Below are 57,671 nucleotides of genomic sequence, written 5' to 3'. Positions count from 1 at the left end.
ATGATATCTTCAACGGTATTGTCGTGTTCGATCGTCATTTTCCCTGAAGAAAAATTGACGCTTACATGTTTTACAGCAGATTGAGATTTTAGATGATTTTCAATCGTTAACGCACAAGAGCTGCAGTCCATGCCTTCGATGCTGTAGGTCCGCACATTTCCTTTTTGTTGTACCTTCTCTAAAGTATATCCCAGCCTTTCAACAGTGGCCGGAAGCTTCTCGAATACAGCTTCCTCTAATGCTACAACCTTCATTTTCCCTGTGCTGTAGTTCACTTGGACCTGGGAAATGCCTTCCGTTTGTCTCACTGCTTTTTCAATCGTATTCGTACAGGCGGAACAATCCATCCCAAAAACGATAAATTCGGTTTTATGACCCACTGCATCATCCGGAATGGTTTCACTGTTATCTGAGTGTCTGTCTTCGGATGTGCAGCAAGTATCCGTTGGCGGCGCCGAAGGGGCTACATTAACCAGATTAAGACTTTTCTTAAATTTCAGTTCTTTGGGCTTCTCAGAGGTTGAAGAACAACTTTGATCAGCACAGCACGAATCGCTTTGTTCTTTATCTTCGCTCATAATAGGAGTCCCTCCATTATTGTTTTGGGCAGCAATCCAATTCATCGTTTCTCTCGCAGGCCGCTACTTCTTCCTCCACCTGAACAAAAACGGCCTCCATGATATCCAGTAACTGCGCAATTTCTGCATTTCTTAAGCTGTAATAAATGTATTTCCCTTCTTGTCGGCTAATGATGATCCCGCAGCCCTTTAGGCAAGCCAAATGCTGCGAAATATTGGACTGGTTTCCTTTAAGATCATCGACAATTTGAGATACTGTTTTTTCTTTATTTTTGATAGATTCGAGTATTTGAAGTCTTGTCTTATCACTAAAGCCACGAATGAACTTAGCTTTTACTTCATAACTTGTTTTTCCCATTTTTTCACGTCCCTTCCATCAAATTAGAATCCACTAATATGTATCATATTAGCAATTATTAATATGTGTGTCAATTTTTACCCACTGACTGCCAGGCTGGATTCATTAAAGTAAACTGCCACTTAGCTTAATCGTCGAATGATCTCACCGACGATGATTAAAGAAAAAAGTGCCAGTGAAATGGCTTCACTGGCACACCGTTTAGCATCAGGTAAAAAATATATATACCTATTTTTCTTGGACAACTATCTATCTTGCAAAATATGCTCATAATCAAGCAGCCATAGTTAATGCACCTAACCTTAAGCACAAAACGCTTCATCAGTCTGACGAGAGCTTCAGTCCGGTTATGCGCCGACATTGGAGCAGCCAAAGCTCACCGTCTGCGAAGGCCCATTCAATATCGATGTCCGGACCAAAAGTATGCTCGCACTTTGCAGCCAGACGGTTCAACTCGCTGCATTGCTTGGCGGTCAGGCATAGCGAGTGCGCGGCATTGTCGGCCAACTTATGTTGAATCGTACCTTCGCACAGGCCGACTCGAACCGCAATCTCCTTCATGCTAGCCGTCGCTTCCGTAATTTCCCCATTCCGGTTCATTCTGAAGTAATCCGGCGTTACATATCCAGAAGCAACCGCTTCGCCAAGTCCCCAGGTTGCCTCTATTACTCGTTCATCCGCATTCGTAACAGGATTGCGTGTAAACATTATTCCCGACACGTCGGAAGCGATCATTCGTTGTATGATGAGCGCTACTTGTACAGCAGTCCCAGTCTCGTCTTCATCTACCGCAGTCGCTCCCTCTGCTCGCCTCATATAGCTACGCAAACGATTCGATTGCGCCGACTCCCAAATGTACCGAATCGCTCGCTCAATTCCTTCGGCGGTCACAACGTTCAAGCAGGAATGAAACAATCCAGCATAGCTGGATAGTCCACCATCTTCTCGACTAGCAGACGATCTGACGGAAACGGCACCTAAGGAGTCTAGCGTAGTCCGGATTTCGCTCTCCAAATTCAGCTCTCCCCTCACAAATTGCTGAACGGCTGAAGCCGACAGCGCATACCCTGTTGGCACCGGCAAACGGTTTTGAAGCGCCTCACCCAAATTCACCGCTTTACGCCCGTATAAATCAACCTCGGTCGCCTCATATAAATGTATCAGTTTCATTCATTATCACATCCCATAACGATGCCAGAGATCGCATCTATACGAATTTTATGACTGCTTGTAATAACTTTCGTAGCATTTCCGCAGCCGACAATACACGGGATGTTAAACTCCCTCGCCAAAATAGCAGCATGGCAAACGATGCCGCCCCGATCCGTGACAAGTCCTGCTATAAGCGGAGCAACCTCGATGAATTCAGGAGTCGTCATCGTCGTTACTAGAATGTCACCTTGCTTTATCTTCCCAAGCTCATCCATGCTCAATATGACTACGGCTGTACCTTCGGCATGACCGGAACAGGCAACTTTTCCGCTCGCAAGAAATAATTCTTCTACAGAGACACTGTTATCTGCCGATTCAATCTCTTGTCGCTCATTCAAGAGTGCGCGAAGCTCCTTGCTCCAAGGCGCTTCATTGGCGTATTTCCCGATTGTTTTGCCTAACGTTGCATACAAATGCAGTTCGTACATCGCCCGGTCAAAGCACATAATCAATTCGGATGACGTGAGTTGCTCCTGCCTGCCAAGAACTTTAATATAGCTACTTTTATACGCAGGAATATGCTCGATAAAAACTTCCAATACCAGCGTCGTCTGAGTAATTGCTTCGCGCATCTGCAATTCAAACAGCGACGTCCGTTCAAGCTGATACCTATGAATTTTTTTGTATACATCACGCACCAAAGGCTTAAGCTGTTCAATCTCTTTCTGATACCACATTCTGACTCTGTTGAAAATAACCATCTCCTTCTCTCGCTTCCAAATAAGACAAAACAAAAAGCCACTGCAAACAAACCAGAGGCTTTAGCGCGCGGCATCACTCTATACTCCAGAGTGGACCCACACACATATAAAGCCCTGCGGACAGACATATCCTCAGGGCTTATTTCGACATAAGCGAATTAGTTAAAAATAACAACGTGAGGACCTAATATGATGTTTTTGGCGCTTCGTTTGAAGTTTTTCATTGACCTCACTCCTTCGGGTTAAATTACTTTTTAATACATGGTAAAGTATACACTTCCAAATATTACCTCGTCAATAGCTACCTCTGCTCACCCGAAAAAAGGCAGCCAGCCAATGCCGCCTGCTCAACAACATCTGTTATTCAACTATCGTGTCCCGTTAGCTCAATGATTTCCCCTACGCAAGAAATCTTTCAACATTGAATATTCCTTTTTAGGGAAGTCATAATTAATCCATTTTGCTTTATAACCATCCATGCCGTGTTGTTGTAAAAGTAAATCCAGTGAAGTAACAACCGCTTTGACAAACTCCGAAATTGTACAGGTCTCATTAAAATTTTGAGCCAGTTCTTTCCTTCTAACCAAATCTTCAAATGAAACAATATTAATGTTTAGATGAGCTGAATCTATCTTTTCTAATGTCCAAACTGTTCCGCCTGGCTCCTCATGCATTTCGAATTGAACGCTTTTCACAGGGTATGTAACCAATTCAGGTAAGAGAGAAATTATTGCTTTTAACATATCGTGCAAAGCATCAGTTAGGTAGCTTGCAGAGAAATGTTCGGTATTGGTATTTATTTCGATAAATCCATCAGCCCAACCAGTACCACTCAATTCATATTTGTACTCCATTTCTCTCCCCCTCCTTTATCCATACAATTTAACAAATGAAGAATCAAATTACTACGCTAACCTGCCCGTTACTTCAATAAGAAAAGAGGAGCCACATCGCTGCAAGCTCCTCCGCTATCGTGTCCCGTTGACTCAGTCTTCCTGTTCACTACATTCATTCGATAATAATTACTTCTCCATCCCTCAAAGCTCTAAAAAGGATTTTATTATCGATCATATATTCAACTGCTTTATCCATATCTTCAGATTCTTTATGATCCGATTTATAATGTGGGGCAATAGCATAATTCAAAATATTTAATCCTTCCCAAATCGTTTGATGTTGTTCTCCGTACGGTTTCTGATCGGGGTCATCTACTAGGTGAATCCCTCTTAGTGTTGGTCCTAGAATACATATACCTGCACTATATCCCCCATAAACAATATTTTTACTGTCTCTATGGTATTCTTTAATAATCTCATCAAAACCACTCAATTTCATGGCCTGTGCTAGAACAAATGTGCTGTCATTTCTTTCAATCTAACTTCTTCAGTTCCTATTTTATATGATGATGATAAATAATATTTCAATTTAATCCTCCTTAGTCATTAGTTTTGTAAAGACGAAATAAAACATGATTTCCGGTCAAAACAATTATTATTTCTCCGCCTCTTTAAAATTTCCTTTTTTTAACTATCCTGCCCGTTAGAAAACGGCAGCCGGTCGTTCTGACCAGTTGCCTCGGTTTCTTTATTCAACTATCGTTATGTCTGCTCCTTCCCGATTCTCTAACACTTCGTTTTAAGTTCATTTCAATTTTAATCCTCTTAAATAGTTACCTGCTAACTCGTTAGTTATATGAATGGCTTCTGCTCTACTACTAGATGGAACTGTTATAACTTGACCACTTACTGAATTCCAAGCAGTTCCACGATTATCTTTTATTTCACTGTGATTTCCAACAAATATTGTTGCGTTAGTAAAATTACGATTGATCACTAAAGTTCCATAATAGTAAGTATGTGAACCATTTGTTGCACCATTATCTTTTCGATATGTAAAATACGGATAATTAATGACACCCGCTCCTTCATCTGAAATGAGTATGGTTAGTTTTCTCTGATCTAACGGAACAGGGAGTTCTTCTCCTTCAATGTCTATTGTGCCTTCGAATTTTCTCTTACCAGTGATGCTTTTATATAGTTTCCCTTCAATTTGTACATTTACTAGTTTTTCTGATTCTACAATCTCAGTTCCATATCCATATTTTATGCCTTGTGCGTTTATATTAATTTCCTTTGGATAATAAATGATTAGAATTACAATAACCAAGATTGTGAAAACTAGTGTAATAACTAATAGAGTAAACCTCTTCATTGTGAACTCCTCACTTGTGCAGATTTCCGATAACGTCTTATTCACGAACTTCATAAATAATTCCATATGTAGGGTATTCGCGAAACTTTTGAGCTATCCTCTCCGTTAGGTGAACAAAGGCTACCGATCATGCCGGCAGCCTTTGTTAGTGTGTTTATTGAGCCAACGTGTCTGTTAGCTTTACGATCTATATGAGTATGATTACTTATGACAAAGATGACTCCTTTACTGAATACCATCTCAAATCCTCTTGCCGTATATAATTTGTTTTTGGGTAGCGATACTCATAAAGTAGTTCGCCATTTTTATTAAATGCCTTTGGATAAAGGAAATTCAGTTGGACTGCAACATCCCATGCAAATGTCATAGGCTTCCCTAAATTGACTCCTCTCTTCACTCGGTTACTTTCAGGTCCCACTTCTAAGTAAGAAACATCTGGATCATCGACTATAATACTTATCACTGTTGCTTTCTCCTTTGGATTATTTAAGGTTCCACCACCGATTGTGATAATCCGATCATCTCGGTGATAATGGTAAACTGACATTCTCGAGGACCATAAAAAGCGATAAGATTGTAATGTAATTGCAGTAACCGGCTTTTCTGGAGAGTCAAAAATATAAAATCGTCCCCAACTATAATCAACTTCATCTATTAAAATGGAGTCTTTAGGTACAAAAGAATTTGCCTTAGCCGCGCTTAAAGCATTAAACCTATATCCATTCATATAACCAATACCTGTTATTAGAAAAATTATTAGAACAACTAACGTTATTCTGGACTTTTTCATTTAATCACTCCAAATTGTTGAGTCCCAACTTCCTGATACTTCCAATATCTATACGGTTAAAAATTGAATTTTGTTGCGCTAAACTGCCCGTTAACGCAACAAGACTGCCAATCCGATACGAAAACTCCTATTTTTTCTTACGTTCATTGCAGGAGGTAATGCAAACATTGCATGTCAATAATATGCTTTTATTGAATCATTGAGCCGTCTCTTCATTTCATTGCGCACATGCTCAGGTTCAATGCATTGGCATTTATCTCCGAAGCTCATTAGAATTCCGTAACCATAATCATCTTCAATAAAATCAAGATATGCATAGAATTCGCCATTGCCGAGGGGAGTAATGTTCTCTTCTCCGCAATAATCCAACATCCTGTCGAGGATGGAATGGTCTAGCTGCAATTTTATTTTTTGCATTTTCCTAGACATAGTATCTGAAAACTCTGAAAAAGCCGGGGGAATCTCACGCATAGCAAAACGGTCTTCCGTTCTCTCCAGTTCAGATATGCGGGATAGCTTGAATACCCGAAATTGCTGCCGATTCAAACAATACCCCTGCACGTACCAGTGATTTTCTTTCAATAACAAACGATGAGGTTCAAGGGTCCGCATGACCTTGTCTCCTTTAGCGCTTAGATACATAAAAGACAGTATGCTGCAATGCTCCAAGGCTGTTCGAATCACTTCAACTTTGGTCTGCAGATCATTGCTGCCCAGCCAAGCGGATAGGTCAAAGGAGATTTGGTTGGCTTTCAGCGTAATTTCATGCTGTCTATCCTCCGGGATAAAGCTTTTTACTTTGGCCAGGGTAGCAGTGGTTTCCTCACCGGATAATGTATTGGATATAAAGCCAAGCCCCATCAGTAGAGCGGTAATGTCCTTGAAGGTAAAAAACCCTTTTTCTATCTTATACTCATTCATGATCCCAATTCCCCCTCCTACACCGGAGCTGGTCACAATCGGAATACCTGCTTGATTAATTGTTTCAATATCACGATAAATGGTTCTAAGTGAAACTTCGAACAGCTCGGCCAGCTCTTTCCCGCCCATCTTCTCTCTTTGCAAGAGCAGCATAATGATAGCGATCATTCGTTCCAGCTTCATAATCAACCCCCCTGAAATTTATGTACTATGACTGACATACAAGCTGTCATCGATACATTGCTATACTAAGTTTATCAAATGCTAAGGAGGAAATATAAGTGGATTACAAGAACGAATTTTACCACACATTAGACAAGACCAACGAAATTGCTCTGGCAACAGCGGTGGCAGGCGTACCCAATGTTAGGATTGTCAATTTCTGCTATGATGCCAGCAAGCCAGGAATCCTGTATTTTACGACAGACAGGGAGAATCAGAAGGTGACTGAGTTTGCTCAAAATAACAATGTTGCCTTCACAACCGTCCCCTCTGACGGGTCTTCCGTGCCGCATGCACGCTCCAATCATGCAGTTGTACATAAGAGCCGGTACACCATAGAAGAGATCAAGGACCTGTTTATCCAAAAAATCCCTGGATATGATGAGACGCTCTCTGCCATTGGCGACACATTGGATGTTTTTGAAATTCACATCAAAAATGTTTTTGTCATCGTGGATTATGAGACTGCCGGACCGGTTTCTTTTGAGGTATAGCACTGCCGGAAATGCAGCATCCATAGGAATTGTAAGAAAAACCGGAGGCAGAGCGAGGAAACTGAAAAACATAGGATATACGGACTCAAGATAAACCCTGTTGCTTCGGAAACATCGGGACCACCAGCCCTTGATTGGATGATCTGATTATACTAAAAAAAAGAGACAGCCTCCTCCAAAACTAGGAAGCTGTCTCTTTTGGGGTTAAGGGACTTTTTCAGTATCCTCCATGTACCGCATAGTTCTTTGACCCTAAAAAGGACGCGGAAGTCCATTTGTACTGACTTTTCCGCCGAGGGTAGCCCATCCCAAACCCATGTCGGTTAGCTCACTTTTGAAGGTTTCTGCAAGTATTTTCAAATAACTAACCGTTACTTGTGATACGGTTCTCCACGCTGTCTGTAACGGCAAGTTTTAAGGCCATCCTTCGCCGGATGGCCCTGCTTTTGATATCGCTTTATTAACTATCGTGTCCCGTTAGTTCAACAAGCTTTCCCCAAATTGTTTGTTATCAATGATACTTTGCAGTATCCTTTTACTTTCCAAATCCTTTTGGCGGAGTTTCCTACCTATTTTTTCATACACTTCTTTTTCTTCAAGTAATTGTCGAGGATTTAATACATTCGCTGTTATTCCGTTTAGTGTAAAAACTTGCGGTAATAACGCATCTGACCTCCATACCCATTCTGGTAATCCATTAGGAATAATGCTTTCATCACCATTTGTGGTCAAGTAAAGAAACTGGATGTCTACATTGCTTTTACGAAAATCGGTCTGTCGCTCACTCACAGGTATCCGTTCAAAGCCTGCGTCCATAAGCATTTGTGCCAATCCCTCCCGATTATGAACCCAAGTTACCAAGTCTAGGTCTTCATGTGGTCTAGTAACCCTTCCAAGTAAGAAGTCTATCGCCCAACCTCCGCGTAACCAGTAACGTCCTCCAATTGATTTAAATATCTCATTCATCTCTGAAATCACATTTAATTGTGATTTAGTTTGTTCGTCTAATAAGTCCATTGTTGAAAGCCCTCCTGTCTTATCAATGAAAACGGCAGCTGATCGTTTGACCAGATGCCTCTATATCATGATTCAACTAACGTTCCCCTTTAGTTTAGTGGCTTTACAACTCCGGAATCATATTTTAAAAGGGCTTCAGTTAGTTTTTTTCAGTAAGGTGAACTAAGATTACTCCCAAACGCTTCGTTTACATTATGAGTTATTTAGTGGAAAGATCGTCAATCGCTTGAACAGCAAGTTCCAACGCTTTAATTCTTCTTTCTAAAAGCGTTCTTTGGGGACTACCTGCCTTTGACTTAGTATAACTGTTTTCAATTGATGGAAATAAACCAGTAATCACATTGCGAGCTTCTGCTAAATCTTCCTGGGTGTAATGATGGGGTCTTTGATTCCAAACGTGTTCTAGCATGGCTAAGCCGATGTAAACAGCTTTGAGTCGTTTCTTTACTAGGGTAGTATTTGCACCATTTTGAGTCATCTGGGACAAGGCATTCTCAAGTTTACTGATTGTCGATTGTAATGATTTTGTTGATTCCAATTTATCTAACTCTGTAATTTGATTAATTACAATATCGTCTTTGTTCACCGCTACGAATCCTCCTCTAACCCCACTTTTTTAGATCGCAAAAATTATACCACATATTGGAACTATCCTGCCCGTTACTTCAATAAGAAAAGAGGAGCCACATCGCTGCAAGCTCCTCCGCTATCGTGTTCCGTTAGTTCAAAAACGAACAGTCCGAAAACTGAAAACAATAACTATTTAGAACGGTTTCCCACGACTCGGTGTCGGAGGAGTTTTTAGAAATATCGTACGCTTAACACCTGCTCGAATGAGACTAGCTGCTTGTTTTGCAGTCGTCCGAACGCCGAATACCGGATCAATTTCGACTCCAGGTGACTTTGCCTCCACCTCTACAAGAATCCAGCCAGATCGTATTTAATAGACTCGCTTCAAGCACACTTCAACGGATTCCCCGTGCTCCAACTTACCGCCTGAAAACTCCCACATACTCGCTTACGACTTACCTGTCGACGTCGAGCGATGAGGACCTGACTTTCATCGTTCTCAATGATTGCTGCCGCTACTTGGATCAAAGTTCATTCACCCCAAAATACCTCTTGGAACTTTTTTACAACAACCTGCGTCTATCTAGTATATACCTACTCATACTAATCTTACGAAAGGATGAACAATCCATGAAATCGCCTAATTCTATCTACAAGACTCAATCTTCACCCATACGGCATTCCGCAGCATCAATTGCCTTTAAGCCGCTGATCATCGCCATGATCATTGTGCTTGTCGGGAAAGCGATTCCTGTATCCGCTTCTGCTTCGGAGAAAGGAATCCATGATGCCTTGCAATTCACGCAAGTCGAATCAGGTAATTATTACTCGATCGCTCTTCGCAAGGACGGCTCGGTATGGACATGGGGACGCAACCTATTAGGCGAAATAGGGATACAAGAAACCGTTACCATATCGGAAACAGACGGGCCTGTTCGTCTGAGCTTGTTGTCGGATATCAAGCATATTGCTACTAGCGGAGACGGACACAATCTCGCTGTTAAGGCTGATGGAACGGTATGGACATGGGGAACAGCACCGCGTTCAGATGATAATACGATTCATTCTGTACTGCCTCAGCAGGTGGCAGGAATTGCAAATGCAGTCACTGTTGCATCAGGCTCGGACTTTGGTGTAGCGCTTCGTCAAGACGGGAGCGTATGGTCGTGGCAGTGTGAGTTGAACAAGAATGATACGTACAGCGTTCGGAAACCTGCTGCTGTGAGCGGCATTGCGAATGTGGTGCAGATACATGTATTCAACCACCAAATCTATGCCGTGAAACGGGATGGCACCGTATGGAGCTGGAATGAACCATCACTCATGTTCAATTCCAATATCAAGACTCCTACTAAGCCTGTACGGATGAAAGGATTATCCAATATTCGTTCCGTCACTTCCAATGAGCAAGCCTCATATGCACTAGACAAGAAAGGCAAGGTCTGGACTTTGGACGCCAAGGGTAAGCCAACTGCCGTTCAACCTAAATTGACTGTTAAAGAAGTACGAGCAGCTAGCTTTTACACGCTGTTCCTAACGACAGCAGGCGATGTATATAGCTATGGAAGAACGGTTACAGGCAAGCAAGGCAAGGTTAACGGCTTACCTAAGATCAAATCGATCAGCGCAGGAACTTACCACAATCAGGCGATCTCGGAACGCGGCGAAGTATGGGGTTGGGGCGGCAACCATTTTAATTCAGTTGGCGCAACGGCAGCTTCACCCGATGGCATGATCTATCTCCCGATTAAGGCCAATATTGCAGTAGACATCATGATTGATGGACTAATGATCAATTCGATATTTGCTCCGCGAGTGAGTGCAAATACAGTTCATATTCCGATAACTACGATTACCCGAGCACTTGGAGCACAGTTTGCGACCAATCAAGATCCATCGGGCACACTTTCCTATACGATTGAATATGAAGGCCGATCCTTCACGTTTCGCGGCGGGGAAAGTATTATTCTAGTGGATGACCAAGCTATCGAGCTCCCTGAATCTGTATCTTCTTTAACAGGTGCTGTCGCTGCTCCTTATCAACTCTTCGAGAAGGGACTCGGCCTTTCGATCACATGGGATTCACAGCTGCAGCAGTTACGGATGAATACACAGGTGCAAGTACATTAAGCAGAATAGCGGATGGCCTCTGGCCACCCGCTGTTTTATATCCCTCACCAGCTATCCATTGATTCCTCGATTATACATAAATCCGCATGGCCACCTCACTTTTGTAAGATTACCATGCGGATTTATGTATAAAGGACTTTTTCTATGACCTCGCCTTTTGCTGCGCTCTTGATTTAGATCCATGCTTTGAGATTGACTTGTCGAATGAAATCCTCAGCAGAAAACGCTTCGGGTTCTACCTCTATCTCTTCCTCCTCCTGATCCCGATTCATGACGCTCTTGAACAATGCTTCGTTCCGGGTCGCAAGCGCAAAATCAATTATTGCTTCACGTTCAATGCGTTCGACCTCTTCTTGAATCTGCACTTCTTCTACTTCGATGTCCGTATACGGTACCGCATAATTCCGATTGGCCCTCGGGACACGCACAACGTGATCAAAGGCATTATCCGCATTACGATCGTAAGCAATTATATAACCATATTCCCCAACAGGAATATTATTTTCCGACGATAATCACTTTCTGTCCTAAAAACCGTCAACTTGTTAAAGTAAGTATTAGACTGACCCCAGTAATAGAAACAACGGCAGCCATGGACGAGAAATAAAGTCCTAGACTGCCGCTGTTTCATTGAACTATCGTGTTCCGTTAGTTGAATTAATCCTTGATAATAGCTCATCAATTTTTTCCTCAAAGTCCTCGTCTTCTTCATCCTTTGTTGGCTGGTATTTCATTCGTTCAAGATCATCTTTAAGCTCCAGCAAGTGGTGAAAAGTGTATTATCGTCCCTGTAATTTTTAATTTAGTAATTTGTAAATTATATACCCTATAACCAATAATAAAATAATGATTCCAGTTCCTTTCCATCCCAAACCGCCAAATAAACCAGTTGAATTTCCAAATTCAGCACGATTTACTCCATCACTAAACGCACCAAAAGGGTTATTTTTTAATTCTTCTTGTCTTAAACGTTCTATTAGTTCTTCAGGTGTTTCTTTTCGAGAATCCATTTAACCACCTCCTGAATAAACCTGCTCGTTAGTTTAACAAGTCCCTATAATAATTTAGACATAAAATACTGGTCGAAAAGTGTGTCATTTATCACTAGTGAATTCCTTTTTATGCCTTCTATCTCAAATCCCATTTTCTTATATAGAGATACTCCTGCTTCATTTTGAATGACCACTGTAAGTTCTAACCGTAAGATATTATGAGTTATTGCCCATTCTTCTAACCTTTGAAATAGATTTGTTCCTATACCACGCCCGGTGTATTCTTTTAAAAAAACCTATAACTAGGTAGGCTGAATGCTTTGTTCTCTTTGTATCTCCGCCAATGACTGCTACATATCCTACGATCTGTCCACCTTGTTCAGCAACAAGTACAGTTGAATTACTCTCTTTGTCCACCCTTTCCAACCATTTACGTTGTTGTTCAGGAGAACCTTTTCTTTCTCCTGGTTCCATAAGCATAAAATCAGCCTCGTTTTCAACTTGCTTCATTAGCAAATCAAAACTTTCGGCATTCTCAGGTTTTATCTCTCTGATTAACATCGATTTCCCCTCCATAAATATATATATCCAATATTATACATCTCAATGGACTAAACTGCCCTTTAGTTGACTAACAGTTTGCTTAGGTACATTTCATCTCTTAATATTTCAGAAATGCTAAAAAAACCGGCGGTAGAGTTCTCGTCGGCGTTCCCCGCGCAGCTGGGCATAAATTTGAGTGGTTGATGCTTTTTCATGCCCCAACATGCCTTGAATGAAATCTAATGGCGCTCCGTTATCAAGGAGCTGACATGCATAGGTATGACGAAAGCGATGGCCTGTCACGTGGGTAATAGTTTCCGAATAATAACCGTGACAACAACTTTATTCCACCAAACCCAAAGAAGCCGCGATTTACGCGGCACTTAATGAGATAAAGTTTTGTCAACCGACATATGGCTGTGACAAGTCAGGTTAAGAGATCCTGAGCTCTTTTCGTTTATAAAATTAAAACGTATTATATACTTCTTCACATTCTTCCGCGGTCGGTTCATAAAAACAGTGCTTCTTCCATCGTCCTGCGAGCGGCTGATTATACCAAGTTGGCGGACATGGTCCGGGATTTTCGAACGTTCCTGGACGGAAATACCATAGGGAGAATTTGGCTGGCCAACTTCGCTCCCCATTTACAGCCCGTTGCGCCAGACGGCGTTCCCTCTCTCTTGCGTTTTGATAGTACAAACCATGTTGTAACGCTTCGAACGCATGCGCCTGGTTGATCATTTGGGGAATTGTCCGAATATCTTTAAAATCGGAGCAATTCGCTCTTATTCGGTTAATGCCAACATTTCCAACAAGGAGCATGCCCGTTTCGCCTTCGGTCTCAGCTTCAGCTCGAAGCAACCTTGCCAACATATCAATATCCCGTTTCCTGGATTTTACGACTGCCATTTGCTCACCTCTTTAGATTTCTAGACTCATCATATTGTAGGTGAAGCGGATGTGTTACTCTGGCAAAATAAAGAGCAATAAGAAATAGCCGTTCCACCACACTCTTCTGTCCGGGTAGCTCAATAGAATGAATAAGCGCTATTTCACATAATAGCCGCCTTTTCCGCCTGGGTTAGGCAGCGAAACTTGTACCTAAGTGTGCCGCACGGCGACATTGCTTGCCCCTAAAGTAACTTGTATTTTGCTACCTCAAGCCTCTGCAACTGAAGCTTATCAAACTACTGCCAAAAACCATGAGAACCAAAATTTCGCCCTACTTGTGGTATGGTTCAGCTTAACGTGGCTATCGGCGAAAAATCCATAAATCAAAACATACTTCAATCCTAGGATTACTCAAGCTTCATAAAAATGTATAGAAGGCCACCGAAATAATCGGCGGCCTGGTTATCAGTGATTCAACTATCGTGTCTCGTTAGCTTAACAACAAATTTAAAAAGTTGCTGTTTTGTCAAACTAATTGAATCCATTAAAGTGCCTGAGCATTTGGATGAAATCATGAAGCTCCGCATCTTTCCATTCAGAGAGTCGTTCATAAAAAACGGACTCTTTCTCCTTAAGCGCATCAATTATTTTTTGTTGTCCATACTCGGTAAGAGACAACACAATTTCCCGCCCATCATTAGGAGACGCTTCTCTGTTCACATACCCCAGAGTCTGGAGCTGTTTGACAAGGCGACTGACCGAACTTCGATCCATCGCAGTTGATTCCGCTAAAGTGGCGGCATTTGTTGGACCGTAGGAGTATAGCCAACGAACAATATGGAAGGCGGCAGGCTGTAAGGAGGAATCGAATTTAGTAGCAGCTCTGACATTCAGGGCATGTGAAGCACTGATGAGGGCGTTAAGCTGCTCGCCCAATTCAATCTCCAGTTTCTCCCTCGGTTCATTTTTTAACTCATTATACTTCATCCTCAATCACCTTTCTCTAGATCAAAAACAACTCAAAATTGATTGACATATATCAATCAAATCATTATAGTGGATATATGTCAACTAAACATCCTGCCTTTACGTTGTTTAGATAGATTACTTCAAAAAATTATATCACATGAAGGAGAAATGACGATGCCAAATAAAGCAACTGTTGTCATCACCGGTGCCACCAACGGTCTTGGACAGCTTGTCGCGATTGAATTGGGAAGACGCGGTTTTGACCTTGTCTTGACTGCCAGGAGTAAGGAACGCGCTGAAGCTACGAGAAAACAGATTGAGGCGAATACACCATCAGTCAATATTGACTTTTTTTATGGAGATTTATCGCTATTGAAGGATGTTAAACGGGTTGGGAGTGAAATAGCCTCTGCTTACCCTAAAATTGATGTCCTTTTGAACAATGCGGGAATCCATGCTTTTGAGCCCCGTATCACTCCCGAAGGGCTTCCTGAAATGATTGCTGTCAATTATTTAGCGCCGTGGCTTTTGACACATTCACTAATACCGTCTCTGCAGAATGCAGGTAAGGCCAGAGTTGTCAATGTTGCCTCTGAAGCTTCACACCGTCACGGCGTTTTGAAGCTCCCCGAGGATTTAACGGATACCACTCCCTTTACCGCTCGCGGCTCATCCCCCATCTATGGAAAAACCAAATTATTTAATATTATGTTCACTGCTGAACTGGCACGACGGTGGGCAGGTACGGGTATCAGCGTAAATGCACTAAATCCAGGATTTAATGTTACCGGACTAGGACGAGAACTTTGGTTTGCTTCCGTATTAGAACGATTGTTGAAAGCCCTTCGTCTTGGAGATCCGCGAAGAGGAGCAGGTATTATCACCCGTTTGATTGTGGAGCCGGAATATCAAGAAATGACTGGCGGATACTTTAACGTTGGAACCGGAAAATCTATAGACCCAGTATCGCCCGGGGGGGATGCCACTACGCAGCACAAGCTGTGGAAGGCCACAGAAGATTTGCTGAAGCAAAAAGGATTTATTTCCTAATACACGAATGAGGAAAGGATAAGACAAACGATGAGTGGAGAATAACTGTCAACACCGTCAAAAAAGGTCCCCTTCTCTTTATTATGATCTTGGGCGCATTTATTACCGTAATAAATCAAACCATTATGAGTGTGGCGACTCCGGAACTGATCAAGGCATTTGATATTACAGCAATGACCGCCCAATGGCTGACAACTGGCTACATGCTGGTCAACGGAGTCTTTATTCCAATGACAGCTTATCTGATGCAGCGCTTTACAACCTGTAAGCTGTTTCTTTCGGCAATTTTTGCGTATCTTGCCGGATCAACCATATCCGGCATCGTGCCAAGCTTCAGCTCTGTTTTTGGAACATTACTCACCTAATGACGCTGCTCCAAAACGTCATGAAGCTCGTAAAAGTCTGTTAACTTGCTATCGGTATGAAGGGTATCCCCGAACCTTCAATCCATAGTCATAAATATGACTACTATGGGCTTCTCTTTGGCTCCCTTTTCCTAATGGTTATTGCGGTATAGCTCTCAGTTAGCTCAACGCTAGAGAAATGACATATATACACCCTTACCTTGTATTAACTTAAATCCGAGTTGCTTGTACAAAGTACGAGCAGGGGCATTATCGTCATCTGTTTCGAGCTGTAATCGTGTGGCTTTGTTTGAAATAGCTAAATCAATGGCATGCTTCATTAGCTTCCTACCTACGCTCTTCTTTCTATGCTTTGATGATGAATATAAAGCCTCTATACGCAATACTGGGTAGCCTTTGCTTATAGAGAAGCTCCAGGAAAGGATGATGAACCCAATATATTCATGATCCTGTCTAGCTAAATAACAATTAGCCGAACTGTTACTAATAAATCTATTTAAAATTTGTTCACATTGTTCTAGCTGCTCTGGTGATGGATCTGATTCGTCCACTCCGTTGGAAGAAGAATTTAAGTAGCCAGCTATCAAGCCTTTAACTTTAGGAATATGAGATTCATCAATGGGTATGATTTCAATATCCAATAAAATCCCTCCCGTCAAAATTAAAACCTTCATTATAAATTATTCACGAAATTATGTCAGTATCCTGCCCTTTAGCGCAATCGTCAATCCGAGTTACCCATCATAATCTGAACTTTTCTTTAATGCTATTAGCGACTTCCACTGGAGTCAGATTCGTATTATTTAATTTTATATAATTCTTTCTTGTGATTTCCCCCTCATATGTATTTAATCTATGGTTTTCTGTTGCAATTCTCATTCTGTGTTCGGATTGTTCGATATTCCTTTTTGAAGGCTTATGTTCCAGTCTATGGGGGGTTTTATTACGTTCAATTCTTTCATCAAAATCAGCCTCAAGTTCTACAAAATAAACTTCTCCGCCTTTTCCTTCAAAAGTTTCGCAAACATTTTCCACGTAATCCCAGTCCTCTTTCGAATCAAACGCCCATACAAAAGTGAATATCAATCCATTTGAATCACTCTTCGAGACTGCTTCAAATATCTTTTGACGGAATAGATTTGATAATTCCCACATTTCAGGACCAAATCCTAAAAATGGACAAAGTAATTCGATGGTCATGTGATTATGAAAAAGCTTCAATTCCGTTATTTCTTCTAACTCATGTCCAACGGTCATTTTTCCAACTGCCTGTGGTCCGAATATTAATATCAACTTCATAAGCTGCACTCCCGTAATCATAGTCTATACATTATTTTTCTATTCCTATTAATACTATCTCTAATTCAATTATCCTGCCCTTTAGTTGAGTATCGGCCAACCAATTTAATTACCGTTACTTGATGGCTGGGGCATTTTCGCCCTACTTATGATACGGCTCTGCGCGCTGTCAGTAACGGCAAGCTTTGCATCTCGTTTGTTTTGGGGTTACCCAAACAGGGCGAAATGCGCCTGGTCTAGCATTGGAAAAGGTGTGAACCAAATCTCGCATATCTGAACGAAGTCCTTGTATTTCTTTATCACCAAGGACTTTTTGCCAACGTTTCTCGATCGACGTAAAAATACTTCCCGTAGCACGAATACACTGCCACCTCGTTCCGTTAAAACTACAAGTTTTCCCCTTCGGTCAGATGGATGGGGTTTCCTGCTCACATAACCGCGCTCTTCCAAATAATCAATTGTGATGCTCGAAAGAAGCAGTTTGATAAAAGAAGGAAAACCAAGATTAAAACCGAAAATATCTAGATGAAAATAAATATATAAAATCCGTTATTATTTATGTAAATGAAAGCGAGAGTGAAAACTTGGATATTCGAGTAGCAAATGAATTAGATTACCCTGATTTAAGAATGATATACCTAGAATCGCGTCGTAAAACTTTTCATTGGGCGGGCAAAGAAGAAATGACTTTAGAAGATTTTGATAAGCATACTGTAGAGGAGTATATAATTTTAGCAGAGGAAGATAATCAAATCCTTGGATTTGCTTCATTATACTTGCCAGATAACTTTATACATAATTTATTTGTTCATCCCGATTTCTCAGGTAAGGGTGTTGGTGGTCAGTTGCTGAATGCCTCTATAGAAAAAATGAATAAACCCTTAAGATTAAAGTGTGTATCTGAAAATCATAAAGCGATGAAATTTTATAAGAATAAAGGTTGGAGAAAAGTTGTTGAAGAAGGTAATCCTGGAGAAAAATATTGGGTTATGGAATATGAATAAAATGTATAATACCCCAGAGTTGATCAAGGGCTGCCGATGACGGTCATTGGCAGCCTTGTTATTGGCTGAGCTATCATTCACCGTTAGTGAAGCAGTCTGAGTCTCCACCAGAACAAAGCTCCAAAAGGAGGGATACCGTCTAGGTGTTATGTGTTGTTAAAAGTGTCAATTCCTAACTCTCTAACAAGTCTATCTCTTTCAGCTATGGTATCAGTAACGCCGAAACGTAAAGGACCACTAGCTTCGTAACTCGCCCTAAAACTATTATAATCCTGGCCATCTATAAGCTTGAGAAACGAATCGAATAACTTCACCGATAAAAGCCTGCTCTTGCGGCTTACCTGGTTCAGAATTTGTCATAACGACGATCCCGCATTTTTGACGTGGATAGGTGACAAGCATGCACTGATAGCCGATACCCCAACCTTTGGAAATCATGTAAGGTTCTCCATTGGCTTGAGATAGAAAAACCCCTAAACCAACATATTGGGCGCAGCCGTAACCTGTGAGCATCTTTTGAGCTGACGCTGGTGATAAAAGTGATGTAAGGTCCCCACCCCAAGATTTAATGACTTCGATTGCGATTAAAGCCATCTCGGATGGTGTTGTCCACAAGCCGGCACCAGACAGATTGGGGTAATGTACCCTCGTTCCGGTCACCATATTTCCATGCTTATCATGGCCTACTGTTAGTCTGGCTGCCTCGGCACAACGTGGTTTCGAAAGACCATTCCAAAAAAATGTTTTCTGTAAACCCAAGGGAGCAAACACAAGCCGGTCCATGGCAGAGCTGAAAGACTCCCCCATCACATCCTCGATGATAAGTTCTAAGATCGTGAATCCCGTATCAGAGTAGTGAAATTCACTGTCAGGAGTATATTTGACTTCTACGGCTTCGGAATTGTATTTCGTTCTCCCCGATAGTAAATCCTTAGGGGTGGGGAATGGAGACTGCTCCTGGTAGACGTCAAAACTACCCTCAGGGTCAATGAAACCAGCCTGATGAGCCAACAAGCTGCTTATCGTTACTTTTTTAGCAATCGTATATTGATTTTCAGGTATGTGCCAAGAGTTCAAATAAACGTTCACATCTTCGTATAAATCTAAAAGACCTTCTTGAACTAATTTCAGTGTACCGATCGAAGTGACCATTTTACTCATGGAGCATGCGTGAAATATGCTGTCTGCATTCACTTTCTGAGGGTTACCCGCCTCTTCGATCCCAAGGTTGATTGAGCATTCAAGCTGGTTCTCTTGAAATATTGCAATGCCAGCTCCTGGAACACTAAAGTGGGTCATACGCTCTTGAAGCCCCTCTACTAAGAGACGATTATGTAAATCCATCTCAAACCTCCTTCAATCCTTTGTACACGATTCCGTCAATCATCATAAGGCAATCAGAGTCAATAAACTCTGTGGTGGATGTCATTCTAGCAGGGAATTTATCTTTTTCAAAATACTCGCAAAAGACCTGCTCCATTTCAGGTAAGTCCTTTATATTTTTCAGGTATACATTCACCTTCACAATACGATCCAGTGGGAGATCAAGTTGATTGAGAGTCTCTTTTATGTGTGAGAACGAATCATGAATCTGTTCTGTAAAACTCTGCCCAAAACCCCGATGTAATCCGAGAAACACATAATCTCCGGCCGCAACAGCCGATGCATAGCTAAATGGCGTTGAAATTCGTTGAATCATATATAGAACCCTCCTAAGAATTAAATCATCTTCTTCTATATTAGAACACATGTTCCTGTTTGTAAATATTAACATTATCACTATCGGACCAGTGATCCATGAATTCAATCGTAGTCACCACGTACTGCTGCCTGTTACTTCACAAAAGAAAAAGGAGCTGCCTCATAGCAACTCCTACATGATCATTTCCCGGTAGTTAAACGTAACAGGCTACCTCTCAATTAAACTTTCAAATTCACGTAATCACTTTGTGTTAGCCCATATACATATTCATCGAAGTATTGGCCCTTTGTATAAATCATATTCCGCAGCCTACCTTCTTGAATGAGTCCAAGGTGCTCTTGCAACGCACTCGAACCCTCGTTAAACGCATAAACATGCGCATTCACTTTTTGATATCGCAGTTCTTCAAAATAATATCGTAGTAATATCAGGACTGCTTCCGAAGCATACCCTTTGCGCCAGTGCTCGCGGAAAATTGCGATGCCATACTTAAAAGTTCCATGTCGTGAATTACAGCTGTTCGTCCCGATGCTTCCCACAAGTTCGCCATCCAGCGTTTCAATAGCTAATGAAATATTATCCCCATTGGAAGTGTTAGACGCTTGGTGCGCAGCCCACGACCTTGTTCCATCTTCTGATCTTGGAAAATGAATAACATCGCAGAGCCTAGCCCCTTCGGAATCGAAATCGTTATGATGGAATTTCTCCCAGTCGGTGGGTAGAATGGGCCGTAGTCTCACTTTAATACCTGACCAAATGTAATGATGCAAATGATCTCCTCCTAAACAATGAATTTCACATAACTCAAACCGTGTGATTTAAAATAGCCTCGATGATGGTATCCCAGTCGTCATGGTGAATCTCATGTCCCGTACCTTCTAATGTCAGTAAAACGGCCCCCGGAATGATGTTAGCAAGCGCGATTCCGTGCTCATAAGGGATAATCGGATCTTCCAGACCGTGTATTACCAATGCAGGGACGCCGATTTCACCTGTCCCCTTCGATTATCGCTCGCTTTATCATGCAAAATAGAATTGTTTGGTTTGCATATCTAATATACGAGTACGCACATCATTTTTAGAAATGAACACAACATCACCCTGTTTATCGAAACAATACGCAATGGGAATGGATATACCCGTGTCACCAAAAGATCCATCAGCATGACTCGTCCCTATGACCATCACTTTGTGCTGAATTGCAATTTCCCGAGCGCGGCCTATCCATTCATCAAATTGCTCCTCGCTAAACATGCCTACACCTATCGGATGAACAATTAGATCTAGGCGTGATTCTTGAACGCCATTTAGGCCTTGGATAACTAGTTCATCACATAGGATATGACCGATGGTGAAACCACTTTCTTGGGCAAATGTCGCCACACTGTACTTGATCCGGTCAATGACGACGGTGCCATTCCGATTAATCATTACGGCTCTATCTTTAGGTCTCTCTTGTAAATTACGGTATCCAGTAATCAAGGCAACATTGTACTTTTGAGCTAATTCGCAAGCTTGAACTATATTTTCGTTCAGATATCCCTCGGGAAATATAGCAGCGTCCACGAAAGGATTTTTATGTAGTTCATATTCAAGCTGCTCAAGTCCACTTTCCAATTTAGGCTGGCAAATAAGAATTTTCAAATGATCCAATCCTTTCAAAATGAATAAAATCTCTGATCTCCGTGAGTCGGAATCTCTCCATCCGAGTAATAACGGATTCCTTTTCCCAACTTTTGAGCATATTCAATTTATCGTTCTTGCGTTAATTCAAATCCTTCACTTTGTTCAAAAAAGGCTAAGCTAATCACAATGTTTCCTTGAAGTGTAAGAAAGGCATTTGCTTGTTCAAATTGTTCTTTGAATTTTGTAGAACCGCATAAAGTTATAACTCTCATCATTCGTTCCTTTCTTAAGTAGCTGTGAGTAGAAATACAAATGGATCGTAGAAGTTTATGATTGAAATACAAACACAGGTCCGTTCCACCGATCATCCTTCCATTGGTGTTCTCTTATAAACTTGTAGGGACCCAACGTGTTTGTATAATTTTACCACGATCTATCAAGATCGGAAATTCCTCTTAAACAACATTGTTGGCAGAATTTTCACTTCGATGTGGCTTTTTGTTTCTCTGCGGTGTCTAATAGAATGTAAGGTCAAGAGGAGGTTCTTACGATGTCTAGCGCGCATGACAAAACTCCTGTTTATCCGGATGAACAGGACAATATAATCAAATTTGAAGTCATCTATAGTCAGTACCGAGATCGAATTCGCAAATATCTTTCACTAAAGGCAAATCCGATGATGGCGGATGACTTAACGCAACAAGTTTTTTTGAAGGTCATGGAGAACATGCATACGTTCAAAGAACATGCCAGTTTATTCACTTGGATATTTAAAATCGCTCAAAATACCGTCAAAAATGAATACCGAAGTTTATCGCGCAAAAAAGAAAGTACCTATGATTTTACAACGTATGAATCACAATCCATTGCGCTTGATTATGCTAAAAATGTTGAAATACGTATCGATATCAGCTCAGCATTAAATCAGCTAAATGAGCTAGACCAACAGATTATTACGTTGCGATTTTTTGTTGACTGTACCCTATTAGAAATTGCCAAAATCGTAGGTATGCGTGAGAGTGCAGTAAAAAACAGATTATACCGAGCATTAGAAAAATTACGAAAAGAATTAAAAGAATGGGGTGACATTACAATGATGTCTATTCAAGATATGGTATCGATTGTAAGCAAAGGTGAAACGAACGAGAAGAATGCTAGTCTGAAGAAGGTGCACCAGGACTTATTTAATGAACTGAAAAATAATGTTGAGCGAATTTCGTCTAAATTTAATCACCAACCGTCTAGAAAAATTATTATCGAAATGTACCCAGACCTTCCTACTTTCCATCATGCTGTCGGAGAAGAAAATGCACCTAACTGGTTCATGGGGACGATCGAAGGAAATATCTTAAAAATCGTTTCTCCATTGAATCCAGGACCAGAACACACGTATCAATCCATTCTAAATTCCACAGTACACTTGTATGCCATGTGGTTGATTCATGATATTAATCCGCTTGCTCCCAAATGGTTGCGTCAGGGTATTGGAGGAATTGAAGCAAATCAAATGACCCCAGAATATATTAGAGACACTACAAGGGATGAAATCAGCAATCTAACAATCCCATCTTTCCAAGAATTAAACAACGATACTTGGGATTTCGGAACAATGAAAGGATTTCAGTTTTCTTATTTATGTGTAGAATTCATTCTTGCAACATATGGCTTGGACGCATTAAACAAACTTATACGGGATCCCGAAGATTATCGTGGTATCTTTCTACGTTCGGAGTTAGAGCTGTATGAGCAGTGGGTCGAGTATCTAAGAAACAGATAGTACGTGATTGACCTATTTTAGGCCCGGTGATAACCGGGCTTTTTACATTAGCTTATAAGATGTAGAATATACGTAAACATTACTTTATTCAGCAGTAATCGCAAACAAATTGTGATCTTCCCACGCACCGTTAATTTTTAAATATTTTTTTGCTAAACCCTCATGTCTAAATCCTGATTTTTCTAAAACCCGGATAGATGGTAGGTTTTTGGGCATGACCCCAGCTTCAACGCGATGCAATCCTATTTCGTTAAAGGCATTTTTCACACATATTTGGACAGCCGCTGTTGCATAGCCTTTGCCATTATGTTTCTCATCAATAAAATAACCCAAATATGCATTTTGGAAAGGACCTCGAGAAATACCAGTTAGTGCTATTCTTCCTACAAGTTCATCCATCTCTTTAATAAAGATTCCGAAGATATAGGCCTGATCGTTTACTCCCCCTTGAATTCCAGTTGCAATTTCTCTTTCCTGTCCTTCTAGGGTGAAATGTGATTCATCCCTGATTGGTTCAAACGGTTGATAAAAATTACGATTTCTTAGAGCTTTAATTCAAGAAGATTGCCTGCATCCTTCATCTCAAGATACCTTAAATAGATGTCATTGGCACTCAAATAATATCAATCCTTTCTAAAGCAAGAAGTGGGAAAATATAATAACAGCATTTTTACATGCGGTCAATACGTATGCCACTCAACTATCCTGCCAGTTAGCTTAACAACGAGTTTAGAAAAATGCCCTCATTGGTACGTTATCGTCCATCGATAGCTTGGTAGCAAAAACTCAACTGAAACAATGTAATTACCCTCTGTTTATATAAAATGATTCGAACTCAGGAACAGAGTTGAACTTGTTCAAAGATACTCCTTTTGTTTTTAGGTGAATCTCCAACTTTTCTATAAGCTGCAGAACGGCTATTCTTAACGGTTCGAAATTTGCTGTATCCAACAGATTGACAAGATCGGATATGCTAACAGTAAAAACGGCGAACATGCCGTTTTTTTGTTATTGATGCACGAATTTATCATCATCCATATTTGCTTGTATCACGTCCACCCAATTTGTATTATGCATCATCTCGGAAGAATCCCCTTGAAATGCCTTCATGGCTTCCTGATCATCAAGCAGCCAATATCTCATCCAAGCCGTCAAGTAACCCCTATGATTGCCACCATTACCTTCAATCGCTGTATGAGCTGCACCTTTTGCCATCCCCATCATAACAGGCGTACTAGCGTTAGTACTATGCAAGGCTAATTGATTCGTTGATACCGGTGAGATTAGAAAATCTCGTGTACCGCCCATAATGAGAAAAGGAACGGTAATACGTGATGTATCGTACACATCTTCTGGATCACAATGCTTTAAATCCGGGAGAGCGATGGATACAACCGTCTTAATCAACGATCCACTTTTATAGTTGGTATGAGCATTAATGACCCCAGTAGACCCTTGAGAATGTCCAGCGACACCAATATGTTCCATTTGTATTTTTTGATAAAACAAGCTGTTTGCTAGTTGGTTTTCATTTCTCAAATAATCAATTGCCTCCACAATTTCTTTGCCTGTTCCTGTTGTCTTGCTATAGGAATCTATTACAATGAATCCCCAGCTAGCAAGATGAGTTAAGAGCTCATCATAACGATCTGGCGTGGCATCTGTTCCATTCCCCCAAGAAATAATAGGATAGGATTCGTCTCCTTGAAATGCTGGGTAGTATATTCTAAATAAAGCCTCTCCACTCGTACTCTTAACTTCTTCTACCTTTACATGATAGCTTCCTTGCTGTGCATACCGCTGCTCAATGCTTCCTTCTGCAAGTTCTGGCACATTAGAATGAATGATTATTTGCAAGAAAATTGTAATTGGAACTACAGCGATAAGGACTAAAGCTGACAACCATAAAACCCACTTTCGTTTTTTCAAAACCAACATACACGTGACCTCTACGATAGTATAGGTTTCTCTATCGTTTTCTCTGTTAAAATATGAAACTAAAGGGATATACGTGAAAGATGTAGTTATGATTCATTAAACAAGATGCTAGATTTAGCTTAATCTCACCGTCTTGTTGTTTCTAGATATGTATCCTCAATTTTTTACAACAATAGCTTCGCTCACGTCTTTATCTTTGATTTTATAAAGCTCAGTACCAACCTGATAAGCGTTTGAGAAAGCATCTACAACATAGTGCTCGCCACTTTTATTCGAATACGACTTCACTTCTCCAACTTTTTGTTCAATGTCTTGGTCGTTAATTTCTTCATTAGTTACCTTATAATTCAATCCCTGAAAAATTATTATTTTCAATGATTGATTATTCAATGGTGCTGGTTTGTCAGTATCAGCGGTCTGCGACTTGGCAATCAGATAGGCGACAAACGCTCCGACGATGCCGCCTGCATAGTTACCGAAAAAGCCCATCTAGGTGTCCCCACCGCCGTAAGCCAGTTTGTTGGGTATCCACACAAGCACGTTGATACCGATCGGCACGGCCAGCACGGCCACCCAATATTTGCGCGGGATACTGAGTAAGGTTTTGTTCCAGAATGATTGTTGTTCCGTCTCCCGCGGCGTAGTCATGTGATCAACCTCCACGCTACAATTATACATAAACTACCAAACGATAATACCATGATAGAGGTGGGATCACGCGCTTGTGCCGACATTACGAAGCTGCCGTTTTTCCGCGTGTAGTACACTTGTCTTTGTCCCGCTTCCTAGTCTTCCGATGGTGCATGAGGAGGTCAAGTCCTTATTTCCCTGTCCATATCCCCACTATCTGTGTCTTCTCTGGATGCAACGCCAGTTCCAGGCGCTCCATAATCACCTGAATGAGCTAATTATGCTGAGTAGTCGGAGTGCCGATTTTTGTCCGGAATAGTGTGAACGATGATATCTGAATCTTTAACTACCTGTTCACTAATAATTTTCTGAACGTCTTCTAAATGAGCGTATACTGTTGTTTTTAAAAACGGATTATTTCTAATTAGGCTTTATGTTAAAATGCATCGTCAAACGCATGTTCCATTTGATCGACCTCTTTAGAAACTGCGAAGAAGACAAATGGTCCTTTCGTCTTTAACACATGATTTTCCACCAGAAAATATTCGTTTGGGCGATAGTCTTTGAATTTTATTTTTTGTGCATCGATTCGCAACTTTATTTTCTCTTTGACGCTATCTGCCTGACTCTGTTCCGTTAGCTTGATAACGGCCAATTCGTCAGCTCTCACATTTGATGTAGACGTGTAAAGAATAAAATCTTCAACGCTGTCCGTATCAATCTTATACAATTTCTTGAGCTTATTCCGATCCTCCTCTTTCATGTCCTTCAAGTTCACCGCCTGTTCGATTCTTTTTCCGATTTGGGTAGCCGACAGTTTTTCAGCTGTCTTGTCATCCTTGCCCGAACATCCGGACAATACGCCGATCGCGACGACAAATGCAAGAATAACGGGGAAATAGCATCTTTTTTCTTTCCATTGTTTTCCCATTTCATCACTCCGTTAGATTTTTTATGGATGGGTCTTCAAAAAAAGTATTCGCATTATAAAGTAATAGCATGTCATGGATATCGTGTTTGTTCACGAACGACGCCAAGTCTTCCTCATAATACCGAAGGTCTACTACATCAATTTCGCTGAAGTGCTTTAATAAGAAAGGAATGAAGCTGTTGGCGTATGAATCTTTGACCACCAGTAGCTTTTTCCCGTTCGGATGAGCTGTTTTGATTTGGATAAGCGCATGGTTACCATTAAGAAACACCGCATATTTATCCTTCTCTTGAAGCTGCTCCATCGCATATAACGAATCCGTGGTTTGCCCTTCATCGACATACGTCACGGCATATTTCTCTTGTTCCTTTGGCAGATACAGTTCAATGCTGTCAGGCTGCAAGTGTCTAAAACCACTCTTTGAATACAGCGAGCCGTAAAATTCACTGGTTACCTGCCGGATATTAAACTCTTCCTTATTCAGCGGTGTCAGTCCCATTTGCTTGCAAAGCTCTAAGTAGGCGACATAAGCGCCTTGGGTCGTCCAATGATGGTCGGTTTTATAGAAAATGGGCTGCTCCCGTTCGGAAAATAAAGCAGCAGACACATCGACAAAACGAATATCAGGATGCAGCAAGCTGCGGACTTTTCTCAAGTATGCTTCTTCATCGCCGACCATGGCATATTTCGGAAGCTTGTCTTTATGCAGTGCCGCTGCCGTTGGCACCAGCATCATATATTTGCGCAAGCCGGGCGTGGCATGGTCAAACGCATGAATGGCATCAACCTTCTCCTCCACATCCTCTTCCGCCGGGGGAATAAAATTCTGAATCAGATATCCGTCTTTACCGAGGTAAATTCCGCTACTCTCCTTCTTCCCCATGATGCGATCCGTATCGGTTTTCGCCCCGATCCAAACATCTCTAAATACAAATTGGTCGGACACATATTTCTCGAAATCGGAAGTGAATTTTCCAGACACCAAAGTTTTCATCGAGAAATGCGGCAGTTGCTCCAGCATCCGGTTCTCCGATTCCGAAAATGTACGATCCGGCGCCACAAGATTGAGAACGGCGATATTGCCTATAAACAGCAGTAGCAATAAAGCTAGCAAATTTCGGATGATTTTGATATATCTGTCCATAGCCGCCCCCTTAAAATCGAAAGTATAAAAACGGATTGTAGGTGTCATTGACCAAATAAGCCGTCGACAGAACCATAAATAAAATATATATAAGCGGAACGGCAATCACGCCGGCAATTCTCCATTTTTCCTTCATGCAGGCTAAAATTTTTCCAGGAAGCGGAGTCGCACAGAATGCCAATACGACAAGTAATACTACATTCGTAGACAAACCGTAGAGCGCCTGCTGATCCGCAAAACCATGACTACCGAAACCGAACATCACGCCGATGAAACGCCAAGCTGAAGCCAAATGGTCCATTTCGAACAATACCCAGCCGATAATGATGACCAAAAGCGTGTAGACATGGCCGACAAAAGCGGGCCTGCGCCCAAGCCACCGCAAAAGCAATAATTTCTCAATCATCACGAAGAAACCGAAATACAAACCCCATACGATAAAATTCCAGCTGGCGCCATGCCATAAGCCGGTTAAAAACCATACGACCAATAAATTCCGGAGCTGTATCAACAGCCCTGACCTGTTACCGCCAAGCGGAATATAAACGTACTCTCGAAACCAGGTACCGAGCGATATATGCCATCTGCGCCAAAATTCCGTCACGCTTTTGGATATATAAGGATAACTAAAATTTTCCATAAAATCGAAACCGAACATTTTGCCCAGCCCGTTTGCCATATCGGAATACCCGCTGAAATCGAAATAGATTTGCAGCGTAAACGCGATAATGCCAAGCCAGGCGGATAGTACGGTCAATTCCTCGACCGGAGTCGCTTTGACACTTGTCCACAATAATCCGATATTGTTGGCCAACAGTACTTTTTTGGCAAGACCTCTGATGAACAGCTCCGCCCCTTCACCAAAACGGTCCAGCGTCACCTTACGTGTAACAAGCTGCCCCGCGATGTCGCCGTATTTGACAATGGGACCGGCAACAAGCTGCGGGAACATCGTCACGTATGCCCCAAAAGAGATGATATTCTTTTGCACGGGTACTTTATCCAAGTAGACGTCAACGACATAAGACATCGTTTGAAATGTATAAAAGGATATGCCCACAGGCAGTGGCAAATCGGCCGCTTGGAGATGCAGATGAAACAACTGATTGATATTGTCCACCACAAAATCGGCATATTTGAAGAACCCGAGAATGCCTAAACTGCCGGCCATCGAACCGATAAAAATCGATTTGGCAATCAGTTTCCGATGTCTATATTTATTGATCAGCAGCCCGTTGAAAAAATCGAAAACAGTTGAAAATATCATGATGAAAATGTATAGCGGCTCGCCCCATGCATAAAAGATCAGGCTGACGACAAGCAGGACAGCATTTCGAAATTTCATCGGCGAAACATAATAGATCAGAACGGTGATCGGCAGAAAGAGGAACAGAAATATTAGGCTGCTAAAGACCAATATTCACACCTCCAAATAGGTTTACCAGTTTTCATGTTAGTTCACTTGATCTTTCAGTTGATCCAGCATTCGAGCGTAAAATTTCGGTTTAAAATGAATGCCGTCCGAGTCGTACAGATCTGTGCCGTTTGATATTATCGGGGACAAATCGGTAAATCCGATGTGTTCCTTGTCCGCCAACTCTTTTAAGCCTTGATTATAGTCGTTGATATTTTTGTATCTGGGTTCCTGCTTTTCTGCTTCGGCCGTTACCGGAGTTACTGTTAAAAGCGTGATTTTTGCTTGCGGAAGTTTTTCCTTGATCATCTCGATCAGCTTGGCGTAGTTTTTTATGGAATATTCCTTGGGATTATCCGTAGGCCACAAAATGTCGTCTGACCCCAATTGGATAAAGATATGTTTCGGGTCCCGTTTGGTCAACTCGTCGATATCTTCCAGTGCAAACTCCGCAGTTTTTCCTGCGCCCGCCAGTACATTACCTTCATCCAGTACATCATGAAAAGACAGACCCTCCGTAATGGAATCCCCCAAAAATACGGTGTTTTGAAAGAGCGATTTATACGAAGTTGCGGTTGCCACCGGAGAAGTCGCTTTATGCTCCTGAGCTTGAGGCGACGGTTGTTGCGGATTTGTGCTTGCAGGTTCGTTACCACATGCCGCCAAGGCAAGCGTAAAGCCCCCAATGAGTATTGTCGTAATAATTTTTTTCATGATCATATTCCCCTCTTAATTTAATTTCAGAAATTCCTTGATTCCGTCCAGAATGGAGCTGGCCATCCGGTATTGGACTTCTTCCGTCAATATTTTTTTCTCTTCTTGCCGACCGATCCCGAAATCCATTTGCTTGGACCCTATGCTTTTGCATGATTTCAGCCAAGGACAAGGAATCTTCGTGGTAATAGTAGGTTTCCGTACCTGAAACACTAGGGTCCTTGTACGTATTGCCATGAATGGATATGAGCAAATCCGCACCCAGACTTTATAAGCCGTCCCTAGCTGGTGGTGCGGCAGTTTTTCCTCATCCGATCGGTCACACGGGCTGGTTATATTCGTAAGGTGGTGGCTTGCTGTACCATTCCCTGAATGGATGTTATACAGAAAAACGATCAACACCGCAGACAGAATAATTGTAATGATCGGGACACTTCTTCACCCAGTCTCTCCTCCTTCCGATAAAGAGTGTAATTGCCCGTTATAAAGATAAAGTGCAGATCATATCAAATTGATTTAAAGAATCAGGCTGCAGGAAGATAAAAAAGAAGCTGTCCCGCAAGATCCGAAAAAGACCTTCCAAGAAAGCTTCTTGTTCCAAAATATACTCCAAATCCGCGACATTTCTACAAGCGACGATCCTTTTGGAAATTCAGGTGAAAATGCGCATTATCGCTATAAACACCAAATCGGTATCCTTTTTTTTCGTAGAATGCAATGATCTCCGGAAGAACCTGCAGCGTTTGCGGCTTTTCATGCATCAATACCACTTCCAAATCGACTTTTGTCGTTTTTTTGATGTTCTCGACAATTTGTTCCGGATGGTCTTTCAGTTTCCAGTCGTTCGATTCAATGGTCCAATCCCAAATCTTCATTCCCTCTTTGACGATTTGGTCGCGAAGTTTTTTATCGTTCAGTCCAGGTACCGAGCCGTATGGCGGACGCACCAAATGTGGACTTTCGCCTGTAATGTCATGGATGAGCGCCAAGCTCGATTTCATCTCGGATACGAATTGCCCTTCTTCGTACAACTTCTTATATTGGTGAGTCATGCTGTGTCCTCCGACATAATGCCCCTCGCGCACAGCACGCTTCACGTCGCTTTGTAAACTTTTTCGCTGCAATTGGCTTCCTTGCATGAAAAAAGTGGCTTTGACACCATGTTGCCGTAGAACGTCGAGAAACTTCCCCGTCCATTCGCTCGGACCATCGTCAAACGTTAAATATACGATCTTCCCTTTCGGTCGGGCATCCTCGCCTTCCGCAACTTTCGTCGTAGAATGTTGGTACATAGACTGTTCTCCATGCTGTTCCGCAATCGCGACCCTATCCATTGGCATCAATCTCATCAGGCAAAAACAAAGCAGGCCAATGGCTACAAGTAGAATGGCTTGACGTCTGCGCCTCTTTGCTATAAATTTTCTTTCTCTCAGACCCCGAACAAGGTTTGTTCTTGCTGTCATTTTCGATCCATCCCCTCTCTATGTAGAAAGAATAATAGAGAGAGATGCAGAGAAAGTGCAGATGAAATAAAGATAAGTTAAAAAAACGCAGAACCGGAGTTCTACGCTTTTTTATTTAAATGAAAATAGAACATGACCCCATCGGGTGTATTGGTTACGCCATAAGGCATGTCATGCATCTCCAGAATCTTTTTGGAAATGGCGAGGCCTAGCCCGGTACCTCTGGTCGACCGTTGACGGGAAGGTTCGCCGCGATAAAATCGGCCCCAGATCTTCTCAAGTTGATCATCCGGAATGCGGGCTCCTTTATTTTCGATGCAAATTTTAACGGTATCCTGATCTTCCGAGGTGGTTACGAGAATGGACTCCGACTCCGGCGTATAACGAATCGCGTTGGTGAGGAGATTGATGATGACTTGCTCAATTCGGAGCTCGTTTGCCACAACTTCGACAGGTATCAGCGAAGTGTAAAGATGTAATTGCTTTGCCGCGATATCCACAGCCAATTTATCGCATATCCGTTCGATAACGTCGTCGATATAAAAGGAATCCATGACCATTTTATACGTTCCGGATTCATATTTTGCCAATTCCAGCATATCCACGATCAGCAGATCCATCCTTATGACTTCGTCTTCCATCGCTTGAAAATAATAATCCCGCTTATGGCTTGCAACCCCGTCCTTCAGAATCGCAAGGCAGCTCTGAATAACGCTTAACGGGGTTTTCAGCTCATGCGAAACGGTGGATATAAATTCTTTTCGCGTATGCTCCAACTGCTTTTCTTTCTCGATGTCCTGCTGAAGGCGAAGAATATGGGAGTGCAGCCGTTCGGAAAGCTGGTTAATGTTGCGCGACAAGTCGCCGATTTCATCCTTCGTTTTGATGGGGATTTTTTCCGAAAAATCGAGCCCTGCCATTTGCTGCGTCGTACGGTTGATGCGCAGTAGCGGCCGAGCGATCTGGCGGGAGTAATAAAACGATGCCAGCAGCACGAGAAGCAGAGTGGCAATAATGATGTACACATAGTAATCTTTGATCATCCCTGCAGCTTCATTTACCGGCTGAAGTGACGTCATCGCAAACAGGTATGCAGGATTTCCGTCGTGGTCTTTGATGCGGTCCACGAAAATTTTGTAATTCACATGGTTTTCTTCATAATCTACGGTCTGATTTGTATTCGCGGTATGATCATAGTCGCCGTACAGTAGATCCGCTTGGAAAGCTTTGATACGATCCAGAAACAAGTGATTTGTATAATGCGAAATTCCTGCACCTTCCGGTGTCCGTACTTTCGTGATGGTTCCTTTGACCAGAAATGATGGATATTTTTCATGATATTGGATCGGGTTCGCGAATCGATTGACGACCTCATACTCTTTGCTCACCATCTGCCGATTTTCCAGCCTGTTTTCCTCTCTCAGATTGGATACGTTCCTTCCCATCCGCTGGATAACTGGCTGATTGTTCATGATCAAGCCTTCAATAACGATCCTTTCCCCTTCTTTAATCCATGGAGTGAGGAACGGATTATCGCTGATGAAGTCCTCTACATTGATAAAGCTGTAAAGAGGTAAGGTCATCGTTTTATTGGAAAGCGCAGAATCATCCGAACGATCCAGCTTGATCTCCATGAAGAAATCGTCGGCATACTTCAAATTACCCTGGGCGTCCAAAGCCGTGATCCAGGTGTTATACTTTTGATAAAAGTCTTGCTCCAGCTTTACCGTCTCCTGCGTGTTCGAGGCATAATTCAGGTAGTCTTGTTCATAAGCTTGAAGCACCGCGTTAACGTCCTTAACTTTTTGATGAACATAAAACTGTTTGAAAAATACGGTTTGCCCGACAAAAATAACGGCAAGAATGAACAGGCATAATCCCGACGTTAATAGAAACAACTTAAGAACAATGCTTTTTTTCATGGCTACTCCTCGAATTTATATCCTGATCGAACGACCGTGACAATATGCTTGGCATGCTCCCCCAGCTTGGAACGCAGATTGCGGATATGGCTGGAGACCGTTCGATCGTCACCGACGAAATCATATCCCCAAATTTTTGTAATCAGCTGTTCTCTGGTCACTATAATTCCTTTGTTTTTCATCAAATAAACCAAAATTTCAATTTCCGTATGTGTCAAACTGCAATGTTCCCCATCGACCAAAACGGATCGTGACGGAAGATGGATCGAAATACCACTGCTGGACAACGTATCTTCCTCTTGTTCCCCGATCAGTCGGCTTTCTAAAAGCCGTTTCGCCCGTGCCAGCAGGATTGGAGGACTATACGGTTTGGTTACATAGTCGTCGGCACCAAGTTCAAAACCCAGCAATGTATCGTCTTCATCCGAACGGGCCGTCAACATGATAATTGGAACATTCGATATCTTTCGGATGCGTTTGCATACAGACCATCCGTCTAATTCAGGGAGCATGATATCCAGTATGATCAGATCCACCTCATGTTCTTGAAATAACGCTAGAGCTTGTTTCCCATCGCCAGCTTCAAGCACTTCATATCCCTCTTCCAGCAAATAATCTTTCATAACTTCCCGTAAGATAAGCTCATCTTCTACAATCAGTATTATTCTTGACATATAGCTACCTCTCAATGTTTTTCTGTAAACGCATGACTTCAGACTTTCGGAACCACCAGCATGCGTATAAATTAGATATTTCGTTTATTCAAAATATTCTTTATGAAACCGATCGCCAACACCGTCCAAAGGGGTGCGTCTTTTATCTATTATTTGCAACTGCAAGGTCAGTCATTAAAATTTCATGCCGGGGTGGATATAAGTCCTCAGGATACTTCCCTATCCAATTTCCGACAGGATCGTGGTATGCTTCTCCCAATTTAACCGAAATTAAAATGAATCAGTTCCGTAAATTGATAAAAGAGACTTTGAACCCCTATTAAGTATATCGAAGTCACACTGGCACCTTCTTATCTGATTTAACTGAGGAATAGCTGCATTGTACTCTCCACGGCACCGAAAATGCAACTTTATCTTAGTTAGTATCCGTGTTAAAAAGTAGGTAACTTCTTACCGCCATTCCTTAGAGCTGTGCCGTAAGTGTCATTATTATCGTCATACATATACTCGAATGCGCTCAAATTCTACAGGATCCTCTGCCTCTACATTCGCTACCTCCAACACACGAAATCTCTTTAATAGCATAACACCATATAGCGAGCAAAGGAGAAATATATCCAGCAAGCCGATAATTGTACCTGACTTGCGCAAACTATAAACTTTACCGAGGTCTCCGTGCAATCAACCGCAACCAACAGTTTAATGCTAATAAAGACGCCGGAAAGCAGTCCCTCGACGGTCAGTGTCAAACTTTCCGCAATTGCCGTTATCCTCACAGCTTCTGCCGAACCTGTAAGTTGCAAGGCAATCCACAGCCATGCTGTATAGGCGTTCTCCTATTATGGAGCCTATCTATCCAAGCCACAAAATCAGTGGTATGGGTCTCCTTAGTAAAGCAAGGTAAGACATTAAACCGTTTGTACCCAAAATCACGGTGCAGAGCGAGCTACAAAGTGGCGAGTTTGTCCAAATTGAGATAACGGATTTACCTCTTTATACATGGAACATTTCCATGATGTATCGTGAACGAAAAGAATTGAGCAGTCAGGTGAGCGCCGTTTTAAACGCGTACGCATTACTCAAGTAATCTGCCTGTTAGCGAAATTAAGGGCTGCCACTCGGCAGCCCTTCTGGTATTGAACTATCGTGTCCCGTTTAGCTCAATGAATGCCTATCATAACGTGTTTCCTTCAAATTCATTTTGAGGGCGTACCATGTGTTCAGCAAGTACACCAGCGATGTATATTTTTCATTAGCCAGGTAATATTTCTTGCCGTCGCGTTGTAAAATTCCATTTTATGAAGCTTGCCGTTTCGTCGAGAGAACCGTATCATAGGTTACGTTGCTATTATTCAAAGAATAAGAAGAGCAGGAAGGATGACTGATATCGTGAACATTACTGAAAAACAGATCGTCGTATCCTTGGAGCCCGAATATGAAACCGAATACTTGCAGCTTTTGAATAATTACTTTACGGCTTCCGAGCGAAATAGCCGGGCCTCCTCCATTCATGAAAAAAAACAGCTCATGGCGATTAAAGAGCAAATGGCGCTTATGTGCGACCAGAATCCGCAAAAAATGAACATGCTGAGGTCCATCATCCGAGATGTGAGTGACAGAAGGGAAAAGGCGATCGTCATCTCCAAATCGAATGCCGTCACCGCCCTGTTATTAGACGAGCTTTCTGCGGACGAGGACATCAAGGGCGTTCTTATTATTACGACACAGCTTTCCATCCATGAGGCCAATGAGATGATTGACAGATTTAATAAAATCCCGGAATTCACCGTTCTGCTTATTACGGATTCCGTCTACACCGGTCTCGACGTTACGGCGGCAAATCATCTTGTGCACTATGATTATCCGGCCCGCTACTCTGATATTTTGCAGCGCAACAACCGCATATCGAGACAAACTTCATATCATAAAGAAGCGACCATATATTATCTCCTAACGTCGGGCAAAATCGACGAGTTCGAATATCGGGAATGCCGGAACCCATAGTGTAACGCTGCAGCAAGGCTGCCAATCAATTCCGCGGCAGCCTCATGCTGTTGTCTGATCCTACTCAATCTTTGTTTATACTCTGTAAGGGATTAAGTTGACCTGCTCCTACCAGCTCCAAGGTGAAGCGATCGATATGAATACAAATTATCATTTTATTGTCGATAAGAATCGAGAACGTTTCCTCGTCTTGGTCAGGGATCCACTCAAGAACATACGCAGTCTACATATCGCTAAACTGCCTAAAGAGGATCGCCTCACGAAACGAAAATAATCGTACGCTAAGCAATTCATTGCATGAAAAAACTGGCCCCTTTACTCCTACAAGGGAATCCGATTTTCGTAATCAAAGCTGAATTGGAATTCAACTATCGTTTCCCATCAGCAGTGAATTGAGTTTTCTCTGTGACACGGTTCCCCGCGCTGTCAGTAACGGCAAGTTTTGAGCCTACCTCTGGGTGATTATAACAAACGGCTGCCACATTGATGGCAGCCATTCTATTCAATCCCTATCTATTCAGCATTTCGTATTCGCTCTTGGTCAATCCATATACAAATTCATCAAAGTGTTGCCCTTTTGTATAAATCATATTCCTCAGTCTTCCCTCTTGAACGAATCCAAGATACTCCTGAAGTGCAATCGAGCCATCGTTAAATGCATAGACATGAGCGGTTACTTTCTGGTAACGTAACTCCTCGTAATAATAGCGTACAAGGATTTTAACTGCTTCTGAAGCATATCCATTACGCCAGTGCTCTCGAAAAATTGCTACGCCATACTTGAACGTTCCATGCCGTGTATCGCAGCTGTGAGCAACAATGCTGCCAACGAGCTCACCATCAAGTGTTTCGATTGCGAGACTGAAGTTATCGCCGTCTGGACCTTTGGACGCTTGATTCTCAGCCCAATGCTTCGTGCCTTCTTCAGACCTTGGAAAATAGATCACATCGCAAAGTCTAGCGCTTTCCGAATCAAAATCGTTGTTATGAAACCTTGCCCAATCTGTAGCCAAAATCGCACGCAATCTAACTTTGTTACCGGACCAAATATTGTTATTCATATAGACCCTCCTAATTAAATGATTTCACTCCTATTCCTCCTAAGAAAGAAGGTGGAGATCTTACACGAGGATCTATATTTCTAATTGGGACTACATTGTTCTCATTCCTTTCATATTACTAGATTATACCAGTAGTTTTGAAAGGAATTCCACTATAAAACTCTGGCTATTCATCAAGCTGAAGAAACGAGTTCGAGACCAGCTTTTGCATGAAATCTCTAATGAACGTCAGCTGCTCCTCCGTATAACCCGCCATGAAACGGGTAGCGCCCGCATGGATACGTTCGTCCAGCTGCTTATGGAGCTTGTAGATCTTCTCGCCCGATGGCGTAATCGCAAAATGCAGCTCCTTCTTGTTTCCCGGAATCGTCTCACTCACGATAAGACCGTGCGAAACAAGGCGCTTCGTCAGCTTAGAGATGGTACCCTTCGGAATGCCGAACCGGCTAGACAACGTGCTGCCGTTCGCTCGGCCGAGCTTGCCGATCGCATCCAGCACATGGAACATCGTAGGTGTCATCTCGCGCAATACAGTCTGTATTTGCAGATCCGAGCATTGAGCCAGCAGCCATGCCTTCTCTTCGTCGTCGTCTTGCTGTATTTTCTCCGCAAATTGCGTAAAAGCTTCAAACACTTCCTGAAGCAACCTTTCGTCGTGAGCCTGCTTCATCCTTCCGCGCCACCTTTCATCCGTTACATATGCCCCTAAGTATAGCAAATAGAATCCATGTCCGTAAATAATATTTCCAAGAAACAATATTGACGGATCTCACTCCCTATGTTATTTTGTTTCCAAGAAACAATAATAATGAAGGAGTGACTCCCATATGACGAATCAATCCGCTTCCACGACAAACCGAGTGCTGGCAACCATCATGAATCACCGCTCGATCCGCAAATTTAAGAACGAGAAGCTGGTGCCCTTCCAGATTGAAACCATCGTACGTGCCGCCCAAATGGCTTCTTCTTCCAGCTTCATGCAAGCCTACTCGATTATCGGTCTTACCGATCCCGCTTTGAAACACGAGTTGCGTGAGATCACGAAGACACCGTATATCGAGGAAAACGGACACCTATTTATTTTTTGCGCGGACCTTCAGCGACTGACGGTCATGGGTACCAATCAGGAGAAGCAGGATATGCAAATCATGCTGGAAAGCTCCGCTTTCTATCAAATCGCTGTCATCGATGCCGCACTTGCAGCACAGAACGCCGTTCTGGCCGCAGAATCGCTTGGACTCGGCGCTGTCATCATGGGCGCGGTCAACAAAGACATCAAACGGCTTGACGACATGCTTGGTCTACCTCAGTACGTCATTCCGCTCTTCGGCATCGCCGTCGGCGTTCCCGACCAGCAGCCGGAAGTAAAGCCTCGCCTCCCCTTGGAAGCCGTCTATTTCGAGAACCGTTACTCCTCCGAGACGGAGCAGCTTGAACGAGTCCAAGCTTACGACAACGACATGAACCACTACTACCAGACGCGCAGCGAGAACAATCGTAATGACGGGTGGTCGCGAAAACACATTGACATTCTGAAGATGAAAATACCGCTCGGCGCCATGACCGAATACATGCGCAGCAAGGGCTTTAACATTACCTGAGGGAAACGACGAGGGATACTCATTGCGGGGAATCATTTCGCCTTACTTTTGATACGGTTCTCCGCACTATCTATAACGGCAAGTTTTCCACATAACCCTAACGATGTTGTTCAGGTTGATGAAACCTTCGAAGTGCTCTTGATTTTTTTGACCGATCGTACTAAAATTGAACCATTAGTACTAAAATTAAATCGTGAGGATAAAAACCAAAATGAAGAGCCAAAAAAAGTTGTCATTCATCGAAGAAGCAAGGCGAAACCAAATCATGACATGCGCAATCGAGATTATTTCCTCGAGAGGTTATGCACAAGCCTCTTTGGCACAAATCGCCAAAGAGGCTGGGATCAGCAAAGGGGTGATTTCCTACCATTTTTCCAGCAAGGACGATCTGATCGAACAGATTGTGTCCGACTTATACGAATCCGGCTCTACGTTCATGACACCTTATCTTGCGGCGCAGACGACAGCATTGGGTTGGATTAACACATATATCGAGAAGAATGTGTTGTTCATGAAATCGCATCGGAAGCATGTTATTGCCGTAACGGAGATTATATTTCATGCAAGGGACGAGGAGGGAAAGCCTCGCCATTTCAGGAACATCGATACTGATGCGACAATCAATGTGCTTGTGAAGATGTTGCACAGGGGCACTATGGAAGGGGATTTCCGGGAATTTACCGATTTCTCCGCTCGTGTCTTGGCGGCCACGATCCGATCGGCCATTGATGGACTCAGCTTTCAGTTAGCAGCGAGTCTTGATCTTGACCTGGACGCTTATGCTAAAGAGCTCGTTACTATATTTCAAATGGCTGCACGCAAGGTTTGAACCGCTTTATCCATTACCATTAAGCAAAGGAGTTGGTGAGGTTGAATAAAACATTTGTGGTCGGTATCCTCTTGATCCTGATCGGGATCGCGTGGGCTCTGCTATTGGATGGGATCGGAATGCTCGAATGGTTATTGTTGCTGTCAGGAATCGTCCTAGGGATTATTGCGGGTCTCGTTCAACGCTGGGCAGTCGCCAGACAAAGACTCGGGCTCATCACACCTGGCAAGAAGAGACTATGGATTATCGGCGTCATCGTTATGCTTGTCATTGTAAAAGTTGCCATAAACGTCTTCATCCCGTCTTATCTTGCGACGAGTAATAGCGGCATCTACCTGTCCATCGTCTACGCCATCGGGGGCCTCCTCCTCGGTCATGCATTGTATCTCAGATTCAACCCATGCCTCAGCCAGCAAAGCTAAGGACTAATCGAACGTGATTCACATTTCCTTAGCGCGTAGCCTACACACATATCAACCCCATACGCCGCAAGGAATTCTGCAAAAAAACTTGCCTTTACTTGTGATACGGTTCACCGTAATTAATCTTCAACAAAACTGCCCGATAGTACAACATTAGACTGCTGTTCGTGCTGGCAGCCTAATGTTGTACTATCGTGTTAATTTAATCTCTTAGGTATTATTTCTTATTTGCAATGACTTTTTTGCATCTATGATAATGGATACCATCCCTAATTCTTTAGTGGAATTCCTTGTATCGAACCGAAATGATCTTCCTATCCTTCCATCCACTTCATTCCAGTAGGTATAATGAAAACCTCCGTTCTCGTCACAATACTCCAATAACGTTACTTCAAACCCTGCCATTTCAAATACTGTTACGAAAGTTTTTGCATCATAAAGATAATAAATTCAACTCATCTTCCTGGGTACTGAGCCAACCATCATACTTTTTCTGCCCTGCTCCAATGACCACCTTCATATAACTACCACCATCCAATCTTGGTTTTGAACAATATACCCCAGTAAATATTCTTTGGATTCAGGAATTTCCTTTATTTGTAACTATACTGCCAGTTACTTCAATGAAAACGGCAGCTGATCGTTTGACCGGCTTCCTCTATATCATGATTCAACTATATTTCCCGTTAGTTCAACAAAAGAAACCGATCGTGCCGACCGGCTGCCGCCGTGACTTTATAGCGGAATTACTATCTCTTATATTTATGCTACGGATCTCCGCGAAGTTTTTGTCCATCCCGCAATGGATGGCCCGTTATCAAAATCATACTTTATCAACATAAAAGGATATGGTTCCGTAGAATTTCATAAACCTTTTATAATCGTCATTTCCTTTCATAACGATTATGGTCGGATAAGCATTTACTTTGCGTTGTTTTAATAAGTTTAATAACTTCTTCTGAACGATATAATGAAATTCGCCTTCTTCGTACTGAACAAGAAGCGGTGCTGGAGCGGTTGCATGGTCATCATCTTCAGCTTCATGGTTTTCCCCGATCTCTATTTCATCACGCTGAATGAGACGCAGTGGAAACTTTACGACTCCGATAAATAGATGATCTTCCTTCATGAAATCATGTAGAATGGGAATGACTTTTCGGGTAAGCAGCAGATAGCATTTGAATCCATTCTTCGAATATCCCGACATTCGCATACTGTACAGCTGACTCCAAAGTCGGGGCATATGATAAATGTCTATCGTTTTTCTTCGAATAGATGATTTTTTTACGGAATCCAAGGATATAAAGTATTCGTCCGCAAGTTCCGAAACCGTAACTCCATGAGCATACTTATTGCGAATCATGAGGTTGCGCTTCTGCAGTTGATCTCGGTAACCGGACGTCTCACCCCAAGCCTTTTTGATTATGGTGAATCAAGTGGAAAATACCGTATCGGTTATTCGCGGGTAAACGGAAAGAAAGGCCACCTGGCGTACGCCAAGTGGCCTATTGGTTTGCGATGCGCAGGCTACGTCCGAATATACTTCGCGATAAATGCGGTGACGCGGCTTTCGTATCCGGTCGGATCCGTTTGGTACGCTTTGGCGTGGCGGGCCGTCGGGACGACGAACAGCTCCTTCTCGCCGCCTGCGGCATCGTACAGCTCGCCGGCCATCTCGAACGGCACGAACGTGTCGGCATCTCCGTGAATGAACAGCACGGGCAGCTTCGTTCGCCGTACCTGCTCTAGCGCCGACGCTTCCCCGAAGCCGTAACCGGCACGGATTTTCGTCAGCAGGCTCGTGCTCTGCACGATCGGGAAGCTCGGCAGATGGTACAAGCGCTTGAGCTGGTAGCTTAATTCGTCTTTGACCGACGTGTAACCACAGTCGGCAACGACCGCCTTGACATTTGCGGGCAGCCGTTCTCCGCTCGTCATCAGCACTGTGGCGCCGCCCATCGACACGCCATGCAGGACGATTTCGGCATCGGCACCGGCTTTGCCGATCATCAGGTCGATCCACTTCACGTAATCTTTGCGGTCCAGCCATCCGAACCCGGTATAATCGCCTTCGCTCTCGCCGTGTCCGCGGTCGTCCGGCATGAGCACGTTATAGCCGAGCTTATCGTGGTAAAAGGCGGCATAAATGCCCATATCTTTGGCTTTTCCGGCGTATCCATGGGCGATGATGACCGTTTTCTTCGTCGGCGCAGGCGCATGCCAGTAGTAGCCGCGAAGCTTCAATCCGTCGTCTGATATCAGCTCCATCTCTTCGTATGGATGCGAGTCGATCCACGCTTTGCCGTCCACGTTAAAGCCGGCTGCGGCAGGCCTCGCTCCCAAATCGGGGCTGCTATACAAGAAATCTTTCGGCGACCGTTCAATCGCCAGATGATAAAAGTAAAAGCTCCCCCCGACATCGACGCTCACCAGCAAGGCGACGACGATTCCCGCGGCGGCGAGCCATTTCTTCGTTCTTTTCTTCAATTACTTACTCCCTCCATGCAACGTGCGGTAGTTTGTTGTTCCGTAGTTCTGTCACAAGTGTAGCACGAATAGCACATTACCTGTTTTACTAATGACGAGAAGAGCTTTGTGATCATCCAGTGGATGCGTTTTACCACGCTTTTCCCTCTACTCCAAAAACATGCTTTGCAAGGCTTCCCGTCTTTGATTGGTTAAGCCGAATTCTTCAGAAAAATAAGTGTCAACATTGCCATATGTCTTCTTGATCGATCCGAAAGCGGCTGACAAAAACGCTTCGTTAACCGTGAGCAATTGGTTCAAATTTTGCAAAACTGCTTCGTCCGCATGTTCAGCCAACCGTTTCAGAAGATTCCTGTTGAACGATTTCATCGTCTCATTGCTTAAGAGATAGTCTTCCATGACCGTTTGTTCGGAGACACCCAGCGCAAGCAAGATGAGAGCGGCTCCGACCCCGGTTCGGTCTTTGCCCGACGTACAATGATGCAGTAGCCCCAATTGATCCGGATCCTGGATCGTTTCCATCAAACGTTTGAACGAAGGATTGTTAATCGGAAGTTTCGTATACAATTCCGTCATGTGGGTTTCCGCGCAGAAACTTTTGAAGAAGGCTTTTTTAACCAATTCTTTCAGAAGATGGCCTTGCTGTTCCTCCCCTTCAGGAGCGGCCGGCAAATTCATTTGCTCATGCTGATCCTCAGTGTTCGCCGGTATCCGTATATTTTTTGCATTAGGGAGAACCGGATCCGGCATTATGCGCGACTCAAGATCGCCGCGGTAATCGAAAACCGTTTTGATATTCAACGTTTGCAAGAAGGTTAAATCCTGCTCCGTTAAACCGGTCAAGTGATCGGAACGAAAGAAAAGGCCGTATTTTACTTTGCGGCCATCAGACGTTCGATAGCCTCCCATATCTCGGAAATTATGCACGCCTTCGAAGGGAATGACCCGATTGGCGGGATATGTGGCAAATTGGCTTGTTGACATAGCTGCACCTCTTTAGCGAAATATTTATTATTCAAAATCTCATCACCATAAAAATCCCCCCCTCTTCTCGATATGGCTTATGAACAGAGGGGGAAGGCTTTTTTAATAATCACTGATCGTTCAATTCGTTAGGTCTTTCCGGGATTGAAGGGTCAATACGGCCGGTACTAACCCTTCCGAAGACGCCTCAATGCGTATCTCTCCTGCCTCATCCAGTGACTGAATCAATGCCAAGGCGTAGCCATTGAACACGCTTCTCGCATCACCTCGATCCGACTCATGACATCCCGGATCTCCGTTCCCAAGACCAAGCAACTTACCTTCACCCGTAATATGGAACTGGATCCGATTATTGGCGACCGGCACTACCCTTCCCGATTGATCTCTCACCGAAACCGTGACCATGGACACGTCCTGGCCGTCAGCAAGGAGTTCCGACCGGTTCGCCTCCAAGTGAACAGTGTATGCTTCCGTTGTGGTCTCTTTCCGCTCTGTTGCGGCCACCTTACCATCCCGATAAGCGAAGGCTTCGAGCAGACCAGGTTCATAGGCTACCTGCCACAATAATGTGTGCTCGCCCGCTTCAGCATCCGCTTGCTTCTTGCCCAAGCTTTGGCCGTTCAGCATCAGCTCCACTTCATTGCAGTTGGTATACACGCGGACCTCCACCTGCTGTCCCAGCCGATCCGGCCAGTTCCAGTGCGGCATGAGATGAACGATAGGCTCGTCCTTCCAGATCGATTGATAGAAATAGTAAGAGTCCTTGGCAAATCCGCAATAATCCAGGATGCCGAAATGCGATAGCACAGACGGCCACTGGAACGGCGTCGTCTCCCCGCGATAATCGAAACCCGTCCATACGAACAAGCCGCCCGAAAAACGGTTATTTAAGAAATAACGCCAGCTTCGTTCAGGCGTTGACGTGCCGCCCGCTCCGCCCAGATTGCCTACATCCAGTTCCTTACCTAACATCGTATATCTCGAGCCGTAGCTGGAGCACCGCCCGCCCTCTGGATCATCCGCATAGACGCCTCTTGCCGAGAAAAAGGAGACATTCTCCGTATTCAGCACTTTGGCTTCGGGATGGGATTGAATCCATTCACCGATCGATTGACCTATTTTTATGGACTCGCCGTAATTAACGCCATTAACCTCGATGTCCATTCCTATCTGACTTAGATTGGCCGCGGTAACAGGACGGGTAGGATCGATTCGTTTCGCCAAATCCTTAGTGCGCTTCAGCATCCGATTGGCTTGGTAACTGCCGCTGATCTTCTCTTCATTACCGAGACTCCACATAAAGATACTTGGATGGTTGCGGTCACGGTACAGCATGGATTTCAGATCATCGAGCTTGATCTCCGTACTCTCCGTGATCCGGTTCTCGTTCAATACCAGCATCCCGAGTCTGTCGCAAGCATCGAGCAGTTCCGGGGCCGGCGGATGATGGGCACATCGGTAAGCGTTACAGCCCATTTCCAGCAGGCGTTTGACTTTATATTCATGCACACGGTCCGGCAGCGCGATGCCCACACCGGCGAAATCCTGGTGGTTGCAGGTGCCTTTCACTTGTACGTACTTACCATTAAGATATAATCCATCCTGAAGGTATTCCACCGTTCGGATGCCGTAAACGGTCCGATACGTGTCGACAATTTGACCTTCATGAAGCAGTTCCGTTACGGCCTCATACAGATGCGGCGTATCCTGCGACCAGAGCAGTGGCTTCGCCACTTGAACCGTTTGAAGAACCGTTTGCTTGTCGATTCCCGGCGTATCGCAGTCGGTTTCCGTGATGGCAACGAGTTCCCCGGCCGGATTCAGAATACTCGTTCGGATGCCGTACTTCATCTTCTGCGGATATTCGTTGCTTACCGTTGTTTCGACCGTAACCGCGGTCATTTCATTGTCAATTTGCTCGGTTCTGACGAAGGTTCCCCAGCGATCCACATGCAGATAATCATATTTGGTTAACCAGACATGGCGGTAGATGCCTCCGCCTTCGTACCACCAGCCTTCGTCTCCGCCTGTCGTATCCGTTCGGACCAGGATGACATTATCCCCTTCCTCATCCCCATATTTCAGCAGGTCCGTGATGTCATAATAAAAGCTGGTATAACCGCTGAGATGGTCGCCGACGAAGCATCCGTTCACCCAAACCGAGCTGTTCCGCATTACACCGTCAAATTCGATGATGATCTTCTTGCCTTCATCCTCCTGCGGAATTTGAAATACCTTGCGGTAATAACCCACTCCATTGGGCAGATAACCTTGAAACGCACCCCCGCGTTCCGAGTTGTACGGCTGTTCCAACCTCCAATCATGCGGCAGATTAACACCCACCCAGCCTGTAATCTTATCCTTTGGCGTGTCCGAGCCATAAATTTGGGTAAGCTCGAAGTTTGGATCGCCCAATAATTCTCGAGCGACATTCTGGGAGACACGTCCAGCTTCGCCGATTGCAAAGGGCTCATGTCTTTCCTCACCCAGCGCATTCGTCAGTCCGGCGATCATGCCGGCTTTTTTTACCGTCTTGACAATTTTCCCTACCTCACCGACATGAAACATCCAGTTTCTATCAAAATTTTCTCTGGTTCTCATAAACAACGGCTCCTTTTGATCTTATTTTCGAAAAGAGTATCCCCATAGCAATCAATCTTACTCGGCTGTATCTATTTTTAATTCTTTCGATTCATAGATTCATCGAATTTTTTTCGGTTACCGGAATAGCCGGTTTCAAAGCAGGTAAATAACTGGATTCCGTCCACAGCACCATGTCCAGCGCCGTAATTTCTTCCAGCGCTTGGACGATATTTTCTTCTTGATGATTTTTGACCGTGAAGCAGAGTTGCATCGTAGGCATACCCCCGGCCTCAGGTGACGCGTGTTCATCCGGCATCATTTTGACGTTGGAGATTTGGATCCCTTGTTCGCCGAATTTGGAAGCAACCTTCCCAAAAACGCCTGGCATATCGATAATCGTACACTTGACCTCGTGCTTTGTGCGGTAGCGCATCAAATGTTTCTCCCACTTGTTCAGCACGTATAGACTGATAATGACGAAAAACGTACACAGAAATGCGACAAACAAAAACCCCGCTCCGACGCAAAGGCCGATTGCCGCCACAACCCAAATCGAAGCCGCGGTCGTGAGCCCTTTGATGACAGACCCGTTACGCAGAATCGCACCCGCACCCAAAAATCCGATCCCGCTGATCACCTGAGCGGCCAGACGGGCAGGGTCGAGCCGGACGTTGGATTCGGCAACAAAGTCGGAGAATCCGTAAATCGAAAGTAGCATAATGGTGGTCGAACCGAGACAGACGAGAATATGGGTGCGGAACCCTGCCGCATGGTTGTTCCACTCCCGCTCGATGCCGATCAATCCGCCCAAAACTGCGGCGAGGCCCATGCGTACGAACAAATCCCAATGACCAAGTTGCCAAACATTAGCAGCGGCGCCGGTCAATATCGTCCCCCCCTTATTTCAAATATATATTTTGCAGAGTGTCTTGCCCTTGAAAAAGGAATTACGCGTTGCATGCCTATGCACTTCGTTGTTATTTTTTTGCGCCTGATTTCAAGTCTTTTAAGATGTCTGCCAGTTTCTCGTCCGTAAACATCGGATCGGATAAATTGAACAGCGACTTCAACGAAAACGCTTTGATATAGTCGATCTTCGGCGATGCCAAAAGATCCGGAAGATACCGCTCCAATACGGGTCTGCTGTAATCATTGGCCAGCAACTGGCCTACTGTTGTATACTCGTCAATCACTCGTTCTACAAGGAGGAAATTCCTGGATTTAAACCATGCCTCGCACAGCTTTGTCCATGCTTGCGCTTCCCGATCGCCACTGGCCAGTCCGAGTCCATGAGGACCACTTTCAAAAAGATGCATTTCGAAAGAAACCCTAAACTTCCTGAGCGCTGCTGCGAACATTAAACAATTCTCAGCCTGAACGACCGGATCGTCTGCCGTGATCCACATAAAAATCGGCGGTGTTTCCTCCGTTACTTGCTTTTCACTTGATAACAGCTCGATCAGAGCACTATCGTTCTGCCGTTCCCCCATCAATACCGACTTGCACGATGCATTCGTAAATTCGCCCATCGTAATGAGAGGATAACAGAGCACGAGCACATCGGGACGGCTGCTGTATCGTTCGATCGGATCATTGGCTTGCGGATTGCCGTTGTCAAAGCTCGTACCTGCCATCGAAGCAAGATGGCCTCCGGCTGAAAATCCCAGCATACCGATTCGCTCGGGATCAATATTCCATTCCGTCCCTCTATGCCTGATCGTTCGTATGGCCCGCTGAGCATCATGAAGCTGGCTCGGATATTGTGCCGGAGTAACCCTATAATGAAGGACAAAAGCCGAAATGCCGATCGCGTTCAACCACTTGGCGACAGGCTCGCCTTCATGAACAGCCCGATGCGTATAGCCTCCGCCAGGACAAACGATGACGGCAGGAAACGGCCCTTCCCCTTCCAGCAAGTACGGTGTTACGCTGGGACAACCTTCGTTGAATCCCTGCAATGCAGGTTGGTCTTGCCACAAAGGAATGTTCATTGTTATGCCTCCACCAACATACTTTTTATTTTTTCCGCAACGGCACTTCCGAGCTTCAGGTGTTGTTCCGCTTCGAAATGAATGCCGTCTGCCTCACTGGAAACGATCACGGTCGAAGCATCCATGATAGACGCGTCGGTATACGGACTAAGCATTGCGAATGCCTCGCCCAATTGTTTGGACTTCTCTTCCCCGCCCTTGAACATGCCTGCGAATAATCCAGTTTCCTTGATTGGCGGCGGAACTAGAATCAGAACCTGAGGGACTATCGTAATCCCCGGCCTTGAAAAAGTCGTTTTTACGAGTCCGGCAAGCGACAGGGCGCTCATCGCGATATCTAGCGCCGAGACGGAAAACCGCTCTTTCAAATCATTCGTTCCGAGCATGATCACGACAAGATCAAGTGGCCTGTGAGACAGCAGGCAGGTCGGCAAGTACTCTTTTCCGCTCATGATTCCATCGATCGGATCCGCCCACACTGTCGTCCTCCCGGGCAAGCCTTCCTCGACAATGTCGTAGCCGTCTCCCAGTTCCTTACGCAGTACGCCCGTCCACCGAACATCCGCCGGATACCGAACTCCTCGATTCTGCGGATCGGCTCCCCATGTATTTGAATCTCCGAAGCATAAGATCGTTCTCGTGCCGGTCATCTGTAAACACCTCCAAAATAATAGTTTCAACCTTTGACGGCGCCAACCGTCAGGCCTTTCACAAAATACTTCTGAAAGAATGGGTATGCGACCAGCAACGGAACGACCCCGATCGCGGCTATGGCCATGCGCATGGAGGTGAGCGGAAGATCACTTGTCGCGACGACCTCCGTCGATGACTGCAAAAATTGCGCATCGAGTAAAATCCGGTTGAGCATGTTTTGAAGGCTGAAGTACCGGCTATCGGTAATGTAAATCAATCCGTTAAACCAATCGTTCCAGTACATAATCGTATAAAACAACCCGACCGTAGCCAAAACTGGCGTCGATAACGGCAATACGATTTTCGCGAAAATTTTCCATTCCTTCGCCCCGTCGATGTAGGCCGATTCGATAATCGGCTTCGGAATCGAGGTTGCAAAGAACGTTCGCATCAGGATGACGAAAAAACCGTTCATCAACAGGCTCGGTATGATCAGCGCCAGCATCGTATTTTTAAAATTGAAATAATTGGTGTATAGCAGGTAGGTCGGCACAAGGCCTCCGTTAAACAGCATCGTGAAAAATACGTAGAAGGACAGTATATTGCGAAATGGCATCTCGGTCCGTGACAGCGGATAGGCAAGCAACGCCGTTAGAGTCAATCCTACAGCCGTTCCGACCACTGTCACGAGAATCGTAATTCCATAAGCGCGCAGTATATTAGCTGAGTTCGTCCATAAATATTCGTATGCCGCAAAACTGACGGCTTTCGGGAAGAAAGCATATCCATGGCGAATGATTTCCATGTCGTCCGTAAGAGAAGCGGAGAGCAGCAACCAGAATGGCATGATGCAGAAAAATGTAAATGCTAGCATGACGATGTTGATCGTCCATTGATAAACTTTACCGGATGATGGCATGGGAACGCCCCTTTCTAGAACAGTGCATTGTCTTTGTTGAATTTTCTCACGACCGCATTGGAAGCCAGCACCAGAACAAATCCGACGAGCGCTTGATACAAGCCTGCGGCCGACGACATCCCGATATCGCCCATATTGACCAGCGCGCGGTACACATATGTATCGATCGTGTTCGTGACCGGCATTAAGACGCCCGTGTTAAGCGGCACTTGGAAGAACAAGCCGAAGTCGGAATAGAAAATGCGCCCGATCGCAAGCAGTGTCATAATCGTAATAACCGGCGCAATGAGCGGAATCGTAATCATTTGGATTTGCTGCCACCGGTTCGCGCCGTCTATTTTAGCCGCCTCATAGTACTCTTGATCGATGCCGATAATCGAAGCCAAGTAGATGATGCAAAGTTGTCCTACGCCTTTCCAGGCGTGTACGATTGTCAGGATCCACGGCCAGTATTTCGTTTCGCTATACCAAGAGATAGGCTCTAGGCCGAAAAAGGGGAGCAGGGTTTTGTTCATGAAGCCTTTTTCGACGTCCAGGAAACCGAGCACGAGGTAACCAACGATCACCATGGAGATCAAGTGCGGAAGCAGGATCAATGTTTGGTACGTTCTCGATAAAATGCGCTTGCGGATTTCATTCAGCAGGATCGCAAGCGAAATCGCGATTGCCGTATTCAAGACAATGAAGGAGAGATTATACAATAACGTGTTGCGGGTGATGATGTATGCATCCTTCGTCTTGAACAAATACTCGAAGTTCTTGAAGCCGACCCACTCGCTCCCCCATATACCCGTCGCAAAATTGACGTCTTTGAACGCGATGACGATGCCGAACATCGGCAAATAATTGTTGACGAGAAAGTAGAGTAGCCCCGGCAGCGTCATGAGCACGAGCATCCGGTATTTTTTTGCCTTCCTCATCTCAAGCCGCAACACCGACATTTTGCTTGCTTTCATACGTTACAACCACCTTTTGCTGTCATTGTTTAGTGCATGTTTTCATCTTATAGCAATTTGTCCGCCCCTACTTCCATGATCCCGACATCATATTTTTGAGTTTCCGACATCGGCTTGACTGCATTCGCGATGGCGTAAAAAATCCCCCTGTTCAAGACATTCCGTCTTTTACAGGAGGATCCGTCGGATTATTTATTGGCCGCTGCCCAAGCATCAAGCTGCTTTTGCTTCTCGGCAATGACCTTGTCGATGCCCGCCGCTTTCATTTGCTTGATATACTCGGGCAATACCTTAGCGGGATCCACCGTACCGGTCTCCAAAGCGAGAGCGTACTGGTTCACCACATTCGTAAGAGCCGCGATTTCCGTCTTAACAGACTCCGGATTATAAATGAAGCCCATCGCTTTCGATTTTTTCGAATTCTTAATGAATTCCTCCAGCTTCTGGTTACGGTCCGGATCTTCGCCGTTGAACACATAAGAAAGGAACATATTTCCGAATAGCCAGTTTTCGTAAGGGTAATAGCCGCTGTTCGAAGCGTTGACGCCCTCCGGGAAATCGATGACATTATCCGATTTTTTTACGTAATGCTGCCCTTCGATTCCCCAGTCGAGCAAATTGATAAAATCTTTGTCTGTATACATCAAATCAAGCAGCATCATTGACCTTTCCGGGTTCTGCGCGTTTCTGGGAATGCTCCACATATAGGTGATGACGCTGGTAGTGCCTGAAGCGGCCGGTAACAGGCGCACCTCGATCAAATCTTGTCCTACAGTTAAGGAATTTGCCGCTTCGCTAAATGGGCTCATATGGTGGAACGTCGAGAAGGCTTTTCCCGCCTTCATCAAATTTTGCCAAATTTCCGTACTGGTTGCTGCATCTTTAGCAACATATCCGGCCAAATACCATCTTCTTGTTGTATCCAGCAGCTTGGCATATTCCGGAGTTTCAATCCAATTGACTACCTTCATCCCGTCATTGTGTGCCTGCAGCACACCGAAGCCGTCTCCCAAAGGATCCATCATGCCAGCGGAGAAAGGGCTACCGAGAATCGAGTTGGAAAACTTGATCACCGGAGTCACATCAGGCTCATTCTCCTTGATCACCTTGAATACGGTGTCAAGATCGTCCACCGATCTGATCGCATTCGTATCGATTTTGTACTTGTCCACAAGATCCTTGCGCATCGAGATGCCGAAGTCGCTCGCCAGGTCCCGGATAGACGTTATCCCGTAAGTTTTCCCGTCGATCCTGGATGCTTTTAGGTAAGCCGGATCCAGATCGTCTAGCGCTTTTTGGGCACCTTGACCGTATTTGGCAATGTAGTCGTCTAGCGCAAGATAATTGCCCTTGGCCACTTGCTGCTCGTACGTGCCTCGGCCGCTTACGATGAGGTCCATTTTCTCGTTGCCAGACAGCATCAGTGTGGTTTGCTGCGCCCAGGCACCTTTCGTGATCTGAACGAGCTTCACGGTCGCATTGATTTTTTTCTGCGTAATCTTGTTGATTTCTTCTTCTACGGCTTTCAAGTCTTTCTGCTCAGTGTTAACCGGAAACACCATCGTCAGTTCAACGGGCTCCAGATCCGGCTTCGCGCTGTCCGACAGTCCAGGAGCTCCGCTCGTATTCGGTTGGTTGCTCGAGCCCGAGCTGCAGGCCGTGACCAGAGTAGACGCTGCCAGCACGGAAATCAGAAGCATTGCAGCGCTCTTCATACTTTTCTTCATGTAAGAACCCCCTATTTTGATTGTTCTTGCCACTTGCTATTATTATTTTATTGAAGTTCCCGTTTACCCGCTTTCAAGAATCCGTTCTCTTGCTTTCGAGATTCCGTCCACATAAGAGAAAAACGCCAGTTGGCGTCTTTGATGTACATATTTCGTTTACAATCTGGAAGAGAATCTTTTCCGATATTCTTGAGGCGTCATCAAGACTTCCTTCTTGAAGAGGGTGGAGAAATAAGAGAAACTAGCGAATCCTACCGCCAAAGCGACGTTGCTTATCGAAGTTTCCGATTTGGCTAGTAGTTCTTTCGCAAGATCAATCCTTTCTTTCAGAATATACTCCGATATCGAGAGACCTGTTTCCTTTTTGAAAAGCTTGACAATGTGGTCGGGACTGAGCCCAATGTAGTCGGCAATGTACTGTCTGGACATCTCCTGATCGATATTCGCCGATATATACCGCTTGATCTTTTCCACCACTGTCTCGTTCGAACCAAGCGCTTCGATGGAAGTCATTGCAAATTCAAGGACGTCCGTTACCCAGTCTTGCAGATTCTTGACGCTCTCGGCGGCAGACGAAATACGTTCCGGCGCGAATTGATCCGCTAAAATATCGTCCGTATACAACCCTTTCTGCTGAAGTGTATGCAGAACCATCTGCAGGAAGCTTAAATAAAACTGCTGCAGGCTTTTCGAGTTCAGCCCTTCGATCCGCTTAAGCGACTCCAGAAAATCTTGCGACTCAGCCATCACCTTCTTCTTGTCCCCCTGCTTGATCAGCTCGGACCATATTCTCATCGGAGGCATGGGGAAAGGTGTTTCATTTGCCATTTTCTCGTCGATAAGCACGACCCGGTCGATAGCGTTCACTTGATTCTTTCTAAGCGCTACCAAATTTTCAACCATATCGCGCACGCCGTGTATCTCCGACGGTTGCCCGATATAGCAGGACAAATGGCAATAAAAATATCGGTTACACGTCTCGATGAACAAACCGCAGCGTTTTATGAGCTCTTTGCGGAACTTCTCTCCGCTCGCCTCTATCGCATGTTCCGAAGAAAACACCGCCAATAATTGATTGGCCTTGACGCGAACGATGTGAACCGCTGCAACTTGATGGATGACCAATTCCTCCAAGGCGTTCGTTAGCGCGTACTCCATATTTTGGGCATCGCGAGCGCTCAGTTCTTTTTTCCAGTGTTGAATGCCGATCAAAATGGGTAAAAACTTCATCCTGCTCGTATACGGTATATTGTGCTTCCCGATAGCCTCCATGATTTTGTCCGGCCGGGATAAAATGACCTGCTGCAGCACATCCTGCCAGAACCGCTCGATGACGAGCGATGACGATTTCCGGTCTATGCTTATTTTCTTGATCATCTCCGTCATGACTTGCTCCAGCTCTTCGGGTGGCGCAGGCTTGAGCAAATACTCGAAGCTCCTTAGCTGGATCGCTTTTTTCGCGTATTGAAAGTCGGCATGGCAAGTCAGAAAGACGCACTCCGTCCAAGGATGCTCTTCCCGTACCCACTCATAGAGTTCGAGTCCACTTCCTTGCGGCATCTCGATATCGCATATCATCATGTCGAACGGATGTTCACTAAACTTTTCCTTCGCTTGACGTGCATTGTTCGCTACAGATACGTGAATGATGCCGAATTTTGACCAGTTCACGCTTGCCTTAATGCCGTTCGCGGTAAATTCTTCGTCGTCCACGATCAATAACCGGTACATACTCTCGCCCCTATCCTTTCATGATCGGCAAAAAAATATCGACAACGGCGCCGTTATCGTTTGAAAACCCGATGATCGCCTGACCCCCGTACAACAGCCGCAGTCTTTGCCGGGCATTCCAAATCCCAATATGCTCACCTTCTTCAGTCGTCAGCTTGATCTCTTGTCTCAGCTTCTCGAGCATCTCGTCCTCATAACCCATGCCCGTATCGCGAATGCGGATATGAAGCCGTTCCTCATCATTCCGGCTATCCCGTTCGATTGAAATCTCGATATGGGTAGGCTCGTCCGTGTTGATCGCATGCTTGATCGTGTTTTCTGCAAAGCTTTGAATGATCAGCGGGGGAATACAACAATCGAGCAGGTCATCCGGGACGGTGATGGCGTACGTCAAGCTTCCCGGAAACCGGATCTTCTGGATGTTCAAATAATTTTTCGTATGACCCAGCTCGTCCCGAACTAGAACATGATCCGTATGGCTGCGAAACATGAAGCGGAAATATCTGATTAATGAGAGGGAAAGCTCTTGAATCAATCCGTATTTCCTCTCCTGGGCCAAATAATAAACGACATTCAGACTGTTCAAAAAGAAGTGCGGGTTGACTTGTAGCTGCAAATGCTTCAGCTCCGCTTTCTGATTGATCAATTGCTCCTCATAGACATCGATTTTCAGCTTCTGAATGTCGGTCACCATGCTGTTGAACATCTCGTTCATCAGTTCGAATTCGTTAGAGGTCGGTTTCTTCGCTATTCGCATCTCCAAGTGACCCTCTTTGATCCTTCGCATGGCCAGTACGATTCGGTTAATCGGACGGAGTACGACTCTCCTCATGAAATAGAAGGCAAGCAGTAAGATCAAGACGGTCCCTGCCGCAATTAGTGAAATAATCCTCTGCAAATAAGGCAGCTTCTGGAGAATGCTTTGATCGGGGACCACAGCGACCAGTCCGAAATCCCCTTTGCCGGAATGCTCTCCGATCACCAGATACCCTTCATCGAAACCGCTTAAACGGTACGACTTAGGCGTATAGGAAAGATCGATTCCCTGTTCTCTAAAAAATGATTCGTCCTTTAGCGGCTTGTGGTTGCCATCGACCAGCAGCGCTCTCCCATCGGCGCCGAGATCCAAAAGATTGAGCGGCCCCGTCACATCCTGCGTATTTACGCCAGCCCCGATATATAAACCACCAACCTTTATGATATATAACAAATAATCCTTTTTATTAACGCGAAATACGGACCATCTCCCGGTCTGAAAACTCTCTGCCGATTGCCCGTCATCAATAAGTGAGACGATGGCATCCTTTATAGGTTGATTGTCGGCGTCAGCCGAGCCTGTCTGCTTGGGAGCAAATACCAAATCGTTGTTAATGGGCGAATATATGAAAAAATAGTCGAGACCCTCGTAGTAAGTCACATTATTCACCAGTTGTTTGAATTGCCAAATGCGTTCCAGTTTATACAAATCGATATCGATCTCAGGAGACCGGTCGAGAACGTGCAGTCCTGTTACCTCCGAGGCATACTTCAGCAAATAGTTGTCAATGTCGGCTAACGACTTGTCGATCAACCCCGTATAGAGGCTGATCATGTTGCTGTTAGATTGCGCGACCTGGTTGCGAACAACCTGGATCGAATAGAAGTTTGTATAAATCAGGAAGAGAACAATCGGCAGCATAATAAGCATGAGTCCCGTGATCAGCTTAAATCGGAGCGAATTGAATATTGTAGAAGGTGGTTTTCTCATGTTGTCCATGTTCCCTTCGTCCCTTTAATGATAATTATTTTACCCACATGAACGGCATGACTTTTACGGCTCGTTTCCCCTGATCGTCTTAACAATGATACCTGATTGCCAAAAATGTTCCTTGTGTCTTGCAATCTATTCGTTTCTAGTCAGTTTATAGCGCCTATAGTCATTTGTGGTAATCTTACCCTTCATAATAAATGTATAGATGGGTTGCCTGCTTTCAAGATTCCGTCATACTCTTTTTGAGTTTCCGATTCATCAGACCTCTCCCTTCATCTCAAACAGGATTTCTAAACCCAACTCCTCAAGAAGGGTTTAGAAACAAAGAAAACGCCCGTTCCATCCAGGCACGGACAAATGACATTAGATGACGTTTTATCGTTCAAACAAGGCAGCAGCAAGATGTCGCAGCTGCCGCGGCAAACTGCTCCTTTTTTTCGTTCAACTATAGTGTCCCGTTAGCGTAATCAACCGATTCTTTTTCTGCCACAAACAGGCTTAATTCATCTTTTATGTCATTTACTCCGTACCATTGAAGCATTCGTTTCCCTCACTTTACAGCAATTTAGAGATACATCGTGGGAATATACGTTCTTACCATTATATCAGTTTCCGAATATGAAAGGAATCCTAGTTCCATAGTATTCTGCCCGTTACTTCAATAAGAAAAGAGGAGCCGCATCACTGCAAGCTCCTCCGCTATCGTGTCCCGTAAGTTAAAGAAGTGACAATTACTGTCCAGTATTTCCTGATGATATTTTATTTTTGGAATGTGCAATATTATTTCCCATTCAAATGATAGATTAGTTGCACAACGCCAGAGGAGAATGTTCTTGTATTAACCATTTTTAAATTCAACCTCTGTTTAATATCAATAAACAACGGTTTTCCTTCTCCCAAAATAACAGGGTGAACAGATAATCTAAATTCATCAACAAGCCCTAAATTGATAAAAGTTGTAATAAGACTTGCTCCACCATATAGCCAGATGTCTTTACCAGGCTTATTCTTTAATTTTATTACTTCTTCAAGAATATTATCGTTTATGAATATTGCTTTATTATCCGTCTCTTTTTGCGTTCTAGAAAACACATATTTTTCTTTACTATGAATTAATCCCCACATTTCTTTTTCAGTTTCAGTATCTTCAATTTCTGGAGTAAATCCCCCCCATAAATCGTAGCTTTTTCTTCCATATAAAATAATATCAATTTGTTTTAAGAAATTAATAAACCCCATCTCAGGATCCATAATGCACCAATCAACTTCTCCATTTTTCCCTTCAATAAAACCATCTAAAGTAACTGCTAAATCTAAAATTATTTTTCGTTTCATGATTTGTTACTCCTTTCGTTGATCTACCACCCATTATAGACCTTTAATATGTCACCTTGTGTCATATTAATAACTGAAAGGGTATCTTTTCAACTATCCTACCCGTTAGAAAACGGTAGCCGATCGTTCTGACCAGTTGCCGCGGTTTCTTTATTCAACTATCGTGTCTCGTTAGTTAAATGCTAATGAGATGTAATGTATCACTTGTCCCAGTTATAGCCATTAGGTTAATATTGAGAAAAGCATGGTAATATCCGCCTGTATAAAGGGCATTATGGAGTTGAATCTTCGATTATACACGATAAAAATTTTGTTTTACATGCCTCTAGTAATCAATTCTATTGGCAAGGTATCGGCCAGCTTTCTATAAAAACTTTTCGTTCAGGTAAGGTCCATTACCGGACCA

62 protein-coding genes and 2 pseudogenes (2 of these 64 cut by a window edge) are annotated in these 57,671 nt (G+C 43.9%); 11 read left to right on the top strand and 53 right to left on the bottom strand.

Annotation, left to right across the window (positions count from 1 at the left end; genetic code table 11):
- From BVG16_RS12725 to BVG16_RS12685, 9 genes are all read right to left on the bottom strand, one after another.
- Positions 1–578 carry the 5' portion of a heavy metal translocating P-type ATPase gene (locus tag BVG16_RS12725; protein WP_078499041.1) on the bottom strand. It extends 1,930 nt beyond the left edge of the window, so the window shows 578 of its 2,508 coding nt (coding positions 1–578); the start codon lies at positions 576–578; the stop codon falls past the left edge of the window.
- Between the two features lie 16 nt (positions 579–594).
- Entirely contained in the window at positions 595–936 is a 342-nt protein-coding gene (locus tag BVG16_RS12720; protein WP_078499040.1) for an ArsR/SmtB family transcription factor, read from the bottom strand.
- A gap of 321 nt (positions 937–1,257) precedes the next feature.
- Entirely contained in the window at positions 1,258–2,106 is an 849-nt protein-coding gene (locus tag BVG16_RS12715; RefSeq protein ID WP_078499039.1) for a PEP/pyruvate-binding domain-containing protein, read from the bottom strand.
- Positions 2,103–2,849, bottom strand: a complete 747-nt coding sequence (locus BVG16_RS12710) for a PEP-utilizing enzyme (RefSeq protein WP_078499038.1) — start codon at positions 2,847–2,849, stop codon at positions 2,103–2,105. Before BVG16_RS12710 ends, BVG16_RS12715 begins: the two co-directional genes overlap by 4 nt.
- Positions 2,850–3,235: 386 nt before the next feature.
- Positions 3,236–3,703: a hypothetical protein gene (locus BVG16_RS12705; RefSeq protein ID WP_078499037.1), complete on the bottom strand. Its 468-nt coding sequence runs from the start codon at positions 3,701–3,703 to the stop codon at positions 3,236–3,238.
- A 154-nt stretch (positions 3,704–3,857) separates the two neighbouring features.
- On the bottom strand, positions 3,858–4,223 hold the full coding sequence (locus BVG16_RS12700; RefSeq protein ID WP_269845593.1) for a Type 1 glutamine amidotransferase-like domain-containing protein: 366 nt from the start codon (positions 4,221–4,223) through the stop codon (positions 3,858–3,860).
- A 267-nt stretch (positions 4,224–4,490) separates the two neighbouring features.
- The gene (locus tag BVG16_RS12695; RefSeq protein ID WP_078499035.1) at positions 4,491–5,060 is read right to left on the bottom strand and encodes a hypothetical protein; all 570 of its coding nucleotides are present in this window, start codon (positions 5,058–5,060) and stop codon (positions 4,491–4,493) included.
- A gap of 205 nt (positions 5,061–5,265) precedes the next feature.
- A complete protein-coding gene (locus BVG16_RS12690; RefSeq protein ID WP_078499034.1) occupies positions 5,266–5,850 on the bottom strand; it encodes a hypothetical protein in 585 nt (194 codons plus the stop codon).
- 174 nt (positions 5,851–6,024) lie between these two features.
- Positions 6,025–6,939 (bottom strand): helix-turn-helix transcriptional regulator, encoded by a 915-nt coding sequence (locus BVG16_RS12685; RefSeq protein ID WP_269845592.1) that lies wholly within the window; start codon positions 6,937–6,939, stop codon positions 6,025–6,027.
- Positions 6,940–7,052: 113 nt separating this feature from the next.
- Here BVG16_RS12685 and BVG16_RS12680 point away from each other — a divergent pair, with 113 nt between their 5' ends.
- Entirely contained in the window at positions 7,053–7,487 is a 435-nt protein-coding gene (locus tag BVG16_RS12680; protein ID WP_078499032.1) for a pyridoxamine 5'-phosphate oxidase family protein, read from the top strand.
- Between the two features lie 252 nt (positions 7,488–7,739).
- Here BVG16_RS12680 and BVG16_RS32790 read toward each other — a convergent pair whose 3' ends face one another.
- The 3 genes from BVG16_RS32790 to BVG16_RS12670 form a co-directional block, all read right to left on the bottom strand.
- Complete coding sequence (locus BVG16_RS32790) at positions 7,740–7,898, bottom strand: hypothetical protein (RefSeq protein WP_158081679.1); 159 nt, start codon at positions 7,896–7,898, stop codon at positions 7,740–7,742.
- 66 nt (positions 7,899–7,964) lie between these two features.
- Positions 7,965–8,504 (bottom strand): nucleotidyltransferase domain-containing protein, encoded by a 540-nt coding sequence (locus BVG16_RS12675; RefSeq protein WP_078499031.1) that lies wholly within the window; start codon positions 8,502–8,504, stop codon positions 7,965–7,967.
- A 199-nt stretch (positions 8,505–8,703) separates the two neighbouring features.
- On the bottom strand, positions 8,704–9,090 hold the full coding sequence (locus BVG16_RS12670; RefSeq protein WP_018759791.1) for a hypothetical protein: 387 nt from the start codon (positions 9,088–9,090) through the stop codon (positions 8,704–8,706).
- A 614-nt stretch (positions 9,091–9,704) separates the two neighbouring features.
- Between BVG16_RS12670 and BVG16_RS12665 the strand changes: the two genes are divergently transcribed.
- The gene (locus BVG16_RS12665; protein WP_078499030.1) at positions 9,705–11,204 is read left to right on the top strand and encodes a stalk domain-containing protein; all 1,500 of its coding nucleotides are present in this window, start codon (positions 9,705–9,707) and stop codon (positions 11,202–11,204) included.
- Positions 11,205–11,377: 173 nt separating this feature from the next.
- On the opposite strand, the gene BVG16_RS12660 is transcribed toward BVG16_RS12665, so the two are convergent.
- The 7 genes from BVG16_RS12660 to BVG16_RS12635 all read right to left on the bottom strand — a co-directional run bounded on the left by BVG16_RS12660 (position 11,378) and on the right by BVG16_RS12635 (position 14,617).
- On the bottom strand, positions 11,378–11,701 hold the full coding sequence (locus tag BVG16_RS12660; RefSeq protein ID WP_144027363.1) for an ATPase: 324 nt from the start codon (positions 11,699–11,701) through the stop codon (positions 11,378–11,380).
- Between the two features lie 300 nt (positions 11,702–12,001).
- The gene (locus tag BVG16_RS12655) at positions 12,002–12,214 is read right to left on the bottom strand and encodes a DUF6366 family protein (RefSeq protein ID WP_078499029.1); all 213 of its coding nucleotides are present in this window, start codon (positions 12,212–12,214) and stop codon (positions 12,002–12,004) included.
- A 44-nt stretch (positions 12,215–12,258) separates the two neighbouring features.
- A complete protein-coding gene (locus BVG16_RS33835) occupies positions 12,259–12,462 on the bottom strand; it encodes a GNAT family N-acetyltransferase (RefSeq protein WP_332888778.1) in 204 nt (67 codons plus the stop codon).
- Positions 12,413–12,757, bottom strand: a complete 345-nt coding sequence (locus tag BVG16_RS12650; RefSeq protein WP_332888775.1) for a GNAT family N-acetyltransferase — start codon at positions 12,755–12,757, stop codon at positions 12,413–12,415. Before BVG16_RS12650 ends, BVG16_RS33835 begins: the two co-directional genes overlap by 50 nt.
- A gap of 117 nt (positions 12,758–12,874) precedes the next feature.
- Positions 12,875–13,042, bottom strand: a complete 168-nt coding sequence (locus tag BVG16_RS12645; RefSeq protein WP_233147015.1) for a tyrosine-type recombinase/integrase — start codon at positions 13,040–13,042, stop codon at positions 12,875–12,877.
- A 162-nt stretch (positions 13,043–13,204) separates the two neighbouring features.
- On the bottom strand, positions 13,205–13,648 hold the full coding sequence (locus BVG16_RS12640; protein ID WP_078499028.1) for a cell wall hydrolase: 444 nt from the start codon (positions 13,646–13,648) through the stop codon (positions 13,205–13,207).
- Positions 13,649–14,161: 513 nt separating this feature from the next.
- Positions 14,162–14,617, bottom strand: a complete 456-nt coding sequence (locus tag BVG16_RS12635) for a MarR family winged helix-turn-helix transcriptional regulator (RefSeq protein ID WP_078499027.1) — start codon at positions 14,615–14,617, stop codon at positions 14,162–14,164.
- A gap of 156 nt (positions 14,618–14,773) precedes the next feature.
- On the opposite strand from BVG16_RS12635, the gene BVG16_RS12630 reads away from it, so the two are divergent.
- Together BVG16_RS12630 and BVG16_RS12625 are read left to right on the top strand one after the other, a co-directional pair.
- Positions 14,774–15,649 carry an SDR family NAD(P)-dependent oxidoreductase gene (locus tag BVG16_RS12630; RefSeq protein WP_078499026.1) on the top strand — a complete coding sequence of 292 codons (876 nt, stop codon included), beginning with the start codon at positions 14,774–14,776 and terminating at the stop codon, positions 15,647–15,649.
- 89 nt (positions 15,650–15,738) lie between these two features.
- Complete coding sequence (locus tag BVG16_RS12625; RefSeq protein ID WP_144027362.1) at positions 15,739–16,014, top strand: MFS transporter; 276 nt, start codon at positions 15,739–15,741, stop codon at positions 16,012–16,014.
- 170 nt (positions 16,015–16,184) lie between these two features.
- Here the strand turns inward: BVG16_RS12625 and BVG16_RS12620 are convergent, their stop codons facing one another.
- Entirely contained in the window at positions 16,185–16,655 is a 471-nt protein-coding gene (locus BVG16_RS12620; protein ID WP_078499024.1) for a GNAT family N-acetyltransferase, read from the bottom strand.
- Positions 16,656–16,755: 100 nt separating this feature from the next.
- Entirely contained in the window at positions 16,756–17,313 is a 558-nt protein-coding gene (locus BVG16_RS12615) for an AAA family ATPase (protein WP_078499023.1), read from the bottom strand.
- A gap of 584 nt (positions 17,314–17,897) precedes the next feature.
- Here BVG16_RS12615 and BVG16_RS12610 point away from each other — a divergent pair.
- On the top strand, positions 17,898–18,317 hold the full coding sequence (locus BVG16_RS12610) for a GNAT family N-acetyltransferase (protein ID WP_078499022.1): 420 nt from the start codon (positions 17,898–17,900) through the stop codon (positions 18,315–18,317).
- 264 nt (positions 18,318–18,581) lie between these two features.
- Here BVG16_RS12610 and BVG16_RS12605 read toward each other — a convergent pair whose 3' ends face one another.
- The 5 genes and pseudogenes from BVG16_RS12605 to BVG16_RS12585 form a co-directional block, all read right to left on the bottom strand.
- Positions 18,582–19,661 (bottom strand): serine hydrolase domain-containing protein, encoded by a 1,080-nt coding sequence (locus tag BVG16_RS12605; protein ID WP_078499021.1) that lies wholly within the window; start codon positions 19,659–19,661, stop codon positions 18,582–18,584.
- Position 19,662: 1 nt separating this feature from the next.
- Positions 19,663–20,016, bottom strand: a complete 354-nt coding sequence (locus BVG16_RS12600) for a RidA family protein (protein WP_078499020.1) — start codon at positions 20,014–20,016, stop codon at positions 19,663–19,665.
- Between the two features lie 221 nt (positions 20,017–20,237).
- Positions 20,238–20,789 (bottom strand): GNAT family N-acetyltransferase, encoded by a 552-nt coding sequence (locus BVG16_RS12595; RefSeq protein WP_078499019.1) that lies wholly within the window; start codon positions 20,787–20,789, stop codon positions 20,238–20,240.
- A gap of 34 nt (positions 20,790–20,823) precedes the next feature.
- Positions 20,824–21,015 (bottom strand): annotated as a pseudogene (locus BVG16_RS12590) (alpha/beta fold hydrolase); the annotation flags it as partial.
- A 24-nt stretch (positions 21,016–21,039) separates the two neighbouring features.
- Positions 21,040–21,663, bottom strand: a complete 624-nt coding sequence (locus BVG16_RS12585) for a hypothetical protein (protein ID WP_078499114.1) — start codon at positions 21,661–21,663, stop codon at positions 21,040–21,042.
- A gap of 532 nt (positions 21,664–22,195) precedes the next feature.
- On the opposite strand from BVG16_RS12585, the gene BVG16_RS12575 reads away from it, so the two are divergent.
- Entirely contained in the window at positions 22,196–23,422 is a 1,227-nt protein-coding gene (locus BVG16_RS12575) for an RNA polymerase sigma factor (protein ID WP_078499017.1), read from the top strand.
- Between the two features lie 84 nt (positions 23,423–23,506).
- On the opposite strand, the gene BVG16_RS12570 is transcribed toward BVG16_RS12575, so the two are convergent.
- The 12 genes and pseudogenes from BVG16_RS12570 to BVG16_RS12515 all read right to left on the bottom strand — a co-directional run bounded on the left by BVG16_RS12570 (position 23,507) and on the right by BVG16_RS12515 (position 34,252).
- Positions 23,507–23,875, bottom strand: coding sequence for a GNAT family N-acetyltransferase (locus BVG16_RS12570; RefSeq protein WP_332888777.1), 369 nt, complete (start codon positions 23,873–23,875; stop codon positions 23,507–23,509).
- A 555-nt stretch (positions 23,876–24,430) separates the two neighbouring features.
- The gene (locus tag BVG16_RS12560) at positions 24,431–25,360 is read right to left on the bottom strand and encodes a poly(ethylene terephthalate) hydrolase family protein (RefSeq protein WP_078499015.1); all 930 of its coding nucleotides are present in this window, start codon (positions 25,358–25,360) and stop codon (positions 24,431–24,433) included.
- A gap of 156 nt (positions 25,361–25,516) precedes the next feature.
- Positions 25,517–25,849 (bottom strand): hypothetical protein, encoded by a 333-nt coding sequence (locus BVG16_RS12555; protein WP_078499014.1) that lies wholly within the window; start codon positions 25,847–25,849, stop codon positions 25,517–25,519.
- Positions 25,850–26,008, bottom strand: a complete 159-nt coding sequence (locus BVG16_RS32785; protein WP_158081678.1) for a hypothetical protein — start codon at positions 26,006–26,008, stop codon at positions 25,850–25,852. It lies immediately after the preceding gene.
- A gap of 418 nt (positions 26,009–26,426) precedes the next feature.
- Positions 26,427–26,921 (bottom strand): DUF4358 domain-containing protein, encoded by a 495-nt coding sequence (locus BVG16_RS12550; protein ID WP_078499013.1) that lies wholly within the window; start codon positions 26,919–26,921, stop codon positions 26,427–26,429.
- A 4-nt stretch (positions 26,922–26,925) separates the two neighbouring features.
- The gene (locus tag BVG16_RS12545) at positions 26,926–28,065 is read right to left on the bottom strand and encodes a DHHW family protein (RefSeq protein WP_078499012.1); all 1,140 of its coding nucleotides are present in this window, start codon (positions 28,063–28,065) and stop codon (positions 26,926–26,928) included.
- Between the two features lie 10 nt (positions 28,066–28,075).
- On the bottom strand, positions 28,076–29,482 hold the full coding sequence (locus tag BVG16_RS12540; RefSeq protein WP_078499011.1) for an MBOAT family O-acyltransferase: 1,407 nt from the start codon (positions 29,480–29,482) through the stop codon (positions 28,076–28,078).
- Positions 29,483–29,518: 36 nt separating this feature from the next.
- Positions 29,519–30,199 carry a GDSL-type esterase/lipase family protein gene (locus BVG16_RS12535; protein ID WP_078499010.1) on the bottom strand — a complete coding sequence of 227 codons (681 nt, stop codon included), beginning with the start codon at positions 30,197–30,199 and terminating at the stop codon, positions 29,519–29,521.
- 151 nt (positions 30,200–30,350) lie between these two features.
- Positions 30,351–30,446: pseudogene (locus BVG16_RS33990) on the bottom strand (N-acetylmuramoyl-L-alanine amidase); the annotation flags it as partial.
- 373 nt (positions 30,447–30,819) lie between these two features.
- Positions 30,820–31,656, bottom strand: a complete 837-nt coding sequence (locus tag BVG16_RS12525; protein WP_078499008.1) for a polysaccharide deacetylase family protein — start codon at positions 31,654–31,656, stop codon at positions 30,820–30,822.
- A 101-nt stretch (positions 31,657–31,757) separates the two neighbouring features.
- Positions 31,758–33,578, bottom strand: a complete 1,821-nt coding sequence (locus BVG16_RS12520) for a sensor histidine kinase (protein WP_078499007.1) — start codon at positions 33,576–33,578, stop codon at positions 31,758–31,760.
- Positions 33,579–33,580: 2 nt separating this feature from the next.
- Positions 33,581–34,252, bottom strand: coding sequence for a response regulator transcription factor (locus tag BVG16_RS12515; protein ID WP_078499006.1), 672 nt, complete (start codon positions 34,250–34,252; stop codon positions 33,581–33,583).
- A gap of 1,389 nt (positions 34,253–35,641) precedes the next feature.
- Between BVG16_RS12515 and BVG16_RS12510 the strand changes: the two genes are divergently transcribed.
- On the top strand, positions 35,642–36,256 hold the full coding sequence (locus BVG16_RS12510; RefSeq protein WP_233147014.1) for a helicase-related protein: 615 nt from the start codon (positions 35,642–35,644) through the stop codon (positions 36,254–36,256).
- A gap of 509 nt (positions 36,257–36,765) precedes the next feature.
- Here the strand turns inward: BVG16_RS12510 and BVG16_RS12505 are convergent.
- Positions 36,766–37,317, bottom strand: a complete 552-nt coding sequence (locus tag BVG16_RS12505) for a GNAT family N-acetyltransferase (protein ID WP_078499004.1) — start codon at positions 37,315–37,317, stop codon at positions 36,766–36,768.
- Positions 37,318–37,483: 166 nt separating this feature from the next.
- Complete coding sequence (locus BVG16_RS12500) at positions 37,484–37,987, bottom strand: MarR family transcriptional regulator (protein ID WP_078499003.1); 504 nt, start codon at positions 37,985–37,987, stop codon at positions 37,484–37,486.
- Positions 37,988–38,144: 157 nt separating this feature from the next.
- On the opposite strand from BVG16_RS12500, the gene nfsA reads away from it, so the two are divergent.
- The 3 genes from nfsA (at position 38,145) to BVG16_RS12485 (ending at position 40,169) form a co-directional block, all read left to right on the top strand.
- A complete protein-coding gene (nfsA, locus tag BVG16_RS12495) occupies positions 38,145–38,918 on the top strand; it encodes an oxygen-insensitive NADPH nitroreductase (RefSeq protein WP_078499002.1) in 774 nt (257 codons plus the stop codon).
- Between the two features lie 211 nt (positions 38,919–39,129).
- Positions 39,130–39,747, top strand: a complete 618-nt coding sequence (locus BVG16_RS12490; protein ID WP_078499001.1) for a TetR/AcrR family transcriptional regulator — start codon at positions 39,130–39,132, stop codon at positions 39,745–39,747.
- A 35-nt stretch (positions 39,748–39,782) separates the two neighbouring features.
- The gene (locus BVG16_RS12485) at positions 39,783–40,169 is read left to right on the top strand and encodes a hypothetical protein (protein ID WP_233147013.1); all 387 of its coding nucleotides are present in this window, start codon (positions 39,783–39,785) and stop codon (positions 40,167–40,169) included.
- 823 nt (positions 40,170–40,992) lie between these two features.
- Here BVG16_RS12485 and BVG16_RS12475 read toward each other — a convergent pair.
- The 13 genes from BVG16_RS12475 to BVG16_RS12415 form a co-directional block, all read right to left on the bottom strand.
- Complete coding sequence (locus BVG16_RS12475) at positions 40,993–41,532, bottom strand: hypothetical protein (protein ID WP_078499000.1); 540 nt, start codon at positions 41,530–41,532, stop codon at positions 40,993–40,995.
- A 164-nt stretch (positions 41,533–41,696) separates the two neighbouring features.
- Complete coding sequence (locus BVG16_RS12470; protein ID WP_078498999.1) at positions 41,697–42,656, bottom strand: alpha/beta hydrolase; 960 nt, start codon at positions 42,654–42,656, stop codon at positions 41,697–41,699.
- A 147-nt stretch (positions 42,657–42,803) separates the two neighbouring features.
- Positions 42,804–43,640: a tyrosine-protein phosphatase gene (locus BVG16_RS12465; protein WP_078498998.1), complete on the bottom strand. Its 837-nt coding sequence runs from the start codon at positions 43,638–43,640 to the stop codon at positions 42,804–42,806.
- A 120-nt stretch (positions 43,641–43,760) separates the two neighbouring features.
- Complete coding sequence (gene galA, locus BVG16_RS12460; RefSeq protein WP_078498997.1) at positions 43,761–46,241, bottom strand: beta-galactosidase GalA; 2,481 nt, start codon at positions 46,239–46,241, stop codon at positions 43,761–43,763.
- A gap of 91 nt (positions 46,242–46,332) precedes the next feature.
- Complete coding sequence (locus BVG16_RS12455) at positions 46,333–47,052, bottom strand: MgtC/SapB family protein (RefSeq protein WP_233147012.1); 720 nt, start codon at positions 47,050–47,052, stop codon at positions 46,333–46,335.
- A 148-nt stretch (positions 47,053–47,200) separates the two neighbouring features.
- Positions 47,201–48,214 (bottom strand): alpha/beta hydrolase, encoded by a 1,014-nt coding sequence (locus BVG16_RS12450; RefSeq protein ID WP_078498995.1) that lies wholly within the window; start codon positions 48,212–48,214, stop codon positions 47,201–47,203.
- A gap of 2 nt (positions 48,215–48,216) precedes the next feature.
- On the bottom strand, positions 48,217–48,864 hold the full coding sequence (locus tag BVG16_RS12445) for an SGNH/GDSL hydrolase family protein (protein WP_078498994.1): 648 nt from the start codon (positions 48,862–48,864) through the stop codon (positions 48,217–48,219).
- 26 nt (positions 48,865–48,890) lie between these two features.
- Positions 48,891–49,766 (bottom strand): carbohydrate ABC transporter permease, encoded by an 876-nt coding sequence (locus BVG16_RS12440; RefSeq protein ID WP_078498993.1) that lies wholly within the window; start codon positions 49,764–49,766, stop codon positions 48,891–48,893.
- A 14-nt stretch (positions 49,767–49,780) separates the two neighbouring features.
- Positions 49,781–50,722 carry an ABC transporter permease gene (locus BVG16_RS12435; protein ID WP_078498992.1) on the bottom strand — a complete coding sequence of 314 codons (942 nt, stop codon included), beginning with the start codon at positions 50,720–50,722 and terminating at the stop codon, positions 49,781–49,783.
- 188 nt (positions 50,723–50,910) lie between these two features.
- Entirely contained in the window at positions 50,911–52,449 is a 1,539-nt protein-coding gene (locus tag BVG16_RS12430; protein WP_078498991.1) for an ABC transporter substrate-binding protein, read from the bottom strand.
- Between the two features lie 156 nt (positions 52,450–52,605).
- On the bottom strand, positions 52,606–54,180 hold the full coding sequence (locus tag BVG16_RS12425; RefSeq protein WP_078498990.1) for a response regulator: 1,575 nt from the start codon (positions 54,178–54,180) through the stop codon (positions 52,606–52,608).
- A gap of 10 nt (positions 54,181–54,190) precedes the next feature.
- Positions 54,191–55,936, bottom strand: a complete 1,746-nt coding sequence (locus BVG16_RS12420) for a sensor histidine kinase (protein ID WP_078498989.1) — start codon at positions 55,934–55,936, stop codon at positions 54,191–54,193.
- A 774-nt stretch (positions 55,937–56,710) separates the two neighbouring features.
- Entirely contained in the window at positions 56,711–57,265 is a 555-nt protein-coding gene (locus tag BVG16_RS12415; protein ID WP_078498988.1) for a dihydrofolate reductase family protein, read from the bottom strand.
- A gap of 291 nt (positions 57,266–57,556) precedes the next feature.
- Here BVG16_RS12415 and BVG16_RS12410 point away from each other — a divergent pair, with 291 nt between their 5' ends.
- Positions 57,557–57,671, top strand: partial view of a helix-turn-helix domain-containing protein gene (locus BVG16_RS12410; protein ID WP_144027360.1) — the beginning only. The gene runs 740 nt beyond the window's last position; 115 of the gene's 855 nt are visible here — the first part of the coding sequence; its start codon is at positions 57,557–57,559; its stop codon lies off the right edge, out of view.

It is taken from the genome of Paenibacillus selenitireducens (assembly GCF_002021565.1).
Taxonomy (GTDB): Bacteria; Bacillota; Bacilli; order Paenibacillales; family Paenibacillaceae; genus Paenibacillus_K; species Paenibacillus_K selenitireducens.
This window is presented reverse-complemented; position numbering and strand designations above follow the sequence as displayed.

Bases quoted from the DNA above. Each gene is read 5' to 3' on its own strand.
- BVG16_RS12720 (WP_078499040.1), bottom strand. From the start codon at position 936: ATGGGAAAAACAAGTTATGAAGTAAAAGCTAAGTTCATTCGTGGCTTT.
- BVG16_RS12715 (WP_078499039.1), bottom strand. From the start codon at position 2,106: ATGAAACTGATACATTTATATGAGGCGACCGAGGTTGATTTATACGGG.
- BVG16_RS12710 (WP_078499038.1), bottom strand. From the start codon at position 2,849: ATGGTTATTTTCAACAGAGTCAGAATGTGGTATCAGAAAGAGATTGAA.
- BVG16_RS12705 (WP_078499037.1), bottom strand. From the start codon at position 3,703: ATGGAGTACAAATATGAATTGAGTGGTACTGGTTGGGCTGATGGATTT.
- BVG16_RS12695 (WP_078499035.1), bottom strand. From the start codon at position 5,060: ATGAAGAGGTTTACTCTATTAGTTATTACACTAGTTTTCACAATCTTG.
- BVG16_RS12690 (WP_078499034.1), bottom strand. From the start codon at position 5,850: ATGAAAAAGTCCAGAATAACGTTAGTTGTTCTAATAATTTTTCTAATA.
- BVG16_RS12685 (WP_269845592.1), bottom strand. From the start codon at position 6,939: ATGATCGCTATCATTATGCTGCTCTTGCAAAGAGAGAAGATGGGCGGG.
- BVG16_RS12675 (WP_078499031.1), bottom strand. From the start codon at position 8,504: ATGGACTTATTAGACGAACAAACTAAATCACAATTAAATGTGATTTCA.
- BVG16_RS12665 (WP_078499030.1), top strand. From the start codon at position 9,705: ATGAAATCGCCTAATTCTATCTACAAGACTCAATCTTCACCCATACGG.
- BVG16_RS12655 (WP_078499029.1), bottom strand. From the start codon at position 12,214: ATGGATTCTCGAAAAGAAACACCTGAAGAACTAATAGAACGTTTAAGA.
- BVG16_RS12650 (WP_332888775.1), bottom strand. From the start codon at position 12,757: ATGTTAATCAGAGAGATAAAACCTGAGAATGCCGAAAGTTTTGATTTG.
- BVG16_RS12640 (WP_078499028.1), bottom strand. From the start codon at position 13,648: ATGGCAGTCGTAAAATCCAGGAAACGGGATATTGATATGTTGGCAAGG.
- BVG16_RS12635 (WP_078499027.1), bottom strand. From the start codon at position 14,617: ATGAAGTATAATGAGTTAAAAAATGAACCGAGGGAGAAACTGGAGATT.
- BVG16_RS12630 (WP_078499026.1), top strand. From the start codon at position 14,774: ATGCCAAATAAAGCAACTGTTGTCATCACCGGTGCCACCAACGGTCTT.
- BVG16_RS12615 (WP_078499023.1), bottom strand. From the start codon at position 17,313: ATGAAGTTGATATTAATATTCGGACCACAGGCAGTTGGAAAAATGACC.
- BVG16_RS12605 (WP_078499021.1), bottom strand. From the start codon at position 19,661: ATGGATTTACATAATCGTCTCTTAGTAGAGGGGCTTCAAGAGCGTATG.
- BVG16_RS12600 (WP_078499020.1), bottom strand. From the start codon at position 20,016: ATGATTCAACGAATTTCAACGCCATTTAGCTATGCATCGGCTGTTGCG.
- BVG16_RS12575 (WP_078499017.1), top strand. From the start codon at position 22,196: ATGTCTAGCGCGCATGACAAAACTCCTGTTTATCCGGATGAACAGGAC.
- BVG16_RS12560 (WP_078499015.1), bottom strand. From the start codon at position 25,360: ATGTTGGTTTTGAAAAAACGAAAGTGGGTTTTATGGTTGTCAGCTTTA.
- BVG16_RS12555 (WP_078499014.1), bottom strand. From the start codon at position 25,849: ATGGGCTTTTTCGGTAACTATGCAGGCGGCATCGTCGGAGCGTTTGTC.
- BVG16_RS32785 (WP_158081678.1), bottom strand. From the start codon at position 26,008: ATGACTACGCCGCGGGAGACGGAACAACAATCATTCTGGAACAAAACC.
- BVG16_RS12550 (WP_078499013.1), bottom strand. From the start codon at position 26,921: ATGGGAAAACAATGGAAAGAAAAAAGATGCTATTTCCCCGTTATTCTT.
- BVG16_RS12545 (WP_078499012.1), bottom strand. From the start codon at position 28,065: ATGGACAGATATATCAAAATCATCCGAAATTTGCTAGCTTTATTGCTA.
- BVG16_RS12535 (WP_078499010.1), bottom strand. From the start codon at position 30,199: ATGATCATGAAAAAAATTATTACGACAATACTCATTGGGGGCTTTACG.
- BVG16_RS12525 (WP_078499008.1), bottom strand. From the start codon at position 31,656: ATGACAGCAAGAACAAACCTTGTTCGGGGTCTGAGAGAAAGAAAATTT.
- BVG16_RS12520 (WP_078499007.1), bottom strand. From the start codon at position 33,578: ATGAAAAAAAGCATTGTTCTTAAGTTGTTTCTATTAACGTCGGGATTA.
- BVG16_RS12515 (WP_078499006.1), bottom strand. From the start codon at position 34,252: ATGTCAAGAATAATACTGATTGTAGAAGATGAGCTTATCTTACGGGAA.
- BVG16_RS12505 (WP_078499004.1), bottom strand. From the start codon at position 37,317: ATGAATAACAATATTTGGTCCGGTAACAAAGTTAGATTGCGTGCGATT.
- BVG16_RS12500 (WP_078499003.1), bottom strand. From the start codon at position 37,987: ATGAAGCAGGCTCACGACGAAAGGTTGCTTCAGGAAGTGTTTGAAGCT.
- nfsA (WP_078499002.1), top strand. From the start codon at position 38,145: ATGACGAATCAATCCGCTTCCACGACAAACCGAGTGCTGGCAACCATC.
- BVG16_RS12490 (WP_078499001.1), top strand. From the start codon at position 39,130: ATGAAGAGCCAAAAAAAGTTGTCATTCATCGAAGAAGCAAGGCGAAAC.
- BVG16_RS12475 (WP_078499000.1), bottom strand. From the start codon at position 41,532: ATGATTCGCAATAAGTATGCTCATGGAGTTACGGTTTCGGAACTTGCG.
- BVG16_RS12465 (WP_078498998.1), bottom strand. From the start codon at position 43,640: ATGTCAACAAGCCAATTTGCCACATATCCCGCCAATCGGGTCATTCCC.
- galA (WP_078498997.1), bottom strand. From the start codon at position 46,241: ATGAGAACCAGAGAAAATTTTGATAGAAACTGGATGTTTCATGTCGGT.
- BVG16_RS12455 (WP_233147012.1), bottom strand. From the start codon at position 47,052: ATGGGCCTCGCCGCAGTTTTGGGCGGATTGATCGGCATCGAGCGGGAG.
- BVG16_RS12450 (WP_078498995.1), bottom strand. From the start codon at position 48,214: ATGAACATTCCTTTGTGGCAAGACCAACCTGCATTGCAGGGATTCAAC.
- BVG16_RS12445 (WP_078498994.1), bottom strand. From the start codon at position 48,864: ATGACCGGCACGAGAACGATCTTATGCTTCGGAGATTCAAATACATGG.
- BVG16_RS12440 (WP_078498993.1), bottom strand. From the start codon at position 49,766: ATGCCATCATCCGGTAAAGTTTATCAATGGACGATCAACATCGTCATG.
- BVG16_RS12435 (WP_078498992.1), bottom strand. From the start codon at position 50,722: ATGAAAGCAAGCAAAATGTCGGTGTTGCGGCTTGAGATGAGGAAGGCA.
- BVG16_RS12430 (WP_078498991.1), bottom strand. From the start codon at position 52,449: ATGAAGAAAAGTATGAAGAGCGCTGCAATGCTTCTGATTTCCGTGCTG.
- BVG16_RS12425 (WP_078498990.1), bottom strand. From the start codon at position 54,180: ATGTACCGGTTATTGATCGTGGACGACGAAGAATTTACCGCGAACGGC.
- BVG16_RS12420 (WP_078498989.1), bottom strand. From the start codon at position 55,936: ATGGACAACATGAGAAAACCACCTTCTACAATATTCAATTCGCTCCGA.
- BVG16_RS12415 (WP_078498988.1), bottom strand. From the start codon at position 57,265: ATGAAACGAAAAATAATTTTAGATTTAGCAGTTACTTTAGATGGTTTT.